The following is a 57,477-nucleotide window of genomic DNA, read 5'->3' as shown; positions in this document are numbered from 1 at the left end:
AACTCGACTTCTCACAGAACCGCGCCGAGCACGACGACATTCTCGGCGACGCCTACGAATACCTGATGCGCCACTTCGCCACCGAGAGCGGCAAGAGCAAGGGCCAGTTTTACACCCCCGCCGAGGTCAGCCGCATCATCGCCAAGGTGATCGGTATCGCGCCGAATAACACCAAGGCGTCCACCACAGCCTACGACCCGACCTGTGGCTCGGGTTCGCTGCTCCTCAAGGTGGCCGCCCAGGCCGGCAAGCACATCACGCTCGAAGGGCAGGAGAAGGACGTGACCACCGCCGGCCTTGCGCGCATGAACATGATCCTGCACGACTTCCCGACGGCCAACATCCTCTCCGGAAACACCTTGGCCGCGCCCAAGTTCAAGGATGGCGAGAAGCTTCGCAGCTATGACTACGTCGTCGCCAATCCGCCCTTCTCGGACAAGACCTGGACCATCGGCCTTACGCCGTCGAATGATTCCTACCAGCGCTTCGCCTGGGGCGAGCCGCCGGCCAAGCAGGGCGATTATGCCTACCTGCTGCACATCGTCCGATCGATGAAGGCTGCGGGCAAAGGCGCCTGCATCCTGCCGCATGGCGTACTCTTTCGCGGCAACGCCGAGGCCACGATCCGCAAACAGCTCGTCCGCTCCGGCATTCTCAAAGGGATCATCGGCCTGCCCGCCAACCTCTTCTTCGGCACCGGCATCCCGGCCTGCATCCTGGTGCTGGACAAGGAGAACGCTGCCGGCCGCAAGGGCGTGTTCATGATCGACGCCGCCAAAGGCTTCATCAAGGACGGCAACAAGAACCGCCTGCGCGAACAGGACATCCACCGCATCGTCGATGCCTTCACCCGGCAGGCCGACGTCCCTCGCTACGCCCGGATGGTGCCGCTGGCCGAAATCGCCGACGCGAAGAACGACTTCAACCTGAACCTGCCGCGCTACATCGACAGCAGCGAAGCCGAGGACCTGCAGGACATCGACGCACACCTCAATGGTGGCATCCCCGAGCGCGATCTCGATGCCTTCGCCGACTACTGGCAGGTGCTGCCCGGCGTGCGCGCCACCCTGTTCGAGTCGGCCGGCCGCCCCGGCTACGCTCGCCTCAAGCTGCCTCTGGCCGAGGTCAAGCCGGCCATCTTCGGCCACGCCGAATTCACCGCCTTCAACCAGACCGCGACCCGACGCTTTGCCGACTGGCGCGCTGCTGTCAGCCCGCAGCTCACCAGCTTTACAAAGGATGGCCACCCTAAGGCGCTGATCGAGAGCATCGCCGAGGCGCTGCTCGCCACCTTCAAGGAAGTCCCACTGCTCGACGCCTACGACATCTACCAGCACCTGATGGACTACTGGGCCGAGACCATGCAGGACGACGCCTATCTGATTTCCGCCGACGGCTGGGTGGCGAAAGCCGTCCGCATCATGGAGAGCGACAGGAAAGGCAAGGCCAGATACAAGGGCTGGGCCTGCGACCTGATCCCCAAATCACTCATTGTTGCCCGCTACTTTTCCGGGGAGCAGGCGGGCATCACCGCCAAACAGGCCGAACTGGAAGCGGCCAGCGCCAGCCTTGCCGAACTGGAGGAGGAACACGGCGACGAGGATGCTGTCTTTGCCGGCTTCGACAGCATCAGTGCCGCCACGGTGAAGGAGCGCATCCGCGAAATCGGTGGAGACCCGGACGGGGCCGCCGAGTTGGCGGTCCTGGCGCAGTGGCTGAGTTTGAGCAACGACATCACGGCGCTGAAGAAGCAGCTTCGTGAATTGGACGCCGCGCTGGACTCGCTGGCCTACGAAAAATACCCCAAGCTGACCGAGGCCGAGATCAAGACGCTGGTGGTGGACGATAAGTGGATGGCGCGGCTGACAGCCGCTGTGCAGGGCGAACTGGATCGCGTTTCGCAGACGCTCACCGGCCGCATCCGCGAGCTGGCCGAGCGCTACGCTACGCCGCTGCCGCAGCTTACCGAGGAGGTGGCGATGCTCGCGGCCCGCGTGGAGGAACACCTCATGAAGATGGGGGCGTCGTGGACGTGAGGGCTGGATATATGCAGACCGAGGTCGGGGTCATTCCCGAGGATTGGGCCGTTGCCAGTCTTCAGGATGCGTGTCAGGAGACAATCACCTACGGAATTGTGCAATGCGGTAAGCATGTCAATAACGGCATTCCTTACGTCCGAGTGTCGGACATGGACAAGCCAGATCTGGATGTTGATGGAATGCTTCGAACAAGCCCAGCGATAGCAGCGCGGTTCTCGCGTTCAACAGTGCAGCAAGGGGACCTCGTCTATGCTCTTCGAGGAAAGCTAGGCGAGGTTCGCCAGGTTTCAAGTTCGGTCGCAGGCGCGAATCTGACGCAAGGAACGGCACGACTGTCTCCCAAAGAGGGAGTCTTGAGCGACTACTTGATGTGGAGCATGCGCAGTTCGCACGTAGTGAGGCAGTCTGAGGTCGAGGCGAAAGGGACTACCTTTCGCGAGATTACGCTCGAGGACTTGAGGCACATATGCCTACCAATTGCCCCCATCCCTGAACAACGCGCCATCGCGGTGGCGTTGAGCGATGTGGATTCGCTGCTGGGCGGACTGGAGCGGCTCGTCCTCAAGAAGCGCAACCTCAAACAGGCCGCCATGCAGCAGCTCCTCACCGGCCAAACCCGCCTACCGGGTTTCAGCAGGGAGTGGGAGATAGAGCGGTTGGGCGATCTCGCGGAAATGGCGAGCGGTGGAACGCCACTGTCGTCCGTTTCCGCGTACTACGGCGGCGGCATTCCGTGGGTCTCCATCGCTGACATGACAAGAGCTGGTAGAGTAATCGACCGGACCGAGAAGACGCTTACTCTGCTTGGTCTAGAAAAGTCGGTAGCACAGATGTTTCCTGCTGGCACAGTTCTCTATGCGATGTACGCGTCGCTGGGTGAATGCAGCATTGCGGGCATGCCTGTTTGCACTAGCCAAGCTATTCTGGGTATCCGACCAAAGCGCGACCTCCACAACGGGTTCCTCTATTACTTCCTCACGTTGTTGAAGACCACGGTCAAGAGCTTGGGACAACAAGGCACACAGTCGAACCTTAACAAGGGCATGGTCGAAGATTTTCGTTTCCCTCTACCGTCGTGCGAAGAACAAACCGCCATCGCCACCGTCCTCGCCGACATGGATGCCGAAATCTCGGCGCTGCTGGCCCGCAGCGACAAGACTCGCGCCCTCAAGCAGGCGATGATGCAGGAACTCCTCACCGGAAAGACACGTCTCGTATGAACGAACAGCGAATCTCACTGAAAACCGTCAATGACTTGCGGGTGGATGCCTCCCAAGCCGCGCTTCGGTTCTTCATTCCCGCCTATCAGCGCGGGTACCGATGGTCACCGCTTCAGGTAGAGCAGCTGCTGGAAGACGTCCGGGAATTCACCGTACGACCGAACCCGCAACCGGACGAGTTCTACTGCCTGCAACCACTGGTCGTCATGGCCCGGCCCACTGGTGACTTCGAGGTGGTGGATGGTCAGCAGAGATTGACCACCTTGTTGCTTATCCTGCGCCATTTCAACGAGCGTCTGGCAAAGAGATACCAGCAAACGGTCTATACGCTGGCTTACGAGACACGCCCTGGTTTGGACGATTTCCTGGAGAACCCTACCGAAGAAGCCGCCAACGAGAATGTAGATTTCTTCCACCTCGACCAGGCTATGCAGACCATCGAGCAATGGTTTGGCGCACAAGACACCATTGTTGAGGACATGAAGTCAGCCCTTCTTAACAAAACGAAAGTCATCTGGTTCCAATTGGCGGACAGCGACAAGCCTGTGGACGCGTTCACCCGCCTCAATGTCGGCAAAATTCCCTTGACCAACGACGAGTTGATTCGGGCCCTGTTCTTGAGGCGTACCGGCCCGCATGGAGGTGAGGCAGCAGTTGTGCCGTTGCGCATTGCCTACGAGTGGGACCAACTGGAAAAGGCGCTGCAGTCTGACGCTTTCTGGTACTTCCTCAGCAATACGCGAGGGAAGGAGCAAAACCGCATTGGCTTTCTATTCGAACTGGTCTCCCGAGCCGAAGGCATGCCTTCCGGAGTAGAGAGCGATGCTTATGGTATTTTCCACACATTCAACCAACGGCTGAGAGCTCAGGGAGCCACACCCGAGAGCGAGTGGAAGAAGGTCAAGCAGACCTACTTGATGCTGGAAGAGTGGTTCGAGGACCGAGTTCTTTACCACATGGTCGGTTTCCTCGTAAGCGAGGGGATGTCGCTCAACGATCTCCGGGCGCTCTCCATGGAGTGCACCAAGAGCGCCTTCGAAAAGCACCTGCGTCAGGAAATTTTCAAACGCGCGATTGGCGAGGACCTACGTGATTCATCCGACGAGCGAGTGATCCGTGAGCACGTTGCTGACCGCTTGGATGCGCTTTCCTACAACCATCATTCCGGGAAGATCAGATCACTTCTGCTCCTCTTCAACCTGGCAAACTCTTTTACAGAATCACCGATCCAATCTGCGTTTTCAGTTCGACAGCTTCAAGAGCGAACGTTGGGATATCGAGCATGTTCGTTCGGTAGCCGACGACAAACCCGAGCGTTTTCATGATCGAGGGAACTGGCTACGCAATTGCCTTGGCTACCTGGAATCGCAAGAGACCGGCCGAGAACTGCGCAAGCAGATCGAAGATTTCCTCACCCTGACGCAGGTTGACGCGACCAACGAAGTCTTCGACCCCCTTTACGATGAGTTGCTTGAGTATTTCCACGAAGCAAGTGAAGGAGAGGCAGATCACGGAATCGCCAATCTGACCCTTCTTGATGAACACACGAACCGGAGCTACAAGAATGCCGTCTTCGCGGTCAAGCGGCAGAGCCTCTTGGACCTCGACCACGCCGGGATTTTCGTGCCCCTTTGCACCAGGAATGTCTTTCTGAAGTGTTACAGCCCGCAAGTGGATAACGTGATGTTCTGGAGCGAATCCGACCAAGATGGTTATAGAGAAGCCATCGCCACCACACTTACAAACTTCTTTCTTGGAAGGATGGAGTGATTCCAATGAGTTTCGGTAGCCAAATCATCTACAAGCAGTTGTTTCAGCAGCACGGGCGTGTCCGGGTTCCCATGATCCAGCGGGGACTACGCTCAAGGGCGTCCGGCGGAGGCGGAAGTCCGGGAAGAATTCCTGAACGACATTGAGACGGCGCTGCGCAAACCGGCAAACGATCCGGAGCTTCCCCTAAATCTTGACTTCATTTACGGCAGCGTGGAAGGGGACGGCGAGGACTCGATTCTTCCTCTTGATGGGCAGCAACGACTGACGACGCTTTTCCTCCTGCATTGGTACCTAGCCTGGACGGATGACCAGTGCGACCTATTTAAGCAGCTATTTCAGACTGATGACCAGCGTTCGAGATTCGCCTACAGCGTTCGACCGAGCAGTAACGAGTTTTTTCGATGAGCTTGTGGGTTACCGGCCTGCCGTTCCTCCGGATGACGTTCTGGACGTGGCGCAACAGGTTAGCGACCAGCGCTGGTTCTTTCGCAGCTGGCGGCTTGATCCCACGATCCAATCGGTTCTCTGCATGCTCAAAGCCATTCACGAGAGGTTCGCCTCTTCGAGCGGATTGTTCTCACGGCTGATCGATGAGAATCAGCCTGCCATCACGTTCCAACTGCTGGACTTGAAGAACTTCGGTCTTTCCGACGATCTTTACATCAAGATGAACGCCCGCGGCAAACCGCTGACGGCATTCGAGACCTTTAAGGCACGCTACGAGCAGGAACTGGAAGAACAGTTTGAGGACGTCACCTTCTCAATCGGAGAGCAGAATTTTCCAGTAGCGAAATACGTCGCGCTCAGGATGGACACTGCATGGGCCGACTTGTTCTGGAGACTCCGAGACCAGAAGAGCAACCTCTACGATGGGGCGCTCATGAATATGTTTCGGGCGGTCGCGCTGGTGACAAGAAGCCCGGACGATGAGGAGTATTCGGACGATATTCTCCTTTTGCGGAATGGCATGAAAGCGCCTTCATACACGGATTTCCATTTACGTGAATGGCTTGATGAACGTTTCACCATGGCAATTATCCATCTATTCGATGCCTGGAGCGCGGAGAGCGGAAAGCTAACAGCTCTTCTTCCGGATCAGCGATATTTCGACGAGAGATCAGTTTTCGACAAGATTGTTTCAAATGGAGCAAGCCTCTCCTATGTGGAACTTGTTCAGTTTGCTGCGTATGTTGGCTTCGTTGCGAAGCATCAAGATGCACTCAATTATCGAGCGTTTCAGGAATGGATGCGGATCGCCCACAATCTCTCAGCAAATACGGAATATAACCGCCCTGACGACCTTCGACGTAGCATTCTCGGGCTCAACAACTTGCTTCAGCACTCCGAGGAAATACTCAACCACTTCGCCGAAACAGATAATCCCGCGAGCGGCTTCAGCCCGCACCAAATAGCCGAAGAAAAACTCAAGGCCGAGCTGATATTGGCGCACGATACTTGGCGGGAATCGATCGATCGTGCCGAAGGCCATGGATATTTCCGTGGGCAAGTTGAATTTCTCCTGGACTTTTCCGGTGCCATCACTGCAAGGAACCAGACGACGCCTGGTCGCTGGGAGGCCGAATTTCACGCCGATCTGCAGGAGCGCTTCTTGCGCTACTTATCTCTGGCAGAAAATATGTTCACCGCTTCTGGCTTGAGGCCCGCGAGTGAATTTCTATGGCAACGGGCTTTACTCAGCGTGGGCGATTATCTTCTTCCAAGCCGTCGCAATCGTTCCTTCCTCGTCGGCTCGACTGCTGACCAAGCAAGCTGGAAGCGGTTGCTCCGAGGCACAGGTGAAAAAGCGCCAGAAGCACGCAAGGCACTTCACCAACTTTGGGACAAGCTCGCCGCCACCAAAGCCCTCGAACCGCAATTAGCGAGAGTCGTCGAGGAAGGTACGAATTTGGAACCGTGGAGGGCTGCTTTAGTTCGAACGCCGAGCGCGATCGAATACTGCGAAAATCAGTCCATCCGATGGAACTCGGAAACTGAGATTTATTTGCTGAGCAAAACACAAATGAACGGGGCGCATGCTGAGCTGTTCACATTTTGCCTATATAAAAATCAGCTCGTACCTCTTGAAAAGAATGGCCAATTGGGGCCGTTGATTCTGATTCCTTACTATTCAGCTGTAGGTGCCGATGTGGAACCGGGTATCCGACTTGCTCTCTCCCATGGAGAGCACTACGCATACTTCGATGTCGAGTTTCGAGGGGGGGCATACGAAATTTACGTGCATAGTCAGTGGCTGGAAAAGTTGCCCGAGCTTGTGCCTTGCCTCGCCGCTCAAGATTTCGCCGACACGCACGGTCGGGCTACGAAAATTATTTCCCCGGAAGACATCGCGGCCGACCTTGTCAAGCTGGCCCAACATCTAGCAGAAGCCTTCCCGAGTTCCTAATCCAATGACTGGGCAACCTCGCTCCGAACGAAAGACGCAGAACCGCGTCATTGATCTGTTCAGCGACAAGGCGCTGCCCGATTGGCTGGGCTACCGCTATCTCGGCGAGTGGAACAAACGCGAGAACAACCGCCCCATCGAGACAGCGCTGCTGCGCGAAAACCTCGCGGCGCGGGGGTATTCGGCTGCCCATATCTCCGCGGCCCTGCAGAAGCTGGAAATCGCTGCCGACGCGACCGGAATCACGCTCTACCAGGCCAACCTGCGCACCTATCAGTTGCTGCGCTATGGCGTGCCGGTGCAGATCGCCGCCGGCAGGGCGCATGAGACGGTGCATCTGATCGACTGGGACAACCCGGAGCAGAACGACTTTGCCCTGGCCGAGGAGGTGACGCTCAAGGGCGGCTACGAGCGGCGGCCGGACATCGTGCTCTACATCAACGGCATCGCCATCGCGGTGATCGAACTCAAGCGCAGCTCGGTGGAGGTGGCCGACGGGGTGCGGCAACTGATCACCAACCAGGAAGAGATTTTCAACAAGGGCTTCTTCACGACCGTACAGTTGCTGCTGGCGGGCAGCGACGCACAGGGATTGCGCTACGGCACCACCGGCACGCCCGAGCAGTTTTTCGTGGAATGGAAGGACGAGGAAAAGGTCGGCGCCGGTGGGACTGCGCTACCCGAGGCCGGTGCCTTGCTCGACCGGCCGCTGGCGCAACTGTGCGACAAGGCCCGGCTGCTCGACCTGATCCGCCACTTCATCATCTTCGATGCCGGCCAGAAGAAAGTGCCGCGACCGCATCAATACGCCGGGGTGAAGGCGGCACAGGAGCGAATGGCCAGGCGCGAGGGCGGTGTGATCTGGCACACCCAGGGCAGCGGCAAGAGCATCCTCATGGTGCTGATTGCCAAGTGGCTGCTGGAGCACGACCCCGAGGCACGCATTCTCGTCATCACCGACCGCGACGAACTGGACAAGCAGATCGTCGGCGTGATGAGGAATGCCGGGGTGATCGGCGAGAGCTCGCCTTCACCACGCATTAGCTCGCGGGCGGAGTTCGTCGACAAGCTGGCGGCGACCACGCCGCGCCTGCTGTGCGCTCTGATCCACAAGTTCGATGTGGCCGACCTGAGAGGGCCGGCGCCGAAGGTGGCAGGCCGCTTCTATGTGTTTGTCGATGAGTGCCACCGCAGCCAGGGCGGCGACATGAACCGGCAGATGAAACGCTGGCTGGAAAGCGCGATCTTCATCGGCTTCACCGGCACGCCGCTGCTGCGCAAGGACAGGCTGCTGACGCGGGATGTGTTCGGCAGCTACATCCACACCTACAAATTCCACCAGGCGGTGGCTGACAAGGTGGTGTTTGACCTCAAGTACGAGGCACGCGACGTGCCCGAGCGCTTAACGTCGCAGAAGAAGATCGACGAGTGGTTCGAGGAGAAGACCAAGAACCTGAACAACTTCCAGAAGGCGCTGGTGCGCAAACGCTGGGCAACGATGGAAGAGCTGATGAGCGCGGCGGGACGCAAGCGCGAGATCATTGCCGACATCATCGGCGACTTTGCCCTCAAGCCGCGCCTGAACAACGACCGCGGCACGGCGATCCTGGTGGCCGCCTCGATCCATGACGCCTGCCATTACTTCCGCCTGTTCCAGAACACGAGCTTCGGAGCCTACTGCGGGATCATCACTTCTTTCGAGCCGAACGCGAATGCGATCTCCAGGGAGCCGGCCAACAGCGACGAGCGCTACAAGTTCGACACCTACACCCGGCACGTTCTCAAGAGCGGCCAGACGACCAGGCAATACGAGGAAGAGACCAAGCGCCGTTTCACGAGGAACCGGCGAACCTGAAGCTGCTTATCGTGGTGAGCAAGCTGCTGACCGGCTTCGACGCGCCGAGTTGTAGCTACATCTACCTCGACAACGAACTGCGCGACCACAACCTGTTCCAGGCCATCTGCCGCACCAACCGGCTCGACGGCGATGACAAGGATTACGGCCACATCGTCGATTACAAGAAGCTTTTCGGCGACGTGCAGCAGGCCATCGCGGTGTACAACTCCGACGAACTGGACATCGAACAGGGAAACGGTGGCGACAACAACGTGCACCTCAAGAGCTGGCTGGAAGAAGGCAGGAAGCAGCTCGCCGACGCCCGCCAGGAACTGAGCTACCTTTGCGAGCCGGTGGCACTGCCGCGCGAGGTGGAGCAGTTCCTGCATTATTTCTGCGGCGATGCCGCCAATCCCAATGCGCTGAACGAAACGGAGGTGCTGCGCATTTCCTTCTACAAGGCGGTGGCGCTCTTTGCGCGAGCCTTCGCCGACCTCGCCCAGGATTTGACCGAAGCGGGGTATTCCGACGCCGAGGTGGCGGTTCTGCAAAAGGACGTCGCGTTCTACGCCGAGATTCGCGCAGCCATCAAGAGGCACTCCGGCGAGGAGCTGGACATCAAGCCCTTCGAGGCGGACATGCGCCACCTCATCAACACCTACATCCAAGCTGATCCGGCGGCCGAACTGGGTGAACTGGGCGAGATGTCGCTGACCGAACTGATCATCGAGACCGGCATCCACGATGCCATCGCCAGAAAGCTGAACGCGAAGGGCAAGCTCTCGAAGAACGCCATCGCCGAGGGGATCATCAACAACGTCCGCAAGACGATCATCCGCGAGCAGCTTACTGACCCGAGGTTCTACGCGCAGATGTCCAAGCTGCTCGATGATCTGATCGAGCAGAGTCGGGTGGATACGGCGGCCTATGAGGAATTCCTGCGCAAGGCCGAGCAGTTGGTGAAGCGGTTGGCCGCTAAGCAGCCGGAAGGCGGTATTCCCGCGATGCTGCACGGCAAGACCGAGGCGATCGTCATCTACAACAATCTGCCAGAGATCCTCGCGGCGGCGGGCAATGCCCGTTTCACTGCGGCGGAACCGCTGGCCGAGTACGCAGCCGAGCGTCTGACATTGGCGCTGGACATCGATCGCACCCTGCGCGAAAAGGCGCCGGCCGGCTGGAAGGGTGATCAGGCACGGGAGGCGCAGCTACTGAACGCACTATTCCCCTTGCTTGGTCGAAATCGCGAGGCGACGCGCGCCATGTTCGAACTGGTGAAGAACCAGCCGGGGTATCAATGACCGAGATCATCCGGCTCGGCGACATCGACATCGCCGTGACGCGCAAGCTGGTCAAGCACGTCCACCTTTCCGTGCATCCCCCGGCAGGGAGCGTCACGCTGGTAGCTCCGACCGGCACACGACTGGAAGCCGCCCGGGCCTATGCCATCTCCAAGCTGGGCTGGATTCGTGACCAGCAGGCGAAGCTGCTGGCACAGGCGCGAGAGACTCCACGCCAGTTCGTCGAGCGGGAAAGCCATTACCTCTGGGGACGGCGCTATCTGCTGTCTATCATCGAGAAGGACGCAAAGCCAAGCGTGACTTTGGATCATCGCCGGATCATGCTCAGCGTGCGCCCGGGCAGTGGGCTGGCCAAGCGGGCAGAGGTGATGCTTGAATGGTATCGCTCATTGCTGCACGAAGCCGTACCTGCACTCATCAGGAAATGGGAGGAGAGGCTTGGCGTGAAGGCTTCCGGCTACTTTCTGCAGCGCATGAAGACGAAGTGGGTAGCTGTAACCACCGGGCGGGAAGCATTCGGCTGAATACCGAGCTGGTGAAAAAGCCCAAGGACTTGCTTGAATACGTCGTCGTGCATGAAATGCTGCATCTGGTCTGAGCCGACGCACAGCGAGCGCTTCGTGGCGCCTGCTCGACCAGCATTTCCCGACGTGGCGGGAAGCCCGTGCGAGCTGAATGAAACTGCCGTTGGGCGCGGAGACCTGGAACCATAGCGTTGACGGCGTTGAGTCCGCGGCACGAGGGAGTTGATGCAGGCGGGCCGATGTCTTCCGAAGCCGCGGCCGCATCGGAGCTGCGGGTGACGATCGCCTGAATTACCGCCTAAGGGGGCTCGCGATGGTCGCCTGGCTGGGAAGCTGCCCCACCGTGCGGGCCTTGCTGACGTGGCTCAGGATTGGCTGGCATATTCGCCGACTTGTACCCAAAGTTGTACCCAGCAGCCCAAAAAGCAAAAGGCCAATCCGAAGATTGACCTAAGTGTTTGAATCTATTGGTGCGCCCGGAGCGATTCGAACGCCCGACCCCTTGGTTCGTAGCCAAGTACTCTATCCAACTGAGCTACGGGCGCCTTGCCTTGCTGAAGCGGCGAATTATACAGAGGCGATCGGCCGTGCTCAAGCACTATCTGGCCAATTTTCGCGTCCGCGGCGGTTTTCCCCGCCGCGCTGCGCGCCTGCCTTGCGGCGAGGCCGAGTGCGAGAATGCCGGCTTACTGATCCAGCGCGCGCCCGACGATCTCGCGTACATCCGACGACAGGCCATCGATTGAGCGCAGCTTTTCGAGGGCGAAGCTGGCTTGTTGCTGGCGCGGCTGGTCGAACTTCCGCCAGCGATCGAAGCGGCGTGCCAGACGTGCGGCGACCTGCGGGTTGAGGCGATCGAGCTCGCCGATCTGTGTGGCGAGGAACAGGTAGCCGCCGCCGTCGGCGGCGTGAAAACGGACATGATTGTTGCCGAAAGTGTTGAGCAGCGCGTAGACCTTGTTCGGATTGCGCAGATCGAAAGCCGGGTGATCGAGCAGCTCTCGGACCACCGCGAGCGTGTCGGGAAGGCGGCTCGCCGCCTGTACCGACAGCCATTTGTCGACCACCAGCGCGTCGTCGTGCCAGCGCTCGTAGAAGCTGTCCAGTGCCTGTACACGTTCCGGGCAGTCGTTCTGCGCCAGGGTTGCCAGCGCCGCCAACTGGTCGGTCATGTTGTTGGCTGTCTCGAACTGGCGCATGGCCAGGGCGCGCGACTCGGCGCTGTTCAGCTCGCCCAGATAGCCCAGGCAGAGGTTGCGCAGCGCGCGCCGCCCGGCGGCTGCCGGCGTGGCCTGGTAAGGGCCGCTGGTGGCGTGCGTTTCGTAAGCGTGCAGCAGCGCGCCACCCAGTTGTTCGGCGACAAAACGGCGCAGGCCATTGCGCGCTTCGTGCAGGGCGCTCGGGTCGACCATGGCCATCTCTTCGGCAAGGGTCGCTTCGCCGGGCAGGGTCAGGGCTTCGGCGGCGAAAGCGGGATCGGCAGCGGCGTTTTCGAGAAGCCGTGCGGCGGCTTCGACGAAGGTTTGCGGCCAGTAGGCAGCGCGGCCGACCGAGATGTCTTCGGCGGCTGCCAGGATCAGGCGGCTGGCCAGGCGTTGCCCGGCTTCCCAGCGATTGAAGGGGTCGCTGTCGTGGGCCAGCAGGTGCGCCAGCTCTTCGTCGCTCCAGGAGAAATCGAGAATCACCGGCGCCGAGAAGTCGCGCAGCAGCGAAACGACGGGGGCGGCGGCCAGCTCGGTGAAGACGAACTGCTGCTCGAAGTCGGTCAGCGAGAGGACGCGCGTCTTTCGGCCGCTGTCGGTGGTGCTGTCTTCACCGGCGATCAGCAGCGGCATGTCTTCGCCCTCTGCGCCGTTGAGGCCGATGGCCACCGGGATGTGGAAGGGACTGTGCAGCGGACTGTGCAGCGGCTCGGAGGTGGCGTCCGCGGCGGCGCGCGTGGGCAGCGATTGGGACAGGGTCAGGGTGTAGCTGCGCGTTTCCGCGTCATAGTTACCGCTGGCCCAGAGGCGCGGTGTGCCGGCCTGGTCGTACCAGCGCTTGAACTGCGTCAGGTCGACGCCGGAAGCGTCGGCCATGGCCGCGACGAAGTCGTCGCAGGTCACCGCCTGGCCGTCATGGCGTTCGAAGTAGAGGTCCATGCCGCGCCGGAAAGCTTGCTTGCCGATCAGCGTTTCGATCATGCGCACCACTTCGGCGCCCTTGTCGTAAACGGTGCTGGTGTAGAAGTTGTTGATCTCGATATACGAGTCGGGGCGCACCGGATGGGCCATCGGGCCGGCGTCTTCGGGAAACTGCATGGCGCGCAGGGCGCGCACTTCGCGAATGCGGGTGACCGCACGACTGTGCATGTCGGCGCCGAATTCCTGGTCGCGATAGACGGTCAGCCCTTCCTTCAGCGATAGCTGGAACCAGTCGCGACAGGTGACCCGGTTGCCGGTCCAGTTGTGGAAGTATTCGTGCGCGACGACGCGGTCGATGTTCTGGTAGTCGGCGTCGGTGGCGATGTCGGCACGGGCCAGGACGTACTTGGTGTTGAAGACGTTGAGGCCCTTGTTTTCCATCGCTCCCATGTTGAAGTCGCCGACGGCGACGATCATGTAGTGGTCGAGATCGCATTCCAGGCCGAAGACTTCCTCATCCCAGCGCATCGAGCGCTTGAGGGCGTCCATGGCGTGCGCGCACTGGTCGAGCTTGCCGGGCTCGACGAAGACGGCGAGCTGAACGCTGCGCCCGCTGCTGGTGGTGAACTCGTCGCGCAGCACGTCGAGGCGGGCGGCAACCAGGGCGAAGAGATAGCAGGGCTTGAAGAAGGGGTCTTCCCATTTCGCCCAGTGGCGGTCAGGCCCCTCGTCGCCGCTGCCGACCGGGTTGCCGTTGGCCAGCAGTACCGGCAGGCGGGTCTTGTCGGCATGCAGGGTGACCTGGTAGCGCGACATGATGTCCGGGCGATCCGGAAACCAGGTGATGCGGCGGAAACCCTGCGCCTCGCACTGGGTGAAATAGCCATCCTTGGAGCGAAAAAGTCCGGACAGGCTGCTGTTGTGGTCGGCATCGATACGCACCTGCGTACGCAGCGTCAGCGTGTCCGGCGGATTGACGATGGTCAGCAGTGAGTCGCTGCAGTGGTATTGGTCCTGGCCGAGAACGCTGCCGTCGATGGCTACGGAGATCGTTTCCAGCCCCTGGCCGTCGAGTTGTAGCGGTGGCAGGGGGCTTGCCTCCGCAGCCAGGGCAGCCAGGGGATTGCGCCGCAGTTGCAGCTGGCTGTTGACCAGCACTTCGCCGGCGTTGAAGTGCACGTCGAGTTCGACGCTGTCGACGAGGAAAGGCGGCGGTGTGTAATCCAGGCGGTGGATGCGCTGCGGGGTTTCGCTGTTCATCGGGGGTCCTTGTCTGTCGGCTTGCCCGACCATGATTATCGCCAGGGCGATGCTTGGCGTTGGCCGGTGCCTACGGCGCCTTGAGCAAACCAGCCTGGCGCAGCTGTTCGGCGATGCCTGTCGCCAGTTGTCGGTAGCCGTCGGCGTTGGGGTGGATGGGGTCAGCTCTCAGTTCCGGTTTGGCGAGGACCTCGGCGAGAACGCTGTCGACCAGCGCCAGCTTTTCTTCGCTGGCCAGCTCGGCGTAGATTTCAGAATCGGGCAAGCGGCCGCTGATGGCGCCGAGCAGCGAGAACTTGGGGACGGCGACCAGTACCACCTGCGCGCCGGAGTCGCGAATGGCGCTGACGATGGCCCGCAGATCTTCCTTGACGGCGGCTGCCGGGCGTCGGCGCAGGAAATCGTTGCCGCCCAGTTCGACGATGACCAGTGCCGGCCAGGTCGCCGCCAGGGCGGCCTCGATCCGCTCGCGGGCTGCCGCGCTGGTGTCGCCGGGGATGCCGGCGTTGGTGATCTGCCAGCCGCTGAGCGCTGCCAGCTCGGTCGGATAGTCTTCGCCAGGCTGGGCGCCGGTGCCGAAGGTAATGCTGTTGCCGAAGGCCAGGACCGCGCTTCCGGCCGGCAGCGCCGTTCCTTGCGTCGTCTCGCTGCAGCCGCTGGCCAGCAGCAAGGCCAGCAGCAGGGTGGTGGCCAGAAGCAGCCGCTGCAGGGGGAAGTGGAGCGCCGCAGCCACAGAGCGCAAACAAGGGTGTAGCGCAGGGTGTAGCGCAGGGCGTAGCCCGCTCACGGCAGCTGGTCGCGATGCAGCAGGAAGACGTACTGATCGCCGGCCGCGGTGTCCAGCCAGGTAAAGGCGGTATCCGGGAAGGCCGCTTCGAGCTGCTCCCGGTTGTGGCCGATTTCGACGACCAGCAGGCCGTTCGGCGTGAGGCGTTCGCGCGCTGTCGCGAGGATGGCCCGCGTCAGGTCGAGCCCGTCCTTACCGCTGGCCAGCGCCAGGGCGGGCTCGCGCTGGTATTCGGCGGGCAGGCTGCGCATCGATGGGGCATTGACGTAAGGCGGGTTGCTGATGATCAGGTCGTAGCGCTCCTTGCCGAGCGCGGCGAAGAGGTTGCTCTCGAGCAGCCGGATACGCGCCGTCAGCCCGTAGTCGCTGACGTTACGCTCGGCCACGGCCAGCGCGTCGGGCGAAATGTCGATGGCGTCGACGCTGGCCGCCGGGAAGGCATGCGCGGCGAAAATCGCCAGGCAGCCGGAACCGGTGCATAGGTCGAGAACGGACGCCACGCTCTCCGGGTCGTCGATCCATGGCGCCAGCTGCTCGCGCAGCAATTCGGCGATGAAGGAGCGCGGCACGATCACCCGTTGATCGACATAGAAGCGATATTCGGCCAACCAGGCTTCGTTGGTCAGGTAGGCGGCCGGCAGGCGTTCGCAGATGCGCCGCTCGATGATGCGCAGTACGGCCGTGCGCTCGTCGCTGGTCAGGCCGGCGTCGAGAAAAGGCTCGAGCCGATCGAGTGGCAGGTGCAGGCTGTGCAGCAGCAGATAAACCGCTTCGTCCCAGGCGTTGTCGGCGCCGTGTCCGAAGAACAGTCCGCCTTCGCTGAAGCGGCTGACGGCAAAGCGCAGCAGGTCGCGCAAGGTGCGCAGTTCGTTTTGTGCCTGTTCAAACATGGCTGGGCAGCAAGGCTTCGAGAATACGGCGGTAGATGGCTGCGAGTCGTGGCAGGGCGGCGATTTCGACGGCTTCGTTGACCTTGTGGATGCTGGCATTGACCGGGCCGATTTCGATCACTTGTGCGCAGATCTCGGCGATGAAGCGACCGTCCGAAGTGCCGCCGCTGGTCGACAGCTCGGCTTCGACGCCGGTTTCGGCGCGAATCGCCTGCAGCGAGGCGTCGATCAGCGCGCCGTGGCCGGTCAGGAAAGGCTTGCCGCTCAAGTTCCACGCCAGTTCGTAGGTCAGCTGGTGGCGGTCGAGCAGCGCGCAGGTTCGCGCTTGCAGTTGCTCGGGTGTGCTGGCCGTACCAAAGCGGAAGTTGAACTGGATATCGACGCTGCCTGGAATGACATTGCTGGCGCCGGTGCCGCCGTGGATGTTGGAGATTTGCCAGGTGGTCGGCGGGAAAAACTCGTTGCCCTGATCCCAGACCGTCTGCGTCAGCTCGGCAATCGCCGGGGCTGCCAGATGAATCGGATTTCTTGCCAGATGCGGGTAGGCGATGTGGCCCTGCACACCCTTGACGGTCAGTTTCCCCGACAGCGATCCGCGGCGTCCATTCTTGACCATGTCGCCGAGCGTGTTGACCGAGGTCGGCTCGCCGATGATGCAGTAGTCGATCGTCTCGCCGCGTTGGCGCAAGGCCTCGGTGACGGCGACCGTGCCATCGATGGCGTCGCCTTCCTCATCGGAAGTGAGCAGGAAGGCGATCGAGCCGCCGTGCTCGGGCTTGCCGGCGACATAGGCTTCGGCGGCGGTGACGAAAGCCGCCAGCGAAGCTTTCATGTCGGCGGCGCCGCGCCCGTACAGCATCCCCTCCTTGCGCAGCGGCTGGAAGGGATCGCTGTGCCATTGTTCGAGTGGGCCGCTGGGGACAACGTCGGTGTGGCCGGCCAGACAGAGCAAGGGGCTGCTGTGGCCGCGCCGCGCCCAGAGGTTGCTGACCGCGCCGCGCTTGATGAACTCGCAGCGGAAGCCGATGGCTTCAAGACGGCGGGCGATGATCGGCAGGCAGCCGGCGTCGTCGGGGGTCAGCGAGCGACAGGCGATGAGTTGCTCGGCGAGTGCAAGAGTCGCCTCGTTGGCCACTGCCAGCTTGCTGTCCTTGGCCATCTCAGTAGCGCTGTCCCTGTTCATCGTGCGCGCCTGGCTAGGCTTGCTCGTCAGCGTCGTGGAGACTGAGCGAGAACTCCTTGAAGGAAGCGCTGCTGGGGTCGCTTTCCGATAGCTCGTATGATGACGTGCTCAACTTGTCGTCGCGACGCGGTGCCGGCGCTGCTTCGAAGTTGTTGATCAGCCAGGACAGGTTGGTCGGTGAATCGGCATTGCTCAGCGCCTCTTCCAGGGTAATCACGTCTGCGCGGTAGAGCTTGAAAAGCGCTTGTTCGAAAGTCTGCGAACCGGGTGCGAGGCTTTGCTCCATGGCCTCCTTGAGGGCCGGGATGTCGCCGCGCTCGACCAGTTCCTGGACGTGATAGCTGTTCAGCAGAACTTCGACGGCTGGCGCCAGCTTGCCTTCCTTGCGCTTTACCAGGCGCTGCGAAACGATCGCCTTCAGACTCACCGAGAGGTCCATGTACAGCGCGCTGCGGCTATCGAGCGGGAAGAAGTTGATCATCCGGTTGAGTGCGTGGTAGCTGTTGTTGGCGTGCAGGGTGCCCAGGCAGAGGTGGCCCGTCTGGGCGTAGGCAATTGCCGCCTGCATCGTTTCCTTGTCGCGGATCTCGCCGATCAGAATACAGTCCGGTGCTTGCCGCATGGCGCTTTTCAAGGCGTTGTTCCAGCCCAGGGTGTCCATGCCGATTTCGCGCTGGTTGACGATCGACTTCTTGTGCTTGAAGAGATACTCGATCGGATCTTCGATGGTCAGGATGTGGCCGGCGCAATTGCTGTTGCGATAATCGAGCATCGAGGCAATGGTGGTCGACTTTCCCGAGCCCGTCGAACCGACGATCAGGATCAGACCGCGCCTTTCCATGACCAGGTCGGCGAGGACCGGCGGCAAGAGCAGCGAATCGAGCGCCGGGATATTGCCGAGGATGTAACGGACGACAATGGAGATCGAGCCGCGCTGGCGAAACAGGTTGATGCGAAAATTGCCGAGCTTGGGGACGCCGATCGAGAGGTTCATCTCCTTGGTCGCCTCGAAGGTGTGCGCCTGCTCAGCGTTCATCAGTTCAAGGGCGATCTTTTCGATCATCGCCGGTTCCATCATCTGCTGATTGACCGGCACCGTTATGCCCTGAATCTTGATGTGGATCGGCGCGCCGGCGGATATGAAAATATCCGACGCCTGCCGGTCCGCCATCACCTGAAACAGCTTGTCGAGGATCAGGCGTTTGTCCGTCGCTTCAGGGCTCTGCACGGTGGCGCTCAGTCGCTGCGCAGGAGATCGTTGATGCTCGTCTTGGCGCGCGTCTGGGCGTCGACTTTCTTGACGATCACCGCGCAGTAGAGGCTGTAGCTGCCCCCCTTGCCCGGCATGCTGCCGGACACCACGACCGACCCCGGCGGCACGTAGCCATAGCTGACCGCGCCGGTTTCGCGGTCCAGGATCTTCGTCGATTGGCCGATGAAGACGCCCATCGAGATCACCGAGCCTGCACCGACGATGACCCCCTCGACGACTTCCGAGCGGGCACCGACAAAGCAGTTGTCCTCGATGATTGTCGGGTTGCTCTGCAGGGGTTCGAGGACGCCGCCGATACCGACGCCACCGGAGAGATGCACGTTCTTGCCGATCTGCGCGCAAGAGCCGACTGTGGCCCAGGTGTCGACCATCGTTCCTTCGTCGACGTAGGCGCCGATATTGATGTAAGACGGCATCAGAACCACGTTCCTGGCAATGAAAGAGCCGCGACGAGCGGTTGCCGGCGGCACGACGCGGAAGCCGCCGCTGGCAAACTTCTCGCTGTCGTAATCGGCAAACTTGCTCGGAACCTTGTCGAAATAGCGCAGCGGACCGGCTTCGATCAGGCTGTTGTCGGTCAGACGGAAGGAGAGCAGGACGGCTTTCTTGATCCACTGGTGTGTCACCCACTCGCCGTCGATCTTCTCGGCAACGCGCAGGTTGCCTTCGTCGAGTTGCTTGAGAACGGTGGCCACGTTCTGGCGAATGCTTTCGTCGGCATTGCCGGGTTGCAGCGAGGCGCGGTTTTCCCAGGCCTCATCGATGACTTGCTGGATTGCCTGCATGGCGGTTTCCCTAGAGTTTTGAAACGAATGAATGGATGCGTTCGGCAGCTTCGACGCAATCGGCAAGCGGTGCGACCAGTGCAATGCGCACGAAACCGGCGCCCGGATTGATCCCGCGCGCGTTACGTGCCAGGGTGCTGCCGGGCAGAAGGACCACATTATAGTCAGCGAGCAGTCCGCGGGCGAACTCGCTGTCATCGATCGGCGTCCGCACCCAGAGATAGAAACCGGCGTCGGGCAGCGCCGTATCGAGCACTTCGGCCAGGCGCGGGGTGACCGCAGCGAACTTCTCCCGATACTGGCGGCGGTTCTCGATGACGTGCGCTTCGTCGTTCCAGGCGGCGATACTTGCCGCCTGCACGGCCGGATTCATCGCGCTACCGTGATAGGTACGGTAGAGCAGGAAGGATTTGAGCAGCGCCGGGTCACCGGCGACGAAGCCCGAACGCATGCCGGGGACATTGGAGCGCTTGGAAAGGCTGGAGAACATGAGCAGGCGCTGCTCGCCTCGACCGAGCAGACGCGCGGCCTGCAGGCAGCCGAGCGGTGGCTGCGTCTCGTCGCCGTAGATCTCCGAGTAGCACTCGTCGGAGGCGATGACGAAGTCGTAGCGGTCGGCGAGGGCGAAGAGCTGTCGCCAGTCGTCGAGACTGAGGACCTTGCCGGTCGGGTTGCCCGGCGAGCAGACATAGAACAGTTGCACGCGCTGCCATTCGGCCTCGCTGAGGCTCGCGAAGTCGAACGCGTAATCGTCGTCCGGCAGGGTATTGAGAAAGCGCGGCTCGGCGCCGGCGAGATAGGCTGCCCCTTCGTAGATCTGGTAGAAGGGGTTCGGGCTGACGAGCAGCGGTGGGTAGCCGCGCGTGCGATCAATGACCGTCTGGGCGAAAGCGAACAAGGCTTCGCGCGAACCGTTCACCGGCATCACCTGCGTCTCGGGATCGAGGCCGTCGAGGCCATAGCGCCGGCCCAGCCATGCGGCCAGGCTGCGGCGCAGTTCGGCGCTGCCGAGAGTGGTAGGATAGCTCGCCAGTCCGGCCAGGTTGGCGCTCAGCGCATCCTTGATGAAAGCCGGTGTGGCGTGCTGCGGCTCGCCGATCGACAGCCGGATCTCACGCAGGCCGGGATTTGGCTTGATGTCGGCGAAGAGTTGCCGGAGTTTCTCGAAGGGGTAGGGCTGCAGCTTGCTGAGGTGGGGATTCACAGGCGTGATTTTCTCGTCGCGGGGCGCTGGATTGTGCCGAGGATTATAAGGGGCATCGACTGACGGTGAAAGGAAAGGCGCAGCAGATTGCCGGCCTTGGTGGTGCGCGCGAGCAGCGTTTGGCCATCGGCGCCCTGCTCGGCGGGGCGCTGGTCTGGGGTGTCATCTGGTACCCCTACCGGCTGCTCCGTGACGCTGGCGTCGATGGCATTGTTTCTTCGACGCTCAGCTACGGCATTGCTTTCGTCTTCGGCCTGCTGATCTTCCGTCGATCGCCGCTTGCCTGGGCGCCGTCGTGGGCGCTGCTCTGGCTGGCGTTGGCGGCCGCTGGCTGCAACCTTGGCTACGTCCTGGCAACGCTCAACGGCGAAGTGGTGCGCGTCCTGCTCCTCTTCTACCTGGCGCCCTTATGGACCGTCCTGCTGTCGCGCCTGCTGCTCGACGAGCGCCTCAACTACGCCGGTGCCGGCGTCATCGCCCTGTCGCTGCTCGGTGCCGCGAGCATGCTCTGGCAGCCGCAGGCGGGCCTGCCGGCACCGCAGGATCTCGCCGACTGGCTCGGCTTGATGGCCGGCTTCTCCTTTGCCCTGTTCAACGTGCTCTCGCGGCGAACTGGTCATTTACCGATCGAAAGCAAGGTCATGGCCGCCTTCGCCGGAGTGGTGATCGCCGGCGCCCTGCTCCTGCTGGCTGGCGTCGGCAGCCCGGAGCTGCCAAGTGCGCCGTCGCTGTGGCTGTTGCTCGCCGCGCTCGGCTGCGTGCTGGTCGTCGCCAACCTCGTCGTCCAGTTCGGTCTGGCACGGGTCGCCGCCAACCGCGCGGTAGTGATCATGCTCACCGAAATCGGCTTTGCCGCCCTCGCCGCCTGGCTGATCGCCGACGAATCACTGGCGCCGCGTGACTGGCTCGGCGGCGCGCTGATCGTCGCCGCCAGCCTGTTTTCGGCGCGCATGGAGGAGCGCACGGCAGTGCGCCGGCTCGATCGGGAAAGCTGACGGTGGCGCGGGCGCGGTGGCGGTGCTAGGCCCCGCAGCACTTCTTGAACTTCTTGCCGCTGCCACATGGGCAGGGGTCGTTGCGACCGATTTTTGGGGCTTCGCGGCGGATGGTCTTGATGCTGCGCTGGGCGACCCAGAAGCGGTAGATTGCGCTCACCACCTGCGGCAACTTCTCTTCGCATTCCGCCTCCAGGCGGTCGAGTTCTTCACCCGACGGCCACTCCTCGCCAGCGTCGAGGGCGGCTGTTCCAGCGTCGCCGGTGAGCAGGAACAGCGGGAAGAGCAGTTCGTCGAGGTAGGAGATCTCGTCACTGTCTTCCTTCTCGTCGTCGGCTCCCAGGGCGTCGAACCAGTCTTCGGACGCCGCGTCGACACCTTGCAGGTAGCCCTCGCACCAGGGAATGTAATCGCCGGCACTGTTCTTGTCGCCGTCGATGGGATAGAGCAGCAGCAGCGGCGGTTCGCCACTTGCCAGTTCGGCTTCCAGTGCGGCGACGAAAGGGCGCAGCAGCTCGGCGGTTTCTCGGAGGAGGTCTTCGCGGCCCGCCTGGGGCTTGCCGAGTATCTCGCTCAGCCACTGCTCTTCAGCCATCGGCTGCGGGCCGGCAAGCGCCGCACAAAGAAAGCCGTGCGCTTCGTCAAGTTGCATCGTCTCCGGCAGGGCCGGGTCGCCGAGTAGCTGTTCGAGGCGCAGAAGCTGTGGGTCGGCAAGGGTCGCGGGCAGGCTCATGGTTTCAGTCTCGGGTGGGCGATTGGCTGTCGAAGGCGGCGAGTGGAATCCCTGGCGCCGGCGTCCAGCCTGCCTGGCGGTGTTCGGCGACCACCGTCGTGAAAATACCGCCGCGGACGTAGAAGCGTGCGCGCAGCTGCATGTAGCGGGGCTGGGTGGCACTGACCAGGTCGTCAAGAATGCGGTTGGTGACGTCTTCATGAAAGCAGCCGATGTTGCGGAACGACCAGATATACAGCTTCAAGCTCTTGAGTTCGACGCAGCTTTCCTCCGGGATGTAATCGAGGATGAGGGTCGCGAAATCCGGCTGCCCGGTCTTCGGGCACAGACAGGTGAATTCGGGGATTTCCATGTGGATGCGGAAATCCCGTTGCGGTGCGGGATTGGCGAAGGTGGCAAGCGTTTCGGCCGGGCTTGTGCTCATGCTTGTTCCGAGTGACTGGTAGTCCAGGAGGTGTGAAGGGGGCCAGGAAGGCCAAGGGCAGGCAAACTGGCTAGGCAGAATGCTATTATAGGCGACCGATTTTGCACCCGGCTGGAATGTTGCTTGTCATGAGCTTGGCCGGTGCGAGGCGTCATGCGCTCGCGGCAAGGCTTTTTTCCGATTTCTTCCCGCGCGGCTGAGCAGGCTGCGCTGCAGTGTTGATGCGCCTGACCAGACTGAAACTTGCCGGCTTCAAATCCTTTGTCGATCCCACGAACATCGCGCTGCCCGGGCAGTTGGTCGGTGTCGTCGGGCCGAATGGTTGCGGCAAGTCGAACGTGATCGACTCGGTGCGCTGGGTGCTGGGCGAGTCGAAAGCGTCGGAGTTGCGTGGCGAATCGATGCAGGACGTGATTTTCAACGGTTCGGGATCGCGCAAGCCGGTGTCGCGGGCGGCGGTCGAACTGGTCTTCGACAATACGCTGGGGCGGCTTTCCGGGCAGTGGTCGCAATATGCCGAGCTGTCGGTCAAGCGTTTGTTGACGCGAGCTGGCCAATCCGAGTACTACATCAACAACCTGCACGTTCGCCGCAAGGACGTTACCGACCTTTTTCTCGGCACCGGACTCGGTCCGCGTGCCTACGCGATCATCGGCCAAGGCACCATTTCGCGAATCATCGAGGCCAAGCCCGACGAGCTGAGGGTTTTTCTCGAAGAAGCCGCTGGCGTGACGCGCTACAAGGAGCGGCGCAAGGAAACCGGGCATCGCCTTGCCGACACCCGCGAGAATTTGACCCGCGTCGAAGACATTCGCTTTGAACTGGCTTCGCAGATGGAGCGCCTTGAAGGGCAGGCTGGTGTCGCGCGCCAATATCGCGCCTATAGCGACGAGCTGACACGCAAGCAACAGCTGCTGTGGCTGTTGCGCCGTAACGAGGCACAGTTCGAGCGCGAACGGCTGACGCGTGAAGTTGAGCAGGCGGGCACCGCTCTCGAAGCCCAGAACGCCGTACTGCGCGAACTCGAGGCGCGTCTCGAGGAGGCCCGCGAAGCGCATTTCGTGGCCAGCGACGGCGTGCATGCCGCGCAGGGGGAATTGTTTGCTGCCAATGCCGAAGTCGCCCGGCTTGAAGCCGAGATCCGGCATCGTCGCGAATCACAGCGCGAGTACGAAACACGTCTCGCGCAGCTCACTGCCGATCGACAGAATTGGCAGCAGCAGGCCGAAAAACTGGCCGGCGAAGAGCAGCGCTGGCAGGACTTGCTGGCGCTGGCCGACGAGCGCGTCGAGCACGGCCGGCTACGCCTGGAGGCGCAGCAGGAACGCTTGCCGCTGGCCGAGGACAGCCACGCCGCCGCGCGCCAGGACGCCAGTCGCCAGCGTGCCGAGATCGTCCAGGCCGAGCAGCGGCTGCATGTCGAGCAGGCCAATCGCGGGCACGCACAGCGTTCCTTGCAGAGTGTCGCCAGTCGGCGCGAACGCCTGACGCTCGAACGCCAGGCGCTGCCGCTTGCCGACGCTGGCGAGTTGATCGAGAAACAGGAGGAGCTGCTCGAATTGCGTGCCACGATCAGCGTTGCGCTCGACGAGCAGAAGGCGCTGCAACTGGGCTTGCCACATCGCGAACAGCAGCGGCGCGAACTTTTGGTTGAAGTGCAGCATGCGCAGAAAGAGCGCGCCGAGGCGACGGCCCGTCGTAACGCGTTGCAACAGTTGCAGCAGCGGCTGCAGGCGAACGGAAAACTCGAAGACTGGTTGCGTCGGCATGGTTTGCAGAATGGCGAGGCGCTATGGAAATCGCTGCGCGTCGAAGCCGGCTGGGAAGCCGCCGTCGAAGCGGTGCTGCGCGAACGCCTTGGCGCACTGCCGGCGGACGCTGCCGACGCGGCCTGGAGCACCGACCGGCCGGGTAGCAAGCTGACTTTGCTGTTGCCATTGGCCGGCGCGACCGCGCGCGATGTCCTTGACGGCAAAACGCTGCTGGCCCGTATTCGTTGCGACTCGCCGCAGTTGTCGGCGATTCTTGCCGACTGGCTCGGCGAGGTGCTGACGGCGCCCGATCTGGAAGCGGCGCTGGCGCTGCGCGGCGACTTGTCGGCGAGCGCCTGTTGCGTGACGCCCGGCGGCGACCTCGTCAACCGCCAGAGCGTGACCCTGTTCGCTCCGGATAGCGGTGAGCACGGACTGCTCGAGCGGCAGCGCGAGATTGACGGCCTCGCGGCGGTGATTGCTGAGCGCGAGGAAAAGCTCTTGCAGGCGCAGGCCAGGCTCGGCGAAGTCGAGCAAAGTCTGCAAGATAGCCAGCAGACTCTGCAGGAGTCTCGCCAGCAGCTTGGCATTCTGCAGAATGAGGCGCATGCCCTGCAGGTGGAGACGCTGAAGCTGGCGCAGGCACGCGAGCGTTGCAGCGAGCGGCAGGCGCAGATTGACGACAACCTGGCCGAGCTGGCCGGCGAGGAAGAGAACGAAAGCGAGCGCCTGTTCGTTGCCGATGAGGCAATTGATGTGCACAGCGAACAGCTCCGTCAGTTGCAAAACCTGATGCAAGCCGCGCAAACGCTTTTCGAGCAGGCCGAAGGCGCTTTACGTGAGCAGCGCGAGCAGCTTGCCGGCTGCGAACGCGAGCTGCGCGAAGCCGAGTTCTCGCAACGCGAGTGCGGCAACAAGCTGCACGAGCTGGCTTCCGGCCGCGCGCTGGCGAGCCAGCAACTGGCGCGCGTGCTTGAAGAGCTGCGGCGCTGCGAGGAGAACGCCACGGCGCTGCAGGCGGACGATCTGGAGCCTCGCTTGCAGGCCGCGCTGGATCATCGCGTCGCTCGCGAGCACGCGCTGGCGAGTGCTCGCGATGGCCTGGAAATGGCGACCAACGGCCTGCGCGCGCTGGACGAACAGCGCCTCAAGGCAGAGCAGAGTCTCGAGCCGCTGCGCCACCGGATCGGCGAACTGAAGCTCAAGGAGCAGGCGGCCGCACTCAACGTCGAGCAGGCGGCGCTGCAGTTGGCCGAGGTCAAGGCCGACGAGCCGTCACTGGTCGGCGAACTGGATGGCTTGCGAGCGGCGCCTTTGCAGGGGGCAATTACCTCTCTGCAGCGCTCGATCGACGCGCTTGGCGCGGTCAACCTGGCGGCGCTCGACGAACTGGAAGCGGCGCGCGAACGCAAGGGCTACCTGGATGCGCAGTCGGAAGACCTGACGCAGGCGATGGAAACACTGGAAAACGCGATTCGTCGTATCGACCGTGAAACGCGCGACCTCCTGCAAAGCACGTACGATGCAGTGAACCGCAGTTTTGGCGAGCTTTTTCCGGCGCTTTTCGGCGGTGGCGAGGCGCGGCTGATCATGACCGGTGAGGAAATCCTCGACGCCGGGCTGCAGGTGATGGCCCAGCCGCCAGGAAAAAAGAACTCGACGATTCATCTTCTCTCCGGCGGCGAGAAGGCCTTGACGGCAATCGCCCTGGTGTTTTCCATGTTTCAGCTCAACCCGGCGCCGTTTTGTCTGCTTGACGAAGTCGACGCACCGCTTGACGATACGAATACTGAACGTTTCTGCTCGATGGTGCGACGAATGTCGACCAACACACAGTTTCTGTTCATCAGCCACAACAAGATTACGATGGAGATGGCGCAACAGCTTGTCGGAGTGACCATGCAGGAATCCGGCGTCTCGCGCATCGTTGAAGTTGATATGGAAGAAGCGCTACGCATGCGCGAGCAACTCGTTTAGGAATAGATATGACCGACTTGCAGATGGGTTTGATCGGCTTCGGCGGCGTCGCCGTGCTGGGGGTACTGGCTTACAACAAATGGCAGGAGCGCAAGCACCGCAGAATGGCCGAGGAGCTCCTCGGTGCGCGCCAGACAGACGTCCTGCTTGACGAACCGACGAGTGCAGCAGGTGCTGCGGCGTCGAAAGATGGCGCGCCTCGCGCCACTCAAGAACGTGTCGAACCCTTGCTGCGCTCCGAGCCGGAAGAACTCCAGGTGCCGGATGAGCCGACGGCGAGGCCGCCAACGGCGGACGACAGCGGCGATCCGAGCCACACAGCCGCCGCTGCCAAGACCTCCCCGAGTGTCGCAGCGGAGTCGGTTGCGTCGCGCTCGTCGCCCGCGTCGTCCCCTGCCACCCCGTCGCCGAAGCACGCTGTAGACGACCAGGGTGGGCTCCGGGACAGCCCGGCACCGCTTTGCGTGCTGTCGCCGAAGATCGACTACATCGCCGCGATCCAGGTGGTCGAACCCATCGCCGGCTACCGTATCCGTGAAGCACAGCGCGCCACCCTGGAACGGCTGAGCAAGGCGGTGAACTGGATTGGTCACAACGAAGACGAGCATGCCTGGGAGCCGATTCTCGATGACAGCAAACGCGAGTACCGGCATATTCGTGTCGGCTTGCAACTGGTGGACCGCAAAGGCCCGCTCGCCGACCGTGAGCTATCGGGTTTCAAGGTCGCGATGCAGGAAATGGCCACCGAGCTGATGGGTCTTGCCGAATTGCCGGCACGCGAGCCAGCCTTGCGAACGGCGGCACAGCTGGACGAGTTCTGCGCCGGCGTCGACATCCAGATCGGTGTCAACGTGATCAGCCAGGGGCAGGTTTTTGCAGGCACCAAACTGCGTGCGCTGGCTGAAGCGACGGGCATGGTCATCGACAGTGCCGGGCGTTTTGTCCGCTGTGATGACAACGACAATGTCCTCTACATGCTGGTGAATCAAGAGAGTGATGATTTCTCGGCCGAGGCGATGAAGACGCTGAGTACGCACGGGGTGACCTTTCTGCTCGACGTTCCGCGCGTGGCCCATGGCGATCGAGTGCTGACGCAGATGTTTGAACTGGCGCGGCGCTTTGCCGAAGCGCTCAACGGCGTGCTGGTGGACGATAACCGCCAGCCCTTGTCGGAGGCTGCTCTCGAGCCGATCCGTCAGCAGGTGCTGCAGTTCCAGGCGGCGATGGCGGCGCATAAGCTGCCGGCTGGTGGCCCGCTGGCGCAGCGCCTGTTCTCCTGAATCCCGGAAGTGCCGCGATGAGTGCCAGCGATCGCGTGCAGGCCTTGCGGGCGGCGATCGAGCGGCACAACATCGAGTATTACGCCCGCGACGCGCCGCTGATCGGTGATGCCGAATACGATCACCTGTTCGCCGAGCTGCAGGCGCTCGAGGCCGAACATCCGGAACTGCTGAGCGTCGATTCGCCGACGCAGCGCGTCGGTGCGGCGCCGCTGCCCGAGTTTGCGGCGCTCGCGCATGCGACACCGATGCTGTCGCTGAACAATGCCTTTGCCGAGGACGAAGTCGCGGCTTTCGACCGTCGTGTCCGCGACGGGCTGGCCGTTGGCAGCGCGGCTGAAGTCGGCGTCGAGGTCAACTACTCGGCCGAACCCAAGTTTGATGGTCTGGCCGTCAGCTTGAGCTATCAGGATGGCCATCTGCTGCGTGGCGCGACGCGCGGCGACGGCTCCAGCGGTGAGGACGTCAGCGCCAATCTGCGTACCTTGCGCAGCATTCCCCTGCGCTTGCAGGGCAGCGATTGGCCGGCCGTTCTCGAAGTGCGTGGCGAGGTGCTGATGCTGCGCAGCGATTTCGCGCAGATGAACGAGCGACAGCGCGATAAAGGCGAGAAAGAGTTCGTCAACCCACGCAACGCCGCGGCTGGCAGCCTGCGCCAACTCGATCCACGCATCACCGCGACACGTCCTTTGCGTTTCTTTGCCTATGGCGTCGGCATTGCTGAAGGCGCCGCCTTGCCGGCGACCCATAGCGAACTGCTCGATCGGCTCGCCGCCTGGGGCTTTCCCGTTGCCCGCGAACGGCGCCGTGTTGCGGGCCTTGCCGGCCTGCTCGCCTACTACGCCGAGATCGGCCGCCAGCGCAGCGCGCTGCCCTACGATATCGACGGCGTGGTCTACAAGGTCGATGAACTGGCGGCGCAGGCACGTCTGGGTTTCGTTTCACGCGCGCCACGTTTCGCACTGGCGCACAAATTCGCCGCCGAGGAGGCGGTCACCGAGTTGCTCGACATCACTATCCAGGTCGGCCGTACTGGCGCGCTGACGCCCGTGGCACGGCTCAAACCGGTTTTCGTCGGTGGCGTGACGGTGATCAACGCTACTTTGCACAACGAGGACGAGATTCGCCGCAAAGACGTACACATCGGCGACACCGTCGTCGTTCGCCGGGCCGGTGACGTGATCCCGGAAGTCGTTCGCGTGCGGCCCGAAAAACGGCCCGTCGATGCGCGTCGTTTCGCCATGCCGAAGAACTGCCCGGTTTGCGGCTCGATCGTTGTGCGCAGCGAAGATGACAAGGGCGAAAAGGGTGAAAAGGGCGACAAGGGTGTCGCGGCGGCGGTGGCGCGCTGTAGCGGCGGACTGTACTGCCCGGCGCAGCGCAAGCAGGCCTTGCTGCATTTTGCTTCACGGCGGGCGATGGACATCGAGGGGCTCGGCGACAAGCTGGTCGAACAACTGGTCGATAACGCCATCGTGCGTACGCCGGCGGATCTCTACCAGCTCGGCGTCGTGGCCTTGGCCGGGCTCGAGCGCCTTGCCGAGAAGTCGGCCGGGAATCTGCTCGCCGCCATCGAGAAGAGCAAGCAGACGACTCTGGCGCGTTTCATCTACGCGCTTGGGATGCGCAACGTCGGTGAGGCGACGGCCAGGGAGCTGGCGCGTCATTTCGGAAGCCTGCAGCGTCTGCTGACGGCCGATGACGCGCAGCTGCAAGAGGTTGCCGACGTCGGCCCGACTGTCGCCCAGTGTGTTCGCCAGTTCTGCAGTGAGCCGCACAACCGGATGGTCATCGAACAGCTGCGCGCCGCCGGGGTGAGCTGGAGCGAAAGCGAAGGCGCCATGCCCAGCGCTGGCGCAGTCGCCGGCAAGGTTTTCGTGCTCACTGGAACACTGCCTTCGCTGAGCCGCGATGCTGCTGGGGAGCTGATCATGGCGGCGGGTGGGAAAGTGACCGCGTCGGTGTCGAAGAAGACCCACTTCGTCGTTGCCGGCGCCGAGGCCGGCAGCAAGCTCGAGAAAGCGCAGCAGCTCGGCGTGTCGGTGATTGACGAAGGGGAATTGCTGGCCTTGCTGCAGGCAAGCCCGCTGGCAGTCCCGGAAAGCACATGATGGACGGGCAAGCGGCAATGACGCTGCTGGCTGGCGCCGATCTGATCCACTCGGCCGACACGGTCGCCGCCGCAGTGAGCCGCGTCGCGCGCGAGATCAGCAGCCGACTGCATGCCAGCCAGCCGCTGGTGTTGTGCGTCATGAAAGGGGGCGTGCCGTTTGCGGGCCAGCTACTGACGCAACTGACTTTTCCCCTCGACTTCGATTACCTTGACGTCAGCCGCTACGGTCAGGCAACGGCAGGCGGCGCGCTGTCGTGGCGTGTCGAGCCGTCGCTGGCGGTGGCCGGGCGCACGCTACTGGTGGTTGACGACATTCTCGACGAAGGCATCACGCTGGCCGCGATTCGCGATCGCCTGTTGCAAATGGGGGCGGCGGCTTGCTTTACGGCCGTTCTCGCCGACAAGTTAAATGGTCGAAGGAAGCCTCTGCGCGCCGACTTCGTCGCCCTGACCGTTCCCGATCGCTTCGTTTTTGGCTTCGGCATGGACGCCCGCGGCGCGTGGCGCAATCTGCCGGCGATCTACGCCATGCGGGAGGATTGAGATGTTGGCAATCATCGGTGGCAGCGGTCTGACGCAGCTCGCCAAGCTGGAAGTCGGGCAGCGAAAAGTGGTGAGCACGCCCTACGGTGAGCCATCCGCCGCTCTCAGCTTTGGCCATTTCGCCGGCCGACCGGTGGTCTTCCTGGCCCGTCATGGCGATCAGCACAGCATCCCGCCACACCAGGTCAACTACCGGGCAAACCTCTGGGCGCTGGCGGAGGCACGGGTGCTGGGCATCGTTGCCGTCGCTGCGGTCGGCAGCATTCGCTCCGACCTCAGACCTGGCGACCTGGTTCTTCCGGACCAGATCATCGACTACACCTGGGGGCGTCCGTCGACCTTCCACGAAGGACCCGGTGCCGTGGTAGCGCACATCGACTTCACCGAACCTTACGATCAGGCTCTACGCAGGCGCTTGCTCGACGCGGCGGCGACGATTGGCATCAGGCTCGGTGCTGCTGCGGTCTACGCCGCGACGCAGGGACCGCGTCTGGAATCGGCCGCCGAGATCAACCGCCTCGAGCGCGACGGCGCCGACGTCGTCGGCATGACCGGCATGCCAGAAGCAGCTCTGGCACGCGAGCTGGCGCTGCCTTACGCGGCTCTCAACGTGGTCGCCAATTACGCCGCCGGGCGCGGCGAGAGTCGTGCCGGCATCAGCCTCGAAGCGATTCACGCGGTCTTGGCGGCGTCAATGCAGCAGGTGCATGCGATCATCGAAGCGATGCTGCGCGACGATGAGTAATGTGGAAGTAGCGCCCGCGACTCACGAATCTCCTTTCTCCCCCGGCGGGAGAAAGGCTGGAAAAGAGGGGGAACGGTCATGACTTTCATGATCCGGGGTATCTCGACAGGTCATGGCCGTTAGACCTGTCCTGAGAATGGGTGACGCGCGTCTCTGGCAGCAAGCCAGGGCCGTCGAGCGTTTTGCCACGGCAGAACTCGAAGCGCTGATCGTCGACATGGAAGACACCATGCGCGACCTCGACGGTGCCGGCCTGGCCGCACCGCAGATTGGCGTCGATCTGCGCGTCGTGATTTTCGGCATCGACGCCAATCCGCGCTACCCCGATGCCGAACAGGTGCCGCGCACAGTCTTGATCAACCCGGTCCTGACGCCGCTGTCGACCGAGGTCGAAGACGGCTGGGAAGGCTGCCTCTCGGTGCCCGGCCTGCGCGGCTGCGTGCCGCGCTGGAAACATCTCCACTACAGCGGCTTCGACCCCAGCGGGCAGAGCATTGAGCGAAGCGTTTGCGATTTTCACGCCCGCGTCGTGCAGCATGAATGCGACCACCTCGACGGCATCCTGTATCCGATGCGGATCAAGGATTTCAGTCGTTTCGGTTTTGTCGACATGCTATTCCCCGAGGGGGGTGTGGCTGGGGACGAATAGCAGCGGTCACGGCCGTTTTGCGGAATGTGGATCGTGGAGCGTTGAGCTGCTGGATTTTGTATTCTTTCCCTGCCTGGTCCATAGGCGGACACCGTCCGACATGGGGGCTATCCGGAGTCCACGGTCTGTGACGACGCCCTGATGGCGGGTGATCGGACTTTCCTTGGCCGGCGCGGCTTCCGTGAAGCGAGTTGTAAGCGGAATTGGCTTTAGGCGATTTCTGTCAAAGAACATACCATCTTGCTTGTCTTTTCGCCCGTCTTCTTTGTTACGACAACAGTTACGTAGTTCGACTATGCGCCTGTTGTCGCGCCTTGAAGCCGACCGAAAATCCGGCGCAATCTGGTACGTTCTTTTCCGGCAATCGCCTTAACGATCATTGCATAGCGGGTAGCCACCCCGTATCATGAAACATATTGAGGCGCGGTCTGCTCGCCGACCAAAGTTAGAGGCACCAGGGGTGGTGCTTGACAGAGGCATCAGAGTGGGTCCGCCCGGCTCTTTTCCTGGCATCGCGACGTCATTGTCGGCGATGCTTTTTTGCGTCCGAAGATGGCGTTGTTTCACATTAATCCTTAATGGGACCTTTGAGTAGAAGACACAATTTGGCTTCGTCGATCGACCGCCCGACAACCAGCGCCGCCGCAAGGTCGGAGCGCAGGCAAGCGGCGAATTTCAAGCCATGGCGCGCCGCCAGTTTTGCTCCGAGCGACGCAATGGTCGAATCCTCAAGCCGACTATGAATCAGGTTTGGTACCGGAACGCCGGCATCTACCTCCACCCACAGATCGTCCGCCCGCGTGCTTCCAAGCTCACCGAGTCTGAGCGCCAAGGCACCATTTGCCGCGCCACCAGCAAAGGTCCACCAGCGATGGCGCCCCGAAGGCTGGTGCTCTAGCAGGAATCGGATCGACATCACCAAGTTCGGTGGAGCCGTGACGTGCCGCTAGCGTCATCGGGGTCGCAAACGCCGACAGCAGGTCAAGGAAATGAGCGCGTCCGAACAGTTTCTCGCCTTCGGGCCCCATCGACGCGAGGCCGCTACTGATGAACAGGACGCCTTTGGCCTCCATGAAATCAAACACCGTCGCTACCGATTCCCGATCGAACTCGGGGAACTGAGTTCGCGCCACGCCAACCACTTCGTGCGCAGGTCGGCCTGGGTATTCGAGCACGAGCGCGATCATCTGCTGCGCCACCACGTGCCACGGTAGCGGCGGCAGTTTGATGTGTCGACATACCTCTCGCGCCACAGCGTGGTGATCGGGAAGTTCGTTCAGCCGCCGTTTCGGGGCGTTTGCTCATAGTGCCCGTGTGGTCAGAGGATCTTGAGCCCGCAATGCGGGCAGCACCGCGGCCGATACACTTCGGGGGTTTGCCTGGCGGCCTCAAGATGCAGCTCGATCGTCTCGATGCCGGCTACAATTCGTTGCATGGGCTGGGCTCTTTTCTATGTGGGTTGTCTCGATAACTTTCCACGATAGTAGAGGCGTTCCGGACCATCTTTCGTTCATTTCGTCCCAGCCTCGTTCAGGCACCCCGCCTTTTTTCGCCCTCGCCGTTCACGGGATATGTCACGTCGTCAGTTCGTGGAGAGCGGCGGACGTAACACCTGCGGCGAAATGCGTGTCGCCTGTCCTGCGCTAGACGGTGTAAGGTCGATGCAACCATTTGCGGACGACGTCGATGTCGCGCTGGGGGAGGTAGGCGAAGCCGGCTAGCGAATCCTCGATAACGGTCGCGGCGACCCAGTGCGGTACGTTCTTGCCAGCGAGCATCAGAAAGTACCAGGCCATCGGGTAACCCGCCTGGTGGTCGAAATGGGCGATGTCTTCGTTGAGCTGGAGGCCGTGTACGCCCAGGTCGGCGTCGAAATCCGGCGGATTTCCGCCCTGCGTAGCGATTGCCTGGGCGTAGAAAACCGCCTGCTGGTAGCGGTCGAGATGTTCGCGGGTGGCGATCACCCAGTGATTGCAATAGGCACTTGTGTTGCCGGCGCTGCTGCGCGACCAGTCGTCGAGCATGCGGTGGATTGGCGCGGGCTCGACCCTTTGCGCGAGCATTCGACGCAGATGGGCACCGACATGCTGCAAGCGCCGAAAGGCGTAGAAGGGCAGGCCCAGCGCGAGTGGCTTGTCGGCGCCGGTGCGCGGGTCGAGCAGCTCGTCGAGAGTGTCGGGGTGGTTGGCAAACAGCTGATGCGCGCGCATTTCCTGAAGATCTTCGATCTCCAGTTGCAGAAAATCTGCGCTTCCGGTGCCGGCCGTGGCGACCAGGTAATGTGTCTGGCCGACCAGGCGGGTGGCGTAGAGCCGCTGATCGGCAAACTCGTCCATCAGCCCGGCGAGATCTCCGCCGCTTTGTGCGAGGGCTTTTTCGGCCCAGTCGCCGAGATTGTCGGAAAGGCGCTGGGCCCGATCGTCGACGATTCCGCCTAGGCGATACCAGCCGCCGCGGCTCATTACATGGCGGAATTTCCACTCCGGCAACGCCTGGGTCAAGGCCTTGACCAGCGCGCCTGGGCCGCTGCTGACTGGCACCTTCAGGCAGGTTTCGACGATAGCGGGGGCGAGCGACTTGCAATGTTCCAACCAGGCCAGGGCTTCTTTCATCGGGATTTCTCGGGATCATTCGTCATCGACCCTGGTGGCCAGCAGAACGCCGGTGGCTGACGCAAGGTCGCTGGTCAAGGACAGGCAGTGGCCGGAAGCGCCGGCAATCAGGTAGAGGTCGTAGCCGTCGATGCCGAGCACCGGCTGGTGGCACGGCGAGACGTCATCCGTGCTGCATTCGCTGAAGTGTAGTTCGGGGAAGAGTTGGCGCATGGCGCTGGCTAGCGGATCAATCTGCGCCGCGGCAGCGAGCTGCGTGAGTAGCTCCGGGGTGATCATTGATCGGCGTCCAGCGCCGCTTCGAAGTGGGCCAGCGAAGCCGCGGGAACGCCCATGATCTGCGCCAGCCAGGGAGGTGGGCTGGCGAGGCGCTGCTGCAGCTCGGCGAGCAATGCACGCGCGCCGCCGCCGTTCGCCAGCTTGATCGGATGGATTCCGGCGCGTACCACCTTGGCGGCTGCCGGGCCACCGATCGATTGAACATAGACGATCTGGCAATCATTGATCAGGGCGGCGCGCGCGTCGTTGCGGTCTTCGGCGGCGTCGGCTTCGACGGTGGTGCGCGCGGCAATCAGCTTGACCGCCTCAGGAGCCAGCTGATAGATCAGGAAGCGCTCACACGAGCCGAAGTGGCCGTCGAGGTTCTCGCCGCGATTGGCCGCGACGGCGACGCGGATCGAGCCCGGCATTTCGCCGCCGCGGTAGGGGTCGAGTAACGGAAAGTCCTGATTGCTGATGCCTTCACCCCAGAGCAGGCGAACGGCCTGTTTCAAGGCGTCGGCATCGACCCCGACATGGCACGCCTGCTCGGCGAAGTCGCCGGCGAGAATGACGCGCAGGTCTTCGACACTCAGCGTGGCCAGTTTGGCTTCGGTGAGAGGTCTTTCAAGCCGCTCGATCAAGGCGCCGGCCAGGGCGCGAACCTCGATACCATTGAGGGCGCGGGCCGCCAGCGCGATGCGCAGTGCGGCTTCGCGGGAAGCGATGGGGGTAGCGGACATGAGGCTCTCCGGTCAGGTGGTGGCAGGTTCCGGAGCGGCGGTGCTGGAGGCTGTCGTCGACAATGCTGCCGATACGATGGGCGTGCACCGCCGCTTCTCAGGCGTAGCTGATACAGCCCGCCGGGCAGACGTCGACACACAGCGGTGTATCGTTGTGGCCGTCGCATTCCGTACATGTGTCGGCAGCAATCTTGTAGAAGATCTTGCCGGCGCTGATTGATTTGGTCGGACAAACCGGTTTGCAGTCGCCACAGGCGGTGCACATGTCCGAGTCGATTGTCATTGCCATGATGGTTCTCCTTGCTTGTTGGCCGATAGCCGAATGTGCCTGTCCGTCGCTAGTCCTCTGCTGCGCCGAGGCGCCTGGCACGCAGGGAAATCGGCAGGCGCGGCGGCTTGGCGATGGGCTCGATGTAATAGGCGCCACCATTGTCCAGCTTCAGTTCGCCACCCCATTTCGCCGCGCTGTCGAATTCGATCGACTCAATCGAGGCTTCCAGATCGCGCTTCGGGAGGTAAAACACCAGCCCGCCGCTGTCTGCTTGCCGGATCATGATGTTGGCCATGTTTGTAACACTCCTACAGGACCGGCGGGGCACAGACCCCGCCGGCGGTGCGCATCAGCGCACCAGGTCAAAGTTGTAGTCGGTGGTCCCCATGCCCATGGTTTCCTTGTCGAGTTGCTCGAGAACCGCGTTGGTCAGCTGGGTGACGATGGACATCATTCCCTCGTAGCCGAGCGTCGTCTGACGGTGCAGGTGGTGGCGGTCGAAGATCGGGAAACCTAGGCGGATCAGCGGCACTTCGAACGCCTTGCCCTTGTAGAGCGTGTCGCGCTGAATAAACTTGCCGTAGGAGTTACCGATCAGGAAGTCCGGCTGCTCGGTGAAGCACAGGCTGCGCAGGTGCCACAGATCCTTGCCGACATGGACCTTGCCGTTGACCCCGAACGGGCTCGTAGCCAGCAGGCTCTCGACGGACTTGCCCCAGCGCTTGTGGGCGTTGTTGCAGAGGACGTGCGTCGGTTCGGCACCGCACTCGAGCAGGACCTTGACCATCCCGAGAACGAAGTCCGGGTCGCCGTAGAGCGCAAACTTCTTGCCATGCAGCCAGGCATGGCTGTCGGTGATCAGATCCACGCAGCGGCCGCGTTCCTTGACCAAGGAATCGGGGATTTCCTTGCCGCTCACCTCGGCAACCTTCATCAGGAAGTTGTCGGTCCAGTCCACCCCCATCGGAATATGCAGCTTGGGAATCTCGTGGTTCCAGGTGTTCTCCACGAACTTGCGGGTTTTTTCCAGATGCGCGGGTTGCAGGAGCAAGGTTGTCAACGCGTTCGGCGCGTCCTTGACCTCGTCCATGGTCGTGCCACCGGCGTACATGTGGAATTCGCCGTCGGCGGGCGTATCGAAGACATCGCTGGGATCGCAGAGCAGCGTGCAGGCGACGTCCATCTCGGCGAGCATGCGTTTGATCACCCGGTAGTTGCCGAGGTAGGTCTCAAAGCCGGGGACGACGTTGACCCTGCCGTTGGCACCGACCTGCTTGCCTTCCATGTTGTTCAGCGTCAGGTAGCGGATGATGCCTTCGAACATGTTGTCCCAGCCGGTGGTGTGCGAGCCGACGAAGGATGGCGTGTGCGCGAAGGGGACCGGGTAGTCCTGCGGAATGTGGCCCTCCTTCTTGGTGTTATTGATGAACGCGTTGAGGTCGTCACCAATGACTTCCGCCATGCATGTGGTGGACACCGCGATCATGTCGGGCTTGTACAACGCCCTGGCGTTGGCCAGGCCGTCGTACATGTTCTTCTGCCCGCCGAACACCGCCGCATCCTCGGACATCGAGTCGGAGACGCAGGAACTCGGTTCCTTGAAGTGGCGGTTGAAGTAGGTGCGGAAGTATGCCACGCAGCCTTGCGAACCATGCACGTAGGGTAGGGTCTTGTGAAAACCCGAGGCGCAGAGCACGGCGCCCAGCGGCTGACAGGCCTTGGCCGGGTCGACCGTCAGCGCCTGACGGGCGAAGTTGAGGTCCTGATACTCCTGGGTGGTGGTCCACATGAAGGTCTCGTAGACCTTCTCTGGTGAGTGTACCTCCTCGAACAGCGCCCGCTTGTCGCCGAGCGACTTGGCGTAGTCGTCGTCGCCGAAGAGTGGGTAGCAGGGTTTGATCTTTTCAGTGGTTTGCATGACTATCTCCTGGCCGGTGCCGCTCATCCGCGGACGCCGGCGCGCGCTTCAAAAGGGGTGCCGCAGGCCTGCCCGGGCTCCGCCACTCCCGCCTCGGGCCGCCGCGCCGAGAGGAAGCGGCACGGCAGGCTGTTGGCGGCCTTGGCGAATACCGTGGTGGCGGAAATGACGGAGTGGGCAGGTTCATGGACATGGATCGTGTGATCAGGCGGCCTTTTGCGGCTCCTGTGACGCTTCTGGAACTGCTTTCTTCCAGGGCGGGACGAACTTGCTCCATACCGGGCTGGACAGTGCGATGTCCATGTCGCGGGCGAAGATCGCGAAACCGTCGTAGCCGTGGTAGGGCCCCGAGTAGTCCCAGGAATGCATCTGCCGAAACGGAATCCCCATTTTCTGGAAGATGTACTTCTCCTTGATCCCCGAGCCGACCATGTCCGGCTTGATCCGCTTGACGAATTGCTCCAGTTCGAAGCCGTTGGCATCGTCGTAGATCAGGGTTGCGTTGCCCATTTCCTTGATTGAGCGGTCGTAGTCGTCGTTGTGGCCGAATTCGTAACCGGCACCGACCACTTCCATGCCCAGGTCTTCGTAGGCGCCAATGATGTGCCGCGGGCGCAGACCGCCGACGTAGAGCATCACCTTCTTGCCCTGCAGCCGCGGTTTGTACTTGCCGATGATGGCGTCCATCATCGGCTGGTAGCGGGCGATCACCGCTTCGCACTTCTCCTTGATCGAATCGTCGAAGAAGGCAGCGATCTTGCGCAGCGACTCGATGATCTTGGTCGGGCCGAAGAAGTTGTACTCGAGCCAGGGGATGCCGTACTTCTCTTCCATGTGCCGGCTGATGTAGTTCATCGAACGGTAGCAATGCAGCAGATTGAGCTTGACTTTCGGGGTATTCATCATCTCGGCCAGGGTGCCGTCGCCGGACCACTGCGCGACGACGCGCAGACCCATCTCCTCGAGCAGGATGCGGCTGGCCCAGGCGTCGCCGCCGATGTTGTAGTCGCCGATGATCGCCACATCGTAAGGCGTCGACTGAAAGGGCTGGCCGTCGCGCTTGCCCATCACCCAGTCGCGAATGGTGTCGTTGGCAATGTGGTGGCCGAGCGACTGCGACACCCCCCGGAAGCCCTCACAGCGGACCGGGACGATCGGTTTGCCGGTAGCCGCCGAGGATTTCTTGGCCACCGACTCGATATCGTCGCCGATCAGGCCGATCGGACATTCGGACTGGACCGAACTTCCCTTACTGAGCGGGAACAGCGTCTCGATTTCCTCGAGCAGCTTGGCCAGCTTTTTGTCGCCGCCGAAGACGATGTCCTTTTCCTGGAAATCGGACGTGAAGTTCATCGTCCCGAAGGTGTCCACCCCGGTAGTGCCGACGTAGTAGTTGCGGCGACCGGCGCGTGAGTACTGGCCGCAGCCGATCGGGCCATGCGAAACGTGGATCATGTCCTTGATCGGGCCCCAGACGACGCCCTTTGAACCGGCGTAGGCGCAGCCGCGAACGGTCATCACTCCGGGTAGTGTCTTGCGGTTGGCGGTGATGCATTTCTTCGACTGTTCGATCGATTGATCGTTGACCGCCAGATGCTTGGCGCGGTCCTTCCTGGCTTTTTCTGGATAGACCTCGAGCACCTCGGCAATCAGGGCTTCGGTTTCTTCGCGGGACAGTGTGCTCATCTTTTCCTCCTGACGCCGCCACCCATCTGCGGCCGGCGTACGGGTTGAGGGGGCGGGCTCGCGCTGCAAGCCCGCGCTGCGTTGCCTGTTTCTGTTGCCTTTGCGCTGTCGCTCAGGCCGCCTCGACGGCCAGCTCGGCAGCCGTCTTGCCGATGATCGTCTGATCCTCGACGCTCATGATTCCGTACTCCATCAGCAACTCTTCCAGCTGTTCCATCTCGATCGGCGTCGGAATGACGAAGTTGGTGTTGGCGACGATCTTGGCGGCCAACTGGCGGTACTCATCGGCCTGCCTGTGCTTGGGGTCGTACTCGATGACTGTCATGCGGCGGATTTCGGCGTGCTGAACGGCGTTGTCGCGTGGCACAAAGTGGATCATGGTGGTCCCCAGCCGCGCCGCAAGAGCCATCACCAGCTCGTCTTCGCGGTCGGTGTTGCGGCTGTTGCAGATCAGTCCGGCAAGGCGAACGCTGCCCGAATTGGCGTACTTGACGATCCCCTTGCAGATATTGTTCGCGGCGTACATGGCCATCATCTCGCCGGAACAGACGATGTAGATTTCCTGCGCCTTGTTCTCCCGGATCGGCATCGCGAAGCCACCACAGACGACGTCGCCTAGCACGTCGTAGAAGACGAAGTCGAGTTCCTCGTCATAGGCGCCTTCTTCTTCGAGAAAGTTGATGGCGGTGATCACGCCACGGCCGGCACAGCCGACGCCGGGTTCCGGGCCACCGGATTCGACGCACTTGATGCCACCGAAGCCGACCGACAGAACGTCTTCCAGTTCCAGGTCTTCAACCGATCCGGCTTCGGCAGCCAGATGCATCACCGTGGTCTGTGCCTTGCTGTGCAGGATCAGGCGTGTCGAGTCGGCTTTCGGGTCGCAGCCGACGATCATCACTTTCTTGCCGGCTTCGGCGATCGCCGCCACCAGGTTCTGAGTGGTGGTCGACTTGCCGATCCCGCCTTTGCCATAGATGGCACACTGACGGAGTCTTGCCATGGTGTAATCTCCTTGCGTTGTTGGTTGATTTGCGAAAAATCAGTAAGCGTCGCGCTCTCTCTTCCGCAGGATGCGTGCCAGGTCGACGAAAATAAAGCAAGCGATTGAATTCACAAGAGAAACGAATTCAGAGCTGGCGCCCGGCGAGGCGCCGAGGTGCGACAAGCGACCGACGTTTTGTCGGGGTGACGACAATGTTCGTTATCGCGCATGCCAGCGTGGCGCTGCGAGCGGGAATGCGGGAATGCGTGAATGCGGGAATGCGAGTATGTCCGGGAAGCGCCCTGCCGCGCTGTAGCAAAGGCGACAAATCTGCGCGTCGGTGTTCGCAGACGCCCTTCGTTGCGGGCATTCGGTTCCGGCCCGGAACTTGCTCGAAACGTTCTGCATCCCCACTACAGAGCGTATCCCATGACCCCAGAACTGCAGCACAGACTTCTCGTCGGCCTCGCTGATGGCAGCATCGTTCCCTATCTTGGTCCCGGCGTATTGGCCGACGTGAGTAATGTTGCGACGGGCGCTTCGATTCCCGCCGACAGCGATTCGCTGATTTTGGCCATGAATGGCGGCAAACCGATGGCGCACAAGCTGATGTACGAATTCCCGCGCGCCGCGATGAATGTGGAACTTAAGCGCGGCCGCAACGCGGTGAGCAAATTCCTCAGTCACACCTATGGCGAGACGGCGTGGACGCGCGCGGCGGTGCACGACTGGCTCAAGGAGATCGGCCCGCGCTACGTCGTCGACATCAACCGCGACACGCAACTGCAGGATTCGCATGCCGCGCGGCCGCACAATCTGATCGTCGGCATGGCCCGCCTGGGCGGCAGCGATTTTCGCTACAAGCTTTACGCCTGGGACGGCGGCGCCTATCAGAGACGCGCGGTGATCGATCCGGCGCTGCCGATCCTGTTCAAGCCGATGGGCACGCCAAAACCCGAGCCGACCTACGTGGCTTCGGATGCCGACTACGTCGACTACATTACCGAGCTTATGGGCGGTTTCGCCATTCCGCCGGAGGTCAAGGAACTGCGCCGGGGCAAGCAATACCTGCTGATGGGCTTGCGTCTGAACCGCGACACCGAGCGCATGGTGATGGCCGATATCATTTACGCGGCGGCTAGGCCGGCCGGCTGGGTCCTGATCAGCAAGCCAAGCGACAAGGAGCGTCGCTTCTGCGCCAAACTCGGCCTGGTGCTGATCGAGTCGGATGTCTTCGCTTTCCTTGACCTGGCTCGTTCCCGCGCGCGGCCTCCGAGTCAAACCGTGCCGGCCTGACGCGGAGCAATCACCGCTGCGGCCTGGCCGGTGCTGCGCTACAGGTTTTCCGGGTAGAGAGTGGTAGGTGGTAGGGAGGGGCCTTGGCCAGCGTTTCGGGATTGCTCAGGGCCCGTCGGATTGCTCGGGGCCCGTCACGGGCAATCGCCTCAGTTCTCCGGAGCGAAGCATTCCGTGTAGTCCTTGCATTCGCCACAGGACGGGGCGGGACAGACATAGATGCCTTCGCGCGAACAGAACTGCCGGTAGAGGAATTTCTTCCACTTCATGTCGCCGCTGTTGGCGGCGGCAAGTTCTGGAAAGTTAAGCCACATCAATGCCGTCAGTTCGTCGCGGTCGATCAGGCCCAGATCCTGCCAGAGGTGGTCGCAGCCGGCGCAGGCAGTAGCGACGGTCGCCGCAATCCACGCTTCCGAATGGCGCTCGCCAGCGCGGTGATCGAGCAGCAGCTGGTGCAGCTCGCTCCATTCCGGGACTTGTTCGATGCGACGGCCGGCCTCCCTGGCAGTCGCCGCGTAGCCGGGGAAAAAGTCGGCGAGCAGCTGCCGGTGGTCCTTCGCGCCCAGGCCTAGATCATCAGGCAGACAGCCGGCATACGCTGCCTGGCTGGCAATCATTCTGGCGAACAGGAAGCGGTTGGGGTCGCTGGCGGCGGTGCTGGCCGGAAGGGCGAGCAGGTCGGCCGGCAGGATTGCAGGCCAGGGCAGGCGATCCGGGGCGTTCATGATGACCTCGCTTATTTGCTGGGATACTCAACCAGGATGTCCTCGTCGCGGACCACCATCTGACAGGCCAGCCGCCACTGGGTCGGCGGGATGTCGTCGACGTACATCTTCTCGATCTCCGCCTTGCTGATGTGGCCGAGGTTGCTCAGTGCGGCCACTTCGCGAACATTCAGTGGCCCGCCCATTGGCCGGCGCTTGTCGTCGACGGAAGAAACCTTCACCAGGCAGGTGCCGCAGTCGCCTTCCTGGCAACCGAAGTCGATCGGGATGTGATGCTCCTTGGCCAAGGCGAGGATGGTCTGGGTGTGACTGCCGGCGACGGCATAGACCGTCTTGTCTCTATGCAAGGGGCTGCTGAAAGTGATGAGTGCCATTTGTGTTTCTCCTGTAGAACGGTTGCGAAGAACGTCAAAATCTGATTTGTGAGGCGGTAGTCGCTTGCGGACTACGAGACGAGGTCGCGCTTCGGCTCATGCCGGCACGACGACGATCTCGCCACCGAGGATTTGCGCCTGGCAAGCCAGCCGGTGGCGGCGCGGCGCCAGGTTGTCCTTGAGCACCTGATCTTCGAGAATGCTCGGCGGGGCGAAGTTTTCGGCGCCCGATATGATCTTGGTCAGGCAGGTGCAGCACTCGCCTTCGCGGCAGCCGTAGACGATGCCGGCACCGACCTTTTCCGAGACTTCGATCAGGCGGGTGCCGGCCGGAACGGTGACCGAGACGTCGATATCCTGAAAAGTGACTTTTGCTCTTGGCATGTTTATCTCCTGTGTCTGGCGTCAAAGTCGCGTTCGCGAGTTACGAATCTCCCTTCTCCGCCTGCGGGAGAAGGGGCGGTGTGGTGGGACGGGCCGATCCGGGGAGCATGCTCCCTGCCCGTGGAAGGATTCCAGCATGCAAGCCGGACTCCGGACTGCAAGTCGAGCGGACCGGCGATGGCTTTCATGATCGGGAGTGACTGCACATGTCATGACTGTCTGGGTCAGGCGAGAGCCGCCAGATCCATTTCGCGGTGTTCGATCTGCCCGGTCAGGTGACGAGCCAGGTTCTCACCCAGATTTCGGCAGAGCGCGAGTTCGCCGGCGTCGGGTACCAGCTTGATGCGCAGGCCGTCGACCGGTACGCGCAGCTTCAGACCGCGCAGGCGATCCTCGATCATGCGCACGGCTTCGCCGCTCCAGCCGTAGGAGCCGAAGGCGGCGCCGAGCTTGCCCTTAATATTGACGGTGGTCAGCGACGAAAGCAGGTCCCAGATCGGCTTGACCGCGTCGGCATTGATCGTCGGGCTGCCGAAGGCGAGGCCGTCAGCTTCCTCGACGAGGTCGGTGAAAGTGCCGGCATCGCTGCCCTCGAGGTCGTACAGCGAGACGCGCACGCCGGCTATGCGCTCGGCGCCTTCGGCGACCGCTTTGGCCATGCGCCGGGTGTTGCCGTAGGCGGACAGGTAGAAGACGAGCAGGGTCTTCTCGCTGCGGGCCTTGTTGCTCAGGCGCGGTGTTGCCATTTCGCGGTAGCGGCGCAGGTAGTCACGGGGAAGGTGGCGTAGGATCGGTCCGTGTGCCGGCGCTATCAGGTGCAGCGCTAGGGGTTCGATTAGCGCCAGCGCGTCGAGCACGTGCTCGCGGAAGGGCCGCATGATCTGCGCGTAGTAGTACTCAAACGAAAAGCGGAAATCGCCGACGCGGTCGTTGAACAGGCGCTCGTCGCAGAAGTGGCAGCCGAAGATGTCGCCGGTGAACAGCAGCCCGTCTTCTTCCAGATAGGTGCACTGCGTGTCCGGCCAATGCAGGTAGGGCGTGTGCAGGAAGCGCAGCGTACGGCCACCGAGCTCGACCGTATCGCCGGTGCTCACCGGGACGTATTCGGGGGCTTGCCCGCCGCCGGGTTTGAGCAGTGCCTTGAGCATCATCTGGGCGCGGCTCGAGAGGTAGACCGTCGCCTGCGGCGCACGCCGCAGCAGTTCGGGCAGGGCGCCGCTGTGGTCGGGTTCGAGATGATTGAGGACGATGGTGGTGATTTCGTCGTAGCGCGCCACCGACTCCAATCGCCGGAAGAAATCGTCGGCGAAATGTTCCTTCACCGTATCGATCACCGCCACCCCGTTCTCGCCGCGCACGAGGAAAGCGTTGTAGCTGGTGCCGTTGGCGGTCTTCAGAATGATGTCGAAGTTGCGCAGCTGCGGATCGAAGGCGCCGACCCAATGAACGCCCGGCGCAATTTCGACGGCGGCGTCACCGGGAATCGCAGTGAGCATGGCCATCAGTCAGCCCCCTGCCACAGGCCGAATTCGATCAGCCTGGCGACTGGGATCCCGGTCAGCGATCCGGGCGGGTTGAGATAGGCACCCTGGCTATCGACGATCGCCGCTTCGATCGGACAGATCGAAGCGCACTGCGGTGCTTCGTGCTCGCCCAGACATTCCGTGCATTTGCCGGAGTCGATCAGGAAATGCGGGCGAGCTTCGTAAATCGCCTGCTGCGGGCAGACCTCGATACAGGCCCAGCAATTGAGGCAGGCGGAGGTGATTTTCAGGGCCACGCTCAGGCTGCCTTTCTGCTTGCGGCCGGCTGCGCGAGCCGGCCGCTCGCCGCCATTTCCTGATACACGGCCAGCACCGCGGCGTCGATTGGCTCGAGTGCGTGCTCGCCGTTGGGCATGATACCGGCGGCTTCGAGCCTGCTCCAGGGTTCGAAACCGATTTTCGAGCAGAGCACGACTTCACAGCCGGCGAGCGCGGCAATGATGTGCTCGAGCAGCGATTGCGGATCCCCTCCGTCCTCGCCGCAGGTCTCGGGACCGTTGCAGTAGAGGTCGGTCTTGCGATGGCCGACGAAACGCGCGCCAGCTGGCGAAGCCTCGTAGATCAGGAACTCGCGGGCGTGGCCGAAGTGGTCAGCAACGACGCCGTTCCTGCCGGCAACGGCCATCAGGACGCTGCGCAAATTTTCTCTCGGCAGCGTCGCCGGGTCGTCGCTGGCAGTCGCAGTCACCGGCAGAGCCGTCGGCGCGGCGTGTCTGGCGGCGCGCTTCTGCTCCAGTTGCTCGATGATCTCGTCGTGCACTTCCTTGCGGCGGAGCATGGCCGCTTGGTAATCGATTTCGCCGAGGTCGAGCGCGTCGACCTTGTCCATGCTGAATTCGGAACCGCGGTCCTCACCGAGCAGGCCGATGGCGTCGGCGCGGCACTGGCGGCAGTGGCGCATCATCGCCATGTCGCCGGCGCAGGCGTCCTGCAGCTTCTGCAGCTGTTCCGGCGTCGGGCTGGCCTGCCCCATCAGACCGTAGTAGGTGCCGTATTCGGCCACGGCGATCAACGGCATGACGTTGTGCAGGAATGCGCCCTTGGCCTTGACGACCCGCGAGACTTCCTTGAGATGCTCGTCATTGACGCCGGGAATGAGGACCGAATTGACCTTCACCAGGATGTCGCACGCGATCAGCATCTCGAGCCCCTTCTGCTGCTGCTCGATGAGAATTCGCGCCGCCTTGAGGCCACGGATGCGGCGATTATTCCAGAAGATCCACGGGTAGATGCGGGCCCCGATCTCGGGCTCCAGGCAGTTGATGGTGATCGTCACGTGGTCGATGTTGTGCCTGGCGATTTCGTCGACGTACAGCGGCAGATTCAGGCCGTTGGTCGACAGGCAGAGCTTGATGTCCGGGGCCCGTTCCGACAGCTGCCGGAAAGTTTCGAAAGTGCGGTTCGGGTTGGCCAGCGGATCGCCCGGTCCGGCGATGCCGAGCACCGTCATTTGCGGGATCCTGGCGGCGACCGCGAGCACCTTGCGAATCGCCTGGTCCGGCGCCAACACTTCCGAAACGACGCCCGGGCGCGATTCGTTGGCGCAGTCGTACTTGCGATTGCAGTAGTTGCACTGGATGTTGCACGCTGGCGCCACCGCCACGTGCATGCGCGCAAAGTAGTGGTGCGCGTCTTCCGAGTAGCAGGGATGGTCCTGGACCCTGGCGCGGATCGCGTCCGGCAGCTGAGCGAGGGCGTTCGGCGCTGTTCCGCAGCCGCTGGAAGAGCAGCCGCCTGCTGGCTGGGCGGTGTTGCCAATAACCGGAAGTTCCACGATGCGTGCTCCTCGAATGCTGTTGCCTAGGTTCAGCAAGGCGCATGCCAGCGATGAAAACATCGTGGAAACAGGGTGTTGACCGACGCCGGCCGTGGCACTTGTCGGCTCGTGTCGGCTCTTTGTCAGAAACGCGACAAGCGGCGCGGTACCTGGGCCCGGCGCGCAACAGCGCCGAGGCGGGCGCTTGCATTGCCGCCATCCCCTAGGCTGAGGATGCTGTTGGTGTGGGCGAGGAAGATGCGGCCGGCCGCGGTGAGTTCGACCCCGCGCCACGAGCGGTGAAGCAGGCGCGTCTCAGGCCGGCAGCGGAGCCGCCATGAAGGGTACCCGGCCGTTGGCCAGGTAGGCCGCGCAGCGCTCGATGTATTCGCGCGTGCTTTTCGGCATTGGCGTGCGTGCACGGGCGATATAGAACACCAGGTCGCGGCCGTTGCGGAGCAGCTGCAAGCCGTCAGAAAGGCTGTGCAGTGCGCTGACCGGGCGCTTTTCGCTCGCTTCCGCCGCTGCTTGCGGCGAGAAGTTGGCCAGTCGTTCGCCGGCGGTGACCAGGTGCGACCAGACGTCGAAGATACCCGGGTCGGTACGCAGTGTCTCGGTTTTCACCTTGGCGGCGTTGGCGAAGTCCTGGATCGGTCCTGCGACGGCCTCGAAAGTGGGAATGCGGCTGAAGTTGCCGATCATCGCCTCGGCGATCAGGTCGATGTCGCGCATGCTCTGGCCAATCTTGACGTAGCGGCTTTCGTAGAAGTCCTCGATCGGGATCGAGAAGGCCCGGAAAGGTTCGCCCCACAATTCGTCGATGCCTTCCTCGCCGCTGCGGTGCAGGACGAAACGGCCCAATTCCATGGCTTCGAGCAGGCATTGACCGCATTCGCGCATCAGCGCGTTGTCGCAACCGATCTCGATGCCATCGGCCTGCAATTCGACGAGCCGTCTGAAGATGTCGACGGCCCGGTTGAACAGTGCCCCCGCCAGCATGCCGGCCTTGACCCGACGCCGCCCGGGATCGGCTTCGGCCGCGTAACACTGCCGCGCTTCGCCGAGTCGGCAGCCAGGAATGTTGAGTCCATGCTCGGTGTGATTGAACAGCCGGCGGGCGAGCGCTTCGATCAGCGACTTCTTGCCCTGCAGCGAATCGGCCGGCACCGGATAGGTCTTGATCCAGTAATCGTTGTAGAGCACACGTTCTTCATCGTCGATGACTCTTCGCGTTCCCTCGGGCGGCAGGGGGTCGAAGGTCGAGTTCGGTTCGAGGCGATAGACATTGTTCATTGGCGTGATTTCCAGACAGCAAGGATCTCACGGGATGCAAAAATCATGCGCGCTTTGCAGCGGTTTCCCGTGTTTCTAGATCATTGCTTTTATTGGCAAAATTTTCGTGCGGCAGCATGGCGTCGCGATGCGCGCCATAAGGCGGTGCGTCGCTGGCCTGGAAGCGGAATTTTTTGCACCGCAGTGGCGCATGCGTTCCGGTCCGGCCCGGATGCGGGTGCGCTGTTTCAGGCGAGTAGCGCGACGGCCTTGATCTGTGCCTTTACCGCCAGACCGGGGCAGATTTTCAGGCGCTCAGCCGAACGCCGGGTGATGCGGGCGAGCAGGGCTTCGCCGGCGACATCGAGGCGGACGAGAACGTGCCCGGGGGTATCGGTGGGCGCCAGATCGACGACGCAGGCGTCCACGCTGTTGAGGATGCTGGTGTGCAATTGCGGCACCAGCGCCAGGCTGACGTTACGCGCGTGGATGCGGCAGCGAACGCGCGCGCCGATCGGTTCGTCACGGCGCGAGACGTAGATCTGGCCGCCGGCGAAGTCCAGGCGGCTCAGGCCGTCCGCTTCCTGCGCTGCGACGCGGGTCTCGATGACCACGCCCGCGTCGTCGGCAAAGATGGTGGGCAGGTCGATGCGGCTGAGGACGTCTTGCAGCGGGCCGCTGGCCACCAGCCGACCCTGATCGAGGAGGACCAGGTGCTCGGCGAGTCGTGCCACTTCATCGGGGGAGTGGCTGACATAGATGATCGGCAGCGAGAACTCGTCGTGCAGCCGTTCCAGGTAGGGAAGGATTTCCAGCTTGCGCTTCAGGTCCAGGGCTGCCAGAGGTTCGTCCATGAGCAGGATTTGTGGCGAGGCGAGCAGGGCGCGGGCGATGGCCACGCGCTGGCGTTCGCCGCCGGAGAGCTCGCCGGCTGAGCGATCGAGCAGGGCTGCGATGCCTAGCAGGTCAGCGATTTGCGGCAAGGAAAAACGGCGGTCGGCGGTGAGCACCCGCTTCTGTCCATAGTTCAGGTTGCCGCGCACGGAGAGATGCGGGAAGAGACTGGGCTCCTGAAAAACGAAGCCCAGCGGCCGCTGGTACGGTGGTACGAACATCCCGCTGGCTTCGTCCTGCCAGACGCGATGGCCGATCGCGAAGTAGCCGTTGCCGGCCCGTTCGAGGCCGGCCATGGCGCGCAGGCAGGTCGTCTTGCCCGAGCCGGAGTGGCCGAACAAGGCGGTGATGCCGGTTTGCGGCAGCGTCAGGTCGACGTCCAGCGTGAAGTCACCACGTTGGAGGCGAAAGCGGGCCTCGATGCGCACCCTCAGACCGCTCTTCGTGGTGGCGCAGGGTTGAAGGTGTAAAGCGCCAGCAGGACCAGGAAACTGAACAGGACCATGCCGCCAGCCAGCCAGTGTGCCTGCGCGTACTCCAGGGCCTCGACGTGGTCGTAGATCTGCACCGAGACGACACGCGTCTTGTTCGGGATGTTGCCGCCGATCATCAGCACGATGCCGAACTCGCCGACGGTATGGGCGAAGCCGAGGATGGCGCCGGTGACGATGCCGGGCCGGGCGAGCGGCAGCGCCACGGACCAGAAGGCGTCGCGCGGGCTGGCACGTAGCGTCGCGGCAACTTCCATGGGGCGTACGCCGATGGCCTCGAACGCGTTCTGGATCGGTTGCACGACGAAGGGCAGAGAGTAGAAGACCGAGGCGATGACCAGGCCGGTAAACGTAAAGGGAAGCAGACCGAGGCCGATCCCCTGGGTGAAATGCCCGACCGGCCCGTTCGGCCCCATCGCGATCAGGAGGTAGAAACCGAGGACCGTCGGCGGTAGCACCAGCGGCAGGGCGACCAGGGCACCGACAACACCCTTCAACGGCGAGCGCGTGTGCGCCAGCCACCAGGCGATACGCGTGCCGAAGATCAGCAGGACGATGGTCACCACTGTCGCCAGACGCAGCGTCAGCCAGACGGCGGCGAGGTCGCTATCGTCCATGCGTGGTGCCCGCGGCGCGGATCGCGGCAGCATTGGCTGGTGCCGCGGGTGACGTCGTTCCCACTGGCGCTGCCGCTGACGCCGTTCACAGCGCGTATCCGTAGGACCGGATGATGGCTCTGGCCGCGTTGCCTTTCAGGTAGGCGAGCAGGGCGCCGGCTGCCACGTTGTCGCGGCCACGCTCGAGCAGCACTGCGTCCTGGCGGATCGCTTGATGCATGTTGCTCGGCACGATCCACGCGGAGCCGGCGCTGATCCTGCCATACTTCCAGACCTGCGAGAGCGCGACGAAAGCCAGGTCGGCATTGCCACTGGCAGCGAACTGATAGGTTTGCGCGACGTTTTCGCCCTGAACGATTTTTTCATGCGCGCTGGCGAGAACACCGAGCTTCGTCATCACCTCGATTGCCGCCGCGCCGTAGGGCGCCGTTTTCGGGTTGGCCAGCGCGAGGTGGGTAAAGGCGCCTTGGTGCAATACGTCGCCCGGGTTATCGACTTTTCGCGCTTGTGCGGACCACAGGGCGAGGCGGCCGGTGGCGTAGGTGAAACGGCTGCCGTTGACCGCGTAGCCGTCCTTCTCAAGTTGCGCCGGAATCTGCTCGTCGGCGGCGAGCAGGATCTCGAAGGGCGCGCCATTGACAATCTGCGCGAAGAGTTTGCCGGTGGCGCCGAAGGAAAGCAGTACCTTGTGCCCGGAGGCACGTTCGAATTCGGCGGTGATTTTCTGCATCGGCGCGGTGAAGTTGGCGGCGACCGCGACCATCACCTGCTCAGCGTGCGAGGGCGCAGTGAGGAGGAGTGCGTGCAGCGCGAGAAGCAGCAGCATGGGGGGTCTCATGGCAGCAACTCGCTGCGGATTTGTGCGAGCCAGCTTTCTATGCGCTGTCCGGTCAATCCCGGCTGGTTGATCTGGTCGAGGGCCAGCCCGACGAATTGTCCTTGGTCGACGGCCTTCGAGGCGGTGAAGTCGTAGCCGGTCGTCGGCCAGCGACCGACGACGCGCGCGCCACGCGCCAGGAGCGCGTCTTGAATCACGGCGATCGCGTTGACGAAGGCGCCGGGGTAGTTCCTCTGGTCGCCGACGCCGTAGACCGCCGCCACTTTGCGCGACAGGTCGGTGTCCGAGAGCTGCGCCAGGAAGCTCTGCCAGGGCGCCGGGCAGACGCCGAAGGCGGGACCCTGCGGCTGGCCGCTGCCATGCGTCGGGCTGCCGAGAATCAACGCGTCGTGAGCAAGAAAGTCGGCCAGCGTTGCGTCGACGATATTGACCGGCGCGGCAGCAGCGCCCCCCAGACTCTTGGCCATGTATTGCGCGACCATTCGCGTGCGCCCGGTCTCGCTGCTGAAGAAGATGCCGATCCTGGCCATCGTCGTCACGCCGCCAGGACGGGGTCTTGCGTCAGTTCTTCGGGCAGGCAGCCGACGGGATTGCCGAGGATCGCTTCGGGGCCGCTTTCGAAACGCACCAGATAGACTTCACGGCTGTCGTCCATGGCGGCAACGCCGCTATCGATGATTACGCCGCGCGACCCGGCTGCGGCGATCAAGCCTTGTGCCTCGATGCCGGGTACGCCGCCATCGTTGAAGATGTCCTCGGCGGCGAAGACCAGATCGCCGGTCTGATAGGGGATAATGGCCATGGTGATCTCCTGTTGTTCCATGACATCTGTTCAGCAAGTTGCATGCCATCGATGAAGATAGATAATTCAGCAGCTTGTCTGTTTGCCGAATTGTCGGGTTTCCGACAATGTCGCGTCGAGGCCTGCACTTGCTCGCCCGTTTGCAGGCCGGAAGCCGGTCCGGGACTTTAGGCGATTGCCGGAAAAGAACGTACCAGATTGCGCCGGATTTTCGGTCGGCTTCAAGGCGCGACAACAGGCGCATAGTCGAACTTCGTAACTGTTGTCGTAACACAGAAGACGGGCGAAAAGACAAGCAAGATGGTATGTTCTTTGACAGAAATCGCCTTAGCTTCCGCGGCCGTACTCAGAACTGCTTCACGTCGATGGCCAGGGTCTGGATGCGGTAGGCGATCTGGCGCGGTGTCATTCCCAGGATGCGTGCGGCTTTGGCCTGCACCCAGCCGGCCTGTTCGAGCGCCGCGATGACGCGTTCCTTCTCCGAGAGATCAGGGTCGTCGAAATCGATTGCGGAAGCGCTGCCAAGGCCAGAGCCCGCAGTCCGCGTGATGGCGCTCGCGCCCGGGCCGCGTTGCGGCCTTGCCGCCGGGCGTTCGCGAACACTCGGAAAGCGGATCAGGTCGACGTCGATACGCCCGCTTTCGGAGAGCACGGCGGCGCGTTCGAGACAGTTTTCCAGTTCGCGCACGTTACCTGGCCAATCGTGATTGGCCAGCCGGCGCTGCGCCATGTCAGTGAGGTTGAGCTTGCGTTTTTGTTCCTGGCCGATCTTGCCGAGAAGGTGACGGACGATTTCCGGGATGTCCTCGATACGTTCGCGCAGTGGCGGCAGAAAAATCGGCATCACGTTCAACCGGTAGAACAAGTCCTCGCGGAAGTCGCCCATGTCGACGGCGGTTTCCAGATCGCGGTGGGTGGCGGCGATGACCCGCACGTCGACCTTGATTGTCCGGCAGCCGCCGACGCGCTCGAACTCGCCTTCCTGCAGAATGCGCAGCAGCTTGGCCTGGAAAGGGCCAGAGACGTCGCCGATTTCGTCGAGGAAGAGGGTGCCGCCGTGCGCCTGCTCGAAGCGCCCCTTGCGCGCCTCGACTGCGCCGGTGAAGGCGCCGCGTTCGTGGCCAAAGAGTTCCGATTCGAGAAGAGTTTCCGGCAGTGCCGCGCAGTTGAGACGGATCATGGCGCTGCGCGAGCGCGGCGAGTTGTAGTGGATGGCGTTGGCGATCAGTTCCTTGCCGGTGCCCGTTTCGCCACGAATCAACACCGTCGTGTTCCACTTGGCGACCAGTCGTGCCTGGTCGAAGACGCGGCGCATGGCCGCCGAACGACCGACCATGTTGTCGAAGCCGAACTGATGACGGACGGTACGGCGCAACAGATCGCGTTCCTCGACCAGCGTCGATTTGTCGTGCTGGACTTCCAGCGACAGGCGCAGGCTTTGTCCAATCAGGTTGGCAACCATTTCGACGAACTGCGCACGTTCCTCAAGAAGGCCGTCGTCCGGCTCGCCGGGCTGTACCGCGAGAACTCCCTGCAGGTTTCCGCCAACCCGGATCGGCACGGCAATGAACGGCAATTCGCGCTGGTAGATGCCGAGCCGGTTGAGAAAGCGCGGCTCGTCGGCAACCCGCCTGAGCATCACCGTTCGCGGCTTCTCGAGCATCAGTCCGAGGATCCCTTCGCCCGGCTGGTACTGCACGTTCTGCACGTCGCCAACGCCGGCCGGATGGTGCAACTCGTGTGCCTTCAGGTTGCCTGATTGCGGGTCGAGCACGCTGATCATGCCGCAAGTCAGCCCGGCCTCGTCCTGCAGGATACGCAATACGTGGCGTTGCGTTTCCCTGAACAGCAGCGAGCGGCTGAGGACGCGACTGACGGCGTACAACGCAGCGAGCAGAAGGATGTTCAACTCGTGCGTTCGGCAATAGCCGTTGGCGGGTGGCGTGTCCGCTGCGCGATGAATGGGGTGTACGTGCATGCTCTTTCCAGATGCGCTTGCGCTTAGATCGGGTAGCCGTCGGGGCGAGCGGTCGGGCCGCTGCCGAGGCGAAATTCGACGATCACCGCACAACCGCCGCTGGCGCTCTCCTCGATGTCGATATTGCCGGCGTGGTCTGCCATCACCTGCTGAGCGCGCGACAGGCCGGTGCCGATATGCCCGGTGTTTCTGTTCTTGCCGGTGAAGAAGGGTTCAAAGGCCTTGTGCCGCTGGTCGGCGGGGATGCCGGGGCCGCTGTCGCTGACCGTGACGACAATGCAGTCGCGGCCGCGCGTACTGCTCAGGCTCAGTTCGCGCTGCCGCCAGCCTTTGCAACTCATCGCTTCGATGGCGTTGTCGACCAGCGCCTTGAACAGCATGCGCAGTTGCAACGGGCGGCCGATGACCGGTGGCAGCGTCGCTGTCGGCCGCCAGTCGACGACGATGCCAGCGCCGAGCAGCCGCGGCGTGCAGATTTCCAGCACATCGCGCAGGATTTCATTGATATTGACCGGGATGATGATGTCCTGTGGGGCTTGCGGGATGACTTGCCGCAGCAATTCCAGGTGCTCGCGGCTGGCGGTCAGTGCTTGCTGCAGGACACCGGCGCTGGCCGGGTCGCGTCTTTGCAGGACAGCGGCTGCCGAGGCCATGACGTTCAGCGGCTCTTCGAGACGGAAAATGGCGGCGGTGAGTCCCTCGCGCATGGCGGCGGTGCGTTCCTCGTCGGCCAGAACGGCCTGCATGGCGGCCGTGCGGGCGCGTTCCCGTTCTTCGCGCAGGCTGCTGATGTCGGCAATGACCAGTAGCAGACCGACCTGACAGCCCTCGCAGAAGTAGCTGTCGGCACAGTCGCTGCGCATTTCGATTTGCGAGGTGGTGATCGATAGCCAGAGCGGGCGCCCGGCGCCGCGGTCGACCCGTGCCTCGCGATTGGCGAAAACGCAACTCGTCGGCTTTGCGGCCAGCGCCTCCCGCCAGTTCGGGGCGACGCTGTCGAGCAGGGTGTGCGCGGGTTCGTTGACCTGCAGGGTGGTCAGCAGCTTCTTGTATTCGTGGTTGTCGAGCAGGACGCGGCCGCTCTGATCGAGCAGCGCAAAGGCGATCGGGGCGGCATCGACCACTGCTTCGATGAGCTTCTTCTGGTTGAGGACGACGCGTTCGAGGCGGTGCAACTCGGTGATGTCGCGCTGCATGCCGAGAAAATGAGTCGTCTCGCCGTGGCCATTGAGCACCGGCGAGATGGTCAGTTCGGCGAGATACGGCTCGCCGCCTTTTCTGCGGTTGAGCAATTTTCCCGACCACGGCCGCTGGGCAGTGAGTTCGCGCCACATCGTCTGATAGATCCCGTCCCGGGTCGTCTGGTCGGAGAGCAGCGATTCGTTCATGCCGATAAGTTGCTCGGCGGGATAGCCGGTGACGCGCGTGAAGGCGGCGTTGGCGAAGAGAATGTTGGCCTTGGGATCGGTGATCGAAATGGCGAGGTCGGCCTGATCGACCGCCTGGCGGTAAATCTCCGGCGGTAGTTCCTTCGCTTGCTGAACAGAGCGGGCCTTGACTTGCGGGATAGCCGACATCGAGTGACTCCTCAGGGTGCGTTGGGTAGCGTCGGATGCATCTCTGCAGGAGCACAAGCAGGTTTTATGCCGCCTGCTGAATACGCACCCGCAGCCTGGCCTGCAGCCACGTTCGCGGCAAATCCTACGAATTGTCTGTCGGGTTTGCGACATTGGCGCCGCACGGCTGACTCCCCTTTCTGGTGCAGGCACGGCAAAAGCGTGCATCGACGCGGGTTTACGCGTGTCGGCGGAGGATTTCCGGGGCAGAGGCGCGCTTTGGCACGGCTTGTGCACCACAGCAGACAGAACAACCGGAAAGCGCACCGCCATGAGCGAAGTCATCCTCCTGCTACTGTCCACAGCCCTGGTAAACAACGTGGTGCTGATCAAGTTCCTTGGTCTCTGCCCGGTAATGGGAGTCTCCAAGAGCGTTGATAGCGCTTTCGGTATGGGGCTGGCGACGACCTTCGTCTTGACCCTGGCTGCTGCCGCCTCGTGGATGCTCGATAACTGGCTGCTGCGGCCATTCGGCATGGGCTACCTGCGCCTCCTGACTTTCATTCTGGTCATTGCGGCCGTCGTGCAGTTCACCGAAATGTTCATCAAGAAGGCCAGCCCTGCTCTTTACCAGTCGCTCGGTCTCTACCTGCCGCTGATCACCACCAACTGCGCCGTGCTTGGTGTCGCCCTGCTCAATGTCGAGCAGCGCTTCAGCTTATTCAAGAGCTTGCTTTATGGCTTCGGCTCGGCGCTCGGTTTCACGCTGGTGCTGGTCATCTTCGCCGGCCTGCGCGAGCGGGTGGCGTTGGCGCAGGTGCCCGCCGCCTTCGCCGGTGCGCCGATCGCTTTTGTCACCATCAGCCTGCTCGCGCTCGCCTTCATGGGCTTCTCGGGCCTGAACGTTTAACGCAAGGCAGCTCAAGTTCAAGGAACTCACCATGATCGCCATCCTCAGCCTTACCGTTCTCGGCGCCATTCTCGGCATCATCCTCGGCATCGCCAACCGCCTGTTGAAGGTTGAAAGCAACCCGCTGGAAGAGGAGCTACTGGTACTGCTACCCGGTTCCAACTGCGGCCAATGCGGTTTTGCGGGTTGTGCGGCCGCGGCGGCCGCGATCGCCACCGCCGCTTCGCCCTCCTGTTGCCCATCTGAAGGCAAGGCCCTGGCTAGCTGCTGCCCGCCGGGCGGCAAGCGGCTGGCGACGACCCTGGCCGCCAGGCTGGGCATCACGCTCGATCTTGCCGGCGTTGCTGACGATACTCCCAAGATCGCCGTCGTCGTCGAGGAACTGTGCATTGGTTGCTGCCGCTGCAGCAAGGTCTGTCCGACGGACGCCATCCTCGGTGCCTCGCGGCAGATTCACAATGTCCTTCGCGAAGCCTGTACCGGCTGTGAGAACTGCGTCGACAGTTGCCCGACCGAAGCGTTGGCGATGCGCCCGGTGTTGATTACCCTGCAACATTGGGTGATGCCCAGACCGCTGGCGGCGTGAGCAAATCATGGGAATCATGAAGGCGCTCAAGCACTTCGTCGGCGACGACTGGGGCGTGCATCCAGCCGACCACAAGCGCCCGGTTGCCGACCTGCCGAGCCGCAGACTGCCGCTGCCTGAGCGCGTACACCTGATGCTCGCGCAGCACGTCGGCGCACCGGCGCGGCCGGTGGTCCTGGTCGGGCAGAAGGTGAAGAAGGGGGAAATGATTGCTGCCGCGCATGGCAACATTTCGGCCCCCGTGCATGCCTCGACATCGGGAACGATCAGCGCCATCGGCGAGATCACCGCAGCGCATAGCTCAGGTTTGCCGGGGATGGCAATTACGATCGACGTGGATGGGGAAGACGCCTGGATCGAGAGCGATCCGGTTGCCGATCCCTTCGCCCTGTCGCCCGCTGAAATCGCCGCGCGAGTCGCGGCTGCGGGTGTCGTCGGGCTCGGTGGCGCGACATTTCCGTCGTCGGTGAAGCTGAATCTGGGGCGCCGCTCCGGAATCGACACGCTCATCGTCAACGGCAGCGAGTGCGAGCCCTACCTCTCGTGCGATGACCGTCTGATGCGTGAGCGCGGCGCGGATATCGTCAGCGGCATTCGCCTGATGCTGATGGCTACCGGCGCTGCACAGGCGAAGGTCGGTATCGAGGACAACAAGCCGGAAGCGATCGCCAGCATGCGCGGTGCGGCGGCCGCTTTTGCCGAGGTCGCGATCGTGCCGGTGCCGGCACGCTATCCAATGGGCTCGGATCGCCAGTTGATCGTCGAACTGAGTGGCCGCGAAGTGCCCTCCGACGCTCGTGCTGCCGACGTCGGCGTCATTGTCCACAACGTCGCCACGGCCTGTGCCGCGCATCAGGCAGTAGCCCTGAATCGACCCCTGGTGGAGCGGATGATGACGCTCAATGGTGGCGCTGCTGTGGCACCCGGCAACTACGAGGTGCTTCTTGGCACGCTGGTCAGCGATCTCATTACCCTCAGCGGTGGCAGCAAAGGCGAGGTGGCGCGACTAATCATGGGTGGGCCGATGATGGGCGTCGTCCTGCCGCACGCACGCGTGCCGGTGGTCAAGGGCAGCAGCGGCATCCTGCTGCTCGATGCCGGCGAAGCGGCGGCTGTCGAGCCGCAGGCCTGTATTCGCTGCGGTAGTTGCGTCAAGTCCTGCCCGATG

50 protein-coding genes, 1 tRNA gene and 2 pseudogenes (2 of these 53 only partly in view) are annotated in these 57,477 nt (G+C 62.6%); 19 read left to right on the top strand and 34 right to left on the bottom strand.

The features are described from left to right. From QZ648_RS10750 to QZ648_RS10720, 8 genes and pseudogenes are all read left to right on the top strand, one after another. Positions 1-2,036, top strand: partial view of an N-6 DNA methylase gene (locus tag QZ648_RS10750; protein WP_291997000.1) — the 3' portion only. It extends 385 nt beyond the left edge of the window; the window shows 2,036 of its 2,421 coding nt (coding positions 386-2,421); its start codon lies off the left edge, out of view; it ends in the stop codon at positions 2,034-2,036. Positions 2,037-2,047: 11 nt separating this feature from the next. Further along, complete coding sequence (locus QZ648_RS10745) at positions 2,048-3,259, top strand: restriction endonuclease subunit S (RefSeq protein WP_291996999.1); 1,212 nt, start codon at positions 2,048-2,050, stop codon at positions 3,257-3,259. After that, the gene (locus QZ648_RS10740; protein WP_291996998.1) at positions 3,256-4,584 is read left to right on the top strand and encodes a DUF262 domain-containing protein; all 1,329 of its coding nucleotides are present in this window, start codon (positions 3,256-3,258) and stop codon (positions 4,582-4,584) included. Before QZ648_RS10745 ends, QZ648_RS10740 begins: the two co-directional genes overlap by 4 nt. 142 nt (positions 4,585-4,726) lie before the next feature. Beyond that, entirely contained in the window at positions 4,727-5,029 is a 303-nt protein-coding gene (locus QZ648_RS24940; RefSeq protein ID WP_366144118.1) for a DUF1524 domain-containing protein, read from the top strand. Positions 5,030-5,161: 132 nt separating this feature from the next. Further along, positions 5,162-5,437: a DUF262 domain-containing protein gene (locus QZ648_RS24935; RefSeq protein WP_366144120.1), complete on the top strand. Its 276-nt coding sequence runs from the start codon at positions 5,162-5,164 to the stop codon at positions 5,435-5,437. Next, entirely contained in the window at positions 5,337-7,436 is a 2,100-nt protein-coding gene (locus tag QZ648_RS10730) for a DUF262 domain-containing protein (RefSeq protein ID WP_291996996.1), read from the top strand. The genes QZ648_RS24935 and QZ648_RS10730 overlap by 101 nt, the downstream gene beginning before the upstream one ends. A gap of 4 nt (positions 7,437-7,440) precedes the next feature. Beyond that, positions 7,441-10,574 (top strand): annotated as a pseudogene (locus tag QZ648_RS10725) (HsdR family type I site-specific deoxyribonuclease). Then, positions 10,571-11,249, top strand: a pseudogene (locus QZ648_RS10720) (SprT family zinc-dependent metalloprotease). Before QZ648_RS10725 ends, QZ648_RS10720 begins: the two co-directional pseudogenes overlap by 4 nt. A gap of 317 nt (positions 11,250-11,566) precedes the next feature. Here QZ648_RS10720 and QZ648_RS10715 read toward each other — a convergent pair. The 8 genes from QZ648_RS10715 to dapC form a co-directional block, all read right to left on the bottom strand. Continuing rightward, positions 11,567-11,643, bottom strand: a tRNA-Arg gene (locus QZ648_RS10715). 141 nt (positions 11,644-11,784) lie between these two features. Continuing rightward, positions 11,785-14,481 carry an aminopeptidase N gene (gene pepN / locus QZ648_RS10710; protein ID WP_291996995.1) on the bottom strand — a complete coding sequence of 899 codons (2,697 nt, stop codon included), beginning with the start codon at positions 14,479-14,481 and terminating at the stop codon, positions 11,785-11,787. A 70-nt stretch (positions 14,482-14,551) separates the two neighbouring features. After that, positions 14,552-15,214: a GDSL-type esterase/lipase family protein gene (locus QZ648_RS10705; protein WP_291996994.1), complete on the bottom strand. Its 663-nt coding sequence runs from the start codon at positions 15,212-15,214 to the stop codon at positions 14,552-14,554. A gap of 50 nt (positions 15,215-15,264) precedes the next feature. After that, positions 15,265-16,158, bottom strand: a complete 894-nt coding sequence (gene prmB / locus QZ648_RS10700) for a 50S ribosomal protein L3 N(5)-glutamine methyltransferase (protein WP_291996993.1) — start codon at positions 16,156-16,158, stop codon at positions 15,265-15,267. Further along, entirely contained in the window at positions 16,151-17,341 is a 1,191-nt protein-coding gene (dapE, locus tag QZ648_RS10695; protein ID WP_291996992.1) for a succinyl-diaminopimelate desuccinylase, read from the bottom strand. Before dapE ends, prmB begins: the two co-directional genes overlap by 8 nt. A gap of 13 nt (positions 17,342-17,354) precedes the next feature. Next, positions 17,355-18,539 carry a PilT/PilU family type 4a pilus ATPase gene (locus QZ648_RS10690; protein ID WP_291997027.1) on the bottom strand — a complete coding sequence of 395 codons (1,185 nt, stop codon included), beginning with the start codon at positions 18,537-18,539 and terminating at the stop codon, positions 17,355-17,357. 38 nt (positions 18,540-18,577) lie between these two features. After that, positions 18,578-19,399, bottom strand: a complete 822-nt coding sequence (gene dapD / locus QZ648_RS10685) for a 2,3,4,5-tetrahydropyridine-2,6-dicarboxylate N-succinyltransferase (RefSeq protein WP_169064756.1) — start codon at positions 19,397-19,399, stop codon at positions 18,578-18,580. 10 nt (positions 19,400-19,409) lie between these two features. Continuing rightward, entirely contained in the window at positions 19,410-20,603 is a 1,194-nt protein-coding gene (gene dapC, locus QZ648_RS10680) for a succinyldiaminopimelate transaminase (RefSeq protein WP_291996991.1), read from the bottom strand. Between the two features lie 65 nt (positions 20,604-20,668). Here dapC and QZ648_RS10675 point away from each other — a divergent pair, with 65 nt between their 5' ends. Beyond that, positions 20,669-21,598, top strand: a complete 930-nt coding sequence (locus QZ648_RS10675) for a DMT family transporter (protein WP_291996990.1) — start codon at positions 20,669-20,671, stop codon at positions 21,596-21,598. 25 nt (positions 21,599-21,623) lie between these two features. On the opposite strand, the gene QZ648_RS10670 is transcribed toward QZ648_RS10675, so the two are convergent. Next, complete coding sequence (locus QZ648_RS10670; RefSeq protein ID WP_291996989.1) at positions 21,624-22,331, bottom strand: UPF0149 family protein; 708 nt, start codon at positions 22,329-22,331, stop codon at positions 21,624-21,626. Between the two features lie 4 nt (positions 22,332-22,335). After that, complete coding sequence (gene queF / locus QZ648_RS10665; protein ID WP_169064753.1) at positions 22,336-22,755, bottom strand: preQ(1) synthase; 420 nt, start codon at positions 22,753-22,755, stop codon at positions 22,336-22,338. 221 nt (positions 22,756-22,976) lie between these two features. Here queF and smc point away from each other — a divergent pair, with 221 nt between their 5' ends. From smc to def, 6 genes are all read left to right on the top strand, one after another. After that, positions 22,977-26,483, top strand: a complete 3,507-nt coding sequence (gene smc / locus QZ648_RS10660; RefSeq protein WP_291996988.1) for a chromosome segregation protein SMC — start codon at positions 22,977-22,979, stop codon at positions 26,481-26,483. A gap of 8 nt (positions 26,484-26,491) precedes the next feature. Further along, positions 26,492-27,763 (top strand): cell division protein ZipA C-terminal FtsZ-binding domain-containing protein, encoded by a 1,272-nt coding sequence (locus QZ648_RS10655; RefSeq protein WP_291996987.1) that lies wholly within the window; start codon positions 26,492-26,494, stop codon positions 27,761-27,763. A gap of 17 nt (positions 27,764-27,780) precedes the next feature. Further along, the gene (gene ligA / locus QZ648_RS10650) at positions 27,781-29,874 is read left to right on the top strand and encodes an NAD-dependent DNA ligase LigA (RefSeq protein ID WP_291996986.1); all 2,094 of its coding nucleotides are present in this window, start codon (positions 27,781-27,783) and stop codon (positions 29,872-29,874) included. Continuing rightward, a complete protein-coding gene (locus QZ648_RS10645) occupies positions 29,871-30,419 on the top strand; it encodes a hypoxanthine-guanine phosphoribosyltransferase (protein WP_169064749.1) in 549 nt (182 codons plus the stop codon). Before ligA ends, QZ648_RS10645 begins: the two co-directional genes overlap by 4 nt. A 1-nt stretch (position 30,420) precedes the next feature. After that, complete coding sequence (locus QZ648_RS10640; protein ID WP_291996985.1) at positions 30,421-31,164, top strand: S-methyl-5'-thioinosine phosphorylase; 744 nt, start codon at positions 30,421-30,423, stop codon at positions 31,162-31,164. 112 nt (positions 31,165-31,276) lie between these two features. Then, positions 31,277-31,813, top strand: a complete 537-nt coding sequence (gene def / locus QZ648_RS10635) for a peptide deformylase (protein WP_291996984.1) — start codon at positions 31,277-31,279, stop codon at positions 31,811-31,813. A gap of 568 nt (positions 31,814-32,381) precedes the next feature. Here def and QZ648_RS10630 read toward each other — a convergent pair. The 10 genes from QZ648_RS10630 to nifH all read right to left on the bottom strand — a co-directional run bounded on the left by QZ648_RS10630 (position 32,382) and on the right by nifH (position 40,304). Continuing rightward, positions 32,382-32,645: a hypothetical protein gene (locus tag QZ648_RS10630; RefSeq protein WP_291996983.1), complete on the bottom strand. Its 264-nt coding sequence runs from the start codon at positions 32,643-32,645 to the stop codon at positions 32,382-32,384. Then, positions 32,626-33,000 carry a hypothetical protein gene (locus QZ648_RS10625; protein WP_291996982.1) on the bottom strand — a complete coding sequence of 125 codons (375 nt, stop codon included), beginning with the start codon at positions 32,998-33,000 and terminating at the stop codon, positions 32,626-32,628. The genes QZ648_RS10630 and QZ648_RS10625 overlap by 20 nt, the downstream gene beginning before the upstream one ends. A 456-nt stretch (positions 33,001-33,456) precedes the next feature. Next, entirely contained in the window at positions 33,457-34,425 is a 969-nt protein-coding gene (locus QZ648_RS10620; protein WP_291996981.1) for a hypothetical protein, read from the bottom strand. Between the two features lie 15 nt (positions 34,426-34,440). Then, positions 34,441-34,704, bottom strand: coding sequence for a DUF6129 family protein (locus tag QZ648_RS10615; RefSeq protein ID WP_291996980.1), 264 nt, complete (start codon positions 34,702-34,704; stop codon positions 34,441-34,443). Continuing rightward, positions 34,701-35,426, bottom strand: coding sequence for a dinitrogenase iron-molybdenum cofactor N-terminal domain-containing protein (locus QZ648_RS10610; RefSeq protein WP_291996979.1), 726 nt, complete (start codon positions 35,424-35,426; stop codon positions 34,701-34,703). Before QZ648_RS10610 ends, QZ648_RS10615 begins: the two co-directional genes overlap by 4 nt. 97 nt (positions 35,427-35,523) lie before the next feature. Beyond that, the gene (locus QZ648_RS10605; protein ID WP_291996978.1) at positions 35,524-35,715 is read right to left on the bottom strand and encodes a 4Fe-4S binding protein; all 192 of its coding nucleotides are present in this window, start codon (positions 35,713-35,715) and stop codon (positions 35,524-35,526) included. 49 nt (positions 35,716-35,764) lie between these two features. After that, on the bottom strand, positions 35,765-35,992 hold the full coding sequence (gene nifT / locus QZ648_RS10600) for a putative nitrogen fixation protein NifT (protein WP_291996977.1): 228 nt from the start codon (positions 35,990-35,992) through the stop codon (positions 35,765-35,767). Positions 35,993-36,046: 54 nt separating this feature from the next. Further along, positions 36,047-37,615, bottom strand: coding sequence for a nitrogenase molybdenum-iron protein subunit beta (gene nifK, locus QZ648_RS10595; protein ID WP_291996976.1), 1,569 nt, complete (start codon positions 37,613-37,615; stop codon positions 36,047-36,049). Between the two features lie 204 nt (positions 37,616-37,819). Then, positions 37,820-39,301, bottom strand: coding sequence for a nitrogenase molybdenum-iron protein alpha chain (gene nifD / locus QZ648_RS10590; protein ID WP_291996975.1), 1,482 nt, complete (start codon positions 39,299-39,301; stop codon positions 37,820-37,822). Positions 39,302-39,413: 112 nt separating this feature from the next. After that, entirely contained in the window at positions 39,414-40,304 is an 891-nt protein-coding gene (nifH, locus tag QZ648_RS10585; protein WP_291996974.1) for a nitrogenase iron protein, read from the bottom strand. Between the two features lie 411 nt (positions 40,305-40,715). Here nifH and QZ648_RS10580 point away from each other — a divergent pair, with 411 nt between their 5' ends. Then, a complete protein-coding gene (locus QZ648_RS10580) occupies positions 40,716-41,582 on the top strand; it encodes an SIR2 family protein (RefSeq protein WP_291996973.1) in 867 nt (288 codons plus the stop codon). A 149-nt stretch (positions 41,583-41,731) separates the two neighbouring features. Here the strand turns inward: QZ648_RS10580 and QZ648_RS10575 are convergent, their stop codons facing one another. From QZ648_RS10575 to nifL, 14 genes are all read right to left on the bottom strand, one after another. Further along, positions 41,732-42,307, bottom strand: coding sequence for a nitrogen fixation protein NifQ (locus QZ648_RS10575; RefSeq protein WP_291996972.1), 576 nt, complete (start codon positions 42,305-42,307; stop codon positions 41,732-41,734). Between the two features lie 11 nt (positions 42,308-42,318). Further along, positions 42,319-42,681, bottom strand: a complete 363-nt coding sequence (locus QZ648_RS10570) for a 2Fe-2S iron-sulfur cluster-binding protein (protein WP_291996971.1) — start codon at positions 42,679-42,681, stop codon at positions 42,319-42,321. Between the two features lie 96 nt (positions 42,682-42,777). Continuing rightward, a complete protein-coding gene (locus QZ648_RS10565) occupies positions 42,778-43,065 on the bottom strand; it encodes a 2Fe-2S iron-sulfur cluster-binding protein (RefSeq protein ID WP_291996970.1) in 288 nt (95 codons plus the stop codon). Between the two features lie 224 nt (positions 43,066-43,289). After that, the gene (locus tag QZ648_RS10560) at positions 43,290-44,567 is read right to left on the bottom strand and encodes an FprA family A-type flavoprotein (protein WP_291996969.1); all 1,278 of its coding nucleotides are present in this window, start codon (positions 44,565-44,567) and stop codon (positions 43,290-43,292) included. Further along, positions 44,567-44,845, bottom strand: a complete 279-nt coding sequence (locus QZ648_RS10555) for a 4Fe-4S binding protein (RefSeq protein WP_291996968.1) — start codon at positions 44,843-44,845, stop codon at positions 44,567-44,569. Before QZ648_RS10555 ends, QZ648_RS10560 begins: the two co-directional genes overlap by 1 nt. A 2-nt stretch (positions 44,846-44,847) precedes the next feature. Beyond that, positions 44,848-46,383, bottom strand: a complete 1,536-nt coding sequence (gene nifB / locus QZ648_RS10550) for a nitrogenase cofactor biosynthesis protein NifB (protein ID WP_291996967.1) — start codon at positions 46,381-46,383, stop codon at positions 44,848-44,850. A 297-nt stretch (positions 46,384-46,680) separates the two neighbouring features. After that, positions 46,681-47,658: a hypothetical protein gene (locus tag QZ648_RS10545; protein WP_291996966.1), complete on the bottom strand. Its 978-nt coding sequence runs from the start codon at positions 47,656-47,658 to the stop codon at positions 46,681-46,683. A 227-nt stretch (positions 47,659-47,885) separates the two neighbouring features. Continuing rightward, positions 47,886-48,965 (bottom strand): molybdenum ABC transporter ATP-binding protein, encoded by a 1,080-nt coding sequence (modC, locus tag QZ648_RS10540; protein WP_291997026.1) that lies wholly within the window; start codon positions 48,963-48,965, stop codon positions 47,886-47,888. Next, positions 48,962-49,639 (bottom strand): molybdate ABC transporter permease subunit, encoded by a 678-nt coding sequence (modB, locus tag QZ648_RS10535; RefSeq protein WP_291996965.1) that lies wholly within the window; start codon positions 49,637-49,639, stop codon positions 48,962-48,964. The genes modC and modB overlap by 4 nt, the downstream gene beginning before the upstream one ends. An 85-nt stretch (positions 49,640-49,724) precedes the next feature. Further along, a complete protein-coding gene (modA, locus tag QZ648_RS10530; protein ID WP_291996964.1) occupies positions 49,725-50,465 on the bottom strand; it encodes a molybdate ABC transporter substrate-binding protein in 741 nt (246 codons plus the stop codon). 8 nt (positions 50,466-50,473) lie between these two features. After that, positions 50,474-51,007 carry a flavodoxin gene (locus tag QZ648_RS10525; RefSeq protein WP_291996963.1) on the bottom strand — a complete coding sequence of 178 codons (534 nt, stop codon included), beginning with the start codon at positions 51,005-51,007 and terminating at the stop codon, positions 50,474-50,476. 5 nt (positions 51,008-51,012) lie between these two features. Next, positions 51,013-51,279 (bottom strand): nitrogen fixation protein NifZ, encoded by a 267-nt coding sequence (locus QZ648_RS10520; RefSeq protein WP_291996962.1) that lies wholly within the window; start codon positions 51,277-51,279, stop codon positions 51,013-51,015. Positions 51,280-51,625: 346 nt separating this feature from the next. Next, a complete protein-coding gene (nifA, locus tag QZ648_RS10515; RefSeq protein WP_291996961.1) occupies positions 51,626-53,257 on the bottom strand; it encodes a nif-specific transcriptional activator NifA in 1,632 nt (543 codons plus the stop codon). A 23-nt stretch (positions 53,258-53,280) separates the two neighbouring features. Then, positions 53,281-54,834, bottom strand: a complete 1,554-nt coding sequence (nifL, locus tag QZ648_RS10510) for a nitrogen fixation negative regulator NifL (protein ID WP_291996960.1) — start codon at positions 54,832-54,834, stop codon at positions 53,281-53,283. Between the two features lie 310 nt (positions 54,835-55,144). On the opposite strand from nifL, the gene rsxA reads away from it, so the two are divergent. The 3 genes in view from rsxA to rsxC are tightly spaced (at most 31 nt apart) and all read left to right on the top strand, a layout consistent with a single transcriptional unit that may run on beyond the window. Then, a complete protein-coding gene (gene rsxA, locus QZ648_RS10505; protein WP_291996959.1) occupies positions 55,145-55,723 on the top strand; it encodes an electron transport complex subunit RsxA in 579 nt (192 codons plus the stop codon). A gap of 31 nt (positions 55,724-55,754) precedes the next feature. Continuing rightward, positions 55,755-56,309 (top strand): RnfABCDGE type electron transport complex subunit B, encoded by a 555-nt coding sequence (locus QZ648_RS10500; RefSeq protein ID WP_291996958.1) that lies wholly within the window; start codon positions 55,755-55,757, stop codon positions 56,307-56,309. 7 nt (positions 56,310-56,316) lie between these two features. Continuing rightward, positions 56,317-57,477, top strand: the 5' portion of a protein-coding gene (gene rsxC / locus QZ648_RS10495; protein WP_291996957.1) for an electron transport complex subunit RsxC. The gene runs 366 nt beyond the window's last position; 1,161 of the gene's 1,527 nt are visible here — the first part of the coding sequence; the start codon lies at positions 56,317-56,319; its stop codon lies off the right edge, out of view.

This window comes from Candidatus Accumulibacter sp. ACC012 (assembly GCF_907163155.1).
GTDB lineage: Bacteria > Pseudomonadota > Gammaproteobacteria > Burkholderiales > Rhodocyclaceae > Accumulibacter > Accumulibacter delftensis.
The sequence above is the reverse complement of the archived record's forward strand: the minus strand, read 5'-3'. Positions and strand labels throughout refer to the sequence as shown.

What these genes read in the sequence shown, in the direction of transcription:
- QZ648_RS10745 (WP_291996999.1), top strand. Translation starts at nt 2,048, where the DNA reads ATGCAGACCGAGGTCGGGGTCATTCCCGAGGATTGGGCCGTTGCCAGT.
- QZ648_RS10740 (WP_291996998.1), top strand. Translation starts at nt 3,256, where the DNA reads ATGAACGAACAGCGAATCTCACTGAAAACCGTCAATGACTTGCGGGTG.
- QZ648_RS10730 (WP_291996996.1), top strand. Translation starts at nt 5,337, where the DNA reads ATGACCAGTGCGACCTATTTAAGCAGCTATTTCAGACTGATGACCAGC.
- pepN (WP_291996995.1), bottom strand. Translation starts at nt 14,481, where the DNA reads ATGAACAGCGAAACCCCGCAGCGCATCCACCGCCTGGATTACACACCG.
- prmB (WP_291996993.1), bottom strand. Translation starts at nt 16,158, where the DNA reads ATGTTTGAACAGGCACAAAACGAACTGCGCACCTTGCGCGACCTGCTG.
- dapE (WP_291996992.1), bottom strand. Translation starts at nt 17,341, where the DNA reads ATGAACAGGGACAGCGCTACTGAGATGGCCAAGGACAGCAAGCTGGCA.
- dapD (WP_169064756.1), bottom strand. Translation starts at nt 19,399, where the DNA reads ATGCAGGCAATCCAGCAAGTCATCGATGAGGCCTGGGAAAACCGCGCC.
- QZ648_RS10670 (WP_291996989.1), bottom strand. Translation starts at nt 22,331, where the DNA reads ATGAGCCTGCCCGCGACCCTTGCCGACCCACAGCTTCTGCGCCTCGAA.
- queF (WP_169064753.1), bottom strand. Translation starts at nt 22,755, where the DNA reads ATGAGCACAAGCCCGGCCGAAACGCTTGCCACCTTCGCCAATCCCGCA.
- smc (WP_291996988.1), top strand. Translation starts at nt 22,977, where the DNA reads ATGCGCCTGACCAGACTGAAACTTGCCGGCTTCAAATCCTTTGTCGAT.
- QZ648_RS10655 (WP_291996987.1), top strand. Translation starts at nt 26,492, where the DNA reads ATGACCGACTTGCAGATGGGTTTGATCGGCTTCGGCGGCGTCGCCGTG.
- ligA (WP_291996986.1), top strand. Translation starts at nt 27,781, where the DNA reads ATGAGTGCCAGCGATCGCGTGCAGGCCTTGCGGGCGGCGATCGAGCGG.
- QZ648_RS10645 (WP_169064749.1), top strand. Translation starts at nt 29,871, where the DNA reads ATGATGGACGGGCAAGCGGCAATGACGCTGCTGGCTGGCGCCGATCTG.
- QZ648_RS10640 (WP_291996985.1), top strand. Translation starts at nt 30,421, where the DNA reads ATGTTGGCAATCATCGGTGGCAGCGGTCTGACGCAGCTCGCCAAGCTG.
- def (WP_291996984.1), top strand. Translation starts at nt 31,277, where the DNA reads ATGGCCGTTAGACCTGTCCTGAGAATGGGTGACGCGCGTCTCTGGCAG.
- QZ648_RS10625 (WP_291996982.1), bottom strand. Translation starts at nt 33,000, where the DNA reads ATGATCGCGCTCGTGCTCGAATACCCAGGCCGACCTGCGCACGAAGTG.
- QZ648_RS10620 (WP_291996981.1), bottom strand. Translation starts at nt 34,425, where the DNA reads ATGAAAGAAGCCCTGGCCTGGTTGGAACATTGCAAGTCGCTCGCCCCC.
- QZ648_RS10615 (WP_291996980.1), bottom strand. Translation starts at nt 34,704, where the DNA reads ATGATCACCCCGGAGCTACTCACGCAGCTCGCTGCCGCGGCGCAGATT.
- QZ648_RS10610 (WP_291996979.1), bottom strand. Translation starts at nt 35,426, where the DNA reads ATGTCCGCTACCCCCATCGCTTCCCGCGAAGCCGCACTGCGCATCGCG.
- QZ648_RS10605 (WP_291996978.1), bottom strand. Translation starts at nt 35,715, where the DNA reads ATGGCAATGACAATCGACTCGGACATGTGCACCGCCTGTGGCGACTGC.
- nifT (WP_291996977.1), bottom strand. Translation starts at nt 35,992, where the DNA reads ATGGCCAACATCATGATCCGGCAAGCAGACAGCGGCGGGCTGGTGTTT.
- nifK (WP_291996976.1), bottom strand. Translation starts at nt 37,615, where the DNA reads ATGCAAACCACTGAAAAGATCAAACCCTGCTACCCACTCTTCGGCGAC.
- nifD (WP_291996975.1), bottom strand. Translation starts at nt 39,301, where the DNA reads ATGAGCACACTGTCCCGCGAAGAAACCGAAGCCCTGATTGCCGAGGTG.
- nifH (WP_291996974.1), bottom strand. Translation starts at nt 40,304, where the DNA reads ATGGCAAGACTCCGTCAGTGTGCCATCTATGGCAAAGGCGGGATCGGC.
- QZ648_RS10580 (WP_291996973.1), top strand. Translation starts at nt 40,716, where the DNA reads ATGACCCCAGAACTGCAGCACAGACTTCTCGTCGGCCTCGCTGATGGC.
- QZ648_RS10575 (WP_291996972.1), bottom strand. Translation starts at nt 42,307, where the DNA reads ATGAACGCCCCGGATCGCCTGCCCTGGCCTGCAATCCTGCCGGCCGAC.
- QZ648_RS10570 (WP_291996971.1), bottom strand. Translation starts at nt 42,681, where the DNA reads ATGGCACTCATCACTTTCAGCAGCCCCTTGCATAGAGACAAGACGGTC.
- QZ648_RS10565 (WP_291996970.1), bottom strand. Translation starts at nt 43,065, where the DNA reads ATGCCAAGAGCAAAAGTCACTTTTCAGGATATCGACGTCTCGGTCACC.
- QZ648_RS10560 (WP_291996969.1), bottom strand. Translation starts at nt 44,567, where the DNA reads ATGGCCATGCTCACTGCGATTCCCGGTGACGCCGCCGTCGAAATTGCG.
- QZ648_RS10545 (WP_291996966.1), bottom strand. Translation starts at nt 47,658, where the DNA reads ATGAACAATGTCTATCGCCTCGAACCGAACTCGACCTTCGACCCCCTG.
- modB (WP_291996965.1), bottom strand. Translation starts at nt 49,639, where the DNA reads ATGGACGATAGCGACCTCGCCGCCGTCTGGCTGACGCTGCGTCTGGCG.
- modA (WP_291996964.1), bottom strand. Translation starts at nt 50,465, where the DNA reads ATGCTGCTGCTTCTCGCGCTGCACGCACTCCTCCTCACTGCGCCCTCG.
- QZ648_RS10525 (WP_291996963.1), bottom strand. Translation starts at nt 51,007, where the DNA reads ATGGCCAGGATCGGCATCTTCTTCAGCAGCGAGACCGGGCGCACGCGA.
- QZ648_RS10520 (WP_291996962.1), bottom strand. Translation starts at nt 51,279, where the DNA reads ATGGCCATTATCCCCTATCAGACCGGCGATCTGGTCTTCGCCGCCGAG.
- nifA (WP_291996961.1), bottom strand. Translation starts at nt 53,257, where the DNA reads ATGCACGTACACCCCATTCATCGCGCAGCGGACACGCCACCCGCCAAC.
- nifL (WP_291996960.1), bottom strand. Translation starts at nt 54,834, where the DNA reads ATGTCGGCTATCCCGCAAGTCAAGGCCCGCTCTGTTCAGCAAGCGAAG.
- rsxA (WP_291996959.1), top strand. Translation starts at nt 55,145, where the DNA reads ATGAGCGAAGTCATCCTCCTGCTACTGTCCACAGCCCTGGTAAACAAC.
- QZ648_RS10500 (WP_291996958.1), top strand. Translation starts at nt 55,755, where the DNA reads ATGATCGCCATCCTCAGCCTTACCGTTCTCGGCGCCATTCTCGGCATC.